This window comes from Streptomyces sp. NPDC002144 (assembly GCF_053593695.1).
In genome coordinates this window covers 1-54726 of record NZ_JBSFDB010000004.1, presented here as the reverse complement: position 1 = coordinate 54726, position 54726 = coordinate 1, and the positions used below count along the sequence as shown (strand labels likewise).

The 54726-nt window shown below is 71.6% G+C and carries 58 protein-coding genes (1 of these 58 only partly in view); 16 read left to right on the top strand and 42 right to left on the bottom strand.

Annotated features, from left to right (window positions below; genetic code table 11):
• Nucleotides 1-520, bottom strand: the 5' portion of a protein-coding gene (locus ACWCQ1_RS07465) for an HAD family hydrolase (RefSeq protein WP_358597752.1). 206 nt of this gene lie to the left of the window's left edge; only the first 520 of its 726 coding nucleotides appear in the window; it begins with the start codon at nt 518-520; the stop codon falls past the left edge of the window.
• A complete protein-coding gene (locus ACWCQ1_RS07460; protein WP_133044091.1) occupies nt 517-1203 on the bottom strand; it encodes a ScbR family autoregulator-binding transcription factor in 687 nt (228 codons plus the stop codon). The genes ACWCQ1_RS07465 and ACWCQ1_RS07460 overlap by 4 nt, the downstream gene beginning before the upstream one ends.
• A gap of 128 nt (nt 1204-1331) precedes the next feature.
• Between ACWCQ1_RS07460 and ACWCQ1_RS07455 the strand changes: the two genes are divergently transcribed.
• Entirely contained in the window at nt 1332-2237 is a 906-nt protein-coding gene (locus ACWCQ1_RS07455) for a ScbA/BarX family gamma-butyrolactone biosynthesis protein (RefSeq protein WP_133044092.1), read from the top strand.
• Here the strand turns inward: ACWCQ1_RS07455 and ACWCQ1_RS07450 are convergent.
• The 11 genes from ACWCQ1_RS07450 to ACWCQ1_RS07400 form a co-directional block, all read right to left on the bottom strand.
• The gene (locus ACWCQ1_RS07450; protein WP_451026038.1) at nt 2197-2928 is read right to left on the bottom strand and encodes an HAD family hydrolase; all 732 of its coding nucleotides are present in this window, start codon (nt 2926-2928) and stop codon (nt 2197-2199) included. The two genes, ACWCQ1_RS07455 and ACWCQ1_RS07450, sit on opposite strands and share 41 nt — an antisense overlap.
• A gap of 81 nt (nt 2929-3009) precedes the next feature.
• Nucleotides 3010-4728, bottom strand: coding sequence for a 3-hydroxyacyl-CoA dehydrogenase family protein (locus ACWCQ1_RS07445; RefSeq protein WP_451026037.1), 1719 nt, complete (start codon nt 4726-4728; stop codon nt 3010-3012).
• 113 nt (nt 4729-4841) lie between these two features.
• Nucleotides 4842-5807: an aldo/keto reductase gene (locus ACWCQ1_RS07440; RefSeq protein WP_358597764.1), complete on the bottom strand. Its 966-nt coding sequence runs from the start codon at nt 5805-5807 to the stop codon at nt 4842-4844.
• Between the two features lie 124 nt (nt 5808-5931).
• Nucleotides 5932-7167, bottom strand: a complete 1236-nt coding sequence (locus ACWCQ1_RS07435) for a beta-ketoacyl-[acyl-carrier-protein] synthase family protein (protein WP_451026148.1) — start codon at nt 7165-7167, stop codon at nt 5932-5934.
• Between the two features lie 5 nt (nt 7168-7172).
• On the bottom strand, nt 7173-7436 hold the full coding sequence (locus tag ACWCQ1_RS07430) for an acyl carrier protein (protein ID WP_133044096.1): 264 nt from the start codon (nt 7434-7436) through the stop codon (nt 7173-7175).
• Nucleotides 7437-7514: 78 nt separating this feature from the next.
• Nucleotides 7515-8516 (bottom strand): beta-ketoacyl-ACP synthase III, encoded by a 1002-nt coding sequence (locus ACWCQ1_RS07425; protein WP_451026036.1) that lies wholly within the window; start codon nt 8514-8516, stop codon nt 7515-7517.
• Nucleotides 8513-10246, bottom strand: a complete 1734-nt coding sequence (locus ACWCQ1_RS07420) for an FAD-dependent monooxygenase (protein ID WP_451026035.1) — start codon at nt 10244-10246, stop codon at nt 8513-8515. Before ACWCQ1_RS07420 ends, ACWCQ1_RS07425 begins: the two co-directional genes overlap by 4 nt.
• Before the next feature lie 79 nt (nt 10247-10325).
• Entirely contained in the window at nt 10326-11360 is a 1035-nt protein-coding gene (locus ACWCQ1_RS07415) for a 3-oxoacyl-ACP synthase (RefSeq protein WP_451026034.1), read from the bottom strand.
• On the bottom strand, nt 11357-12406 hold the full coding sequence (locus ACWCQ1_RS07410) for an AfsA-related hotdog domain-containing protein (protein WP_358597776.1): 1050 nt from the start codon (nt 12404-12406) through the stop codon (nt 11357-11359). The genes ACWCQ1_RS07415 and ACWCQ1_RS07410 overlap by 4 nt, the downstream gene beginning before the upstream one ends.
• A gap of 73 nt (nt 12407-12479) precedes the next feature.
• Nucleotides 12480-12704 (bottom strand): acyl-CoA carboxylase subunit epsilon, encoded by a 225-nt coding sequence (locus ACWCQ1_RS07405; RefSeq protein ID WP_358597779.1) that lies wholly within the window; start codon nt 12702-12704, stop codon nt 12480-12482.
• Nucleotides 12701-14245, bottom strand: coding sequence for an acyl-CoA carboxylase subunit beta (locus ACWCQ1_RS07400; protein WP_451026147.1), 1545 nt, complete (start codon nt 14243-14245; stop codon nt 12701-12703). Before ACWCQ1_RS07400 ends, ACWCQ1_RS07405 begins: the two co-directional genes overlap by 4 nt.
• A gap of 286 nt (nt 14246-14531) precedes the next feature.
• Here ACWCQ1_RS07400 and ACWCQ1_RS07395 point away from each other — a divergent pair, with 286 nt between their 5' ends.
• Nucleotides 14532-15479 carry an ACP S-malonyltransferase gene (locus ACWCQ1_RS07395; protein WP_133044102.1) on the top strand — a complete coding sequence of 316 codons (948 nt, stop codon included), beginning with the start codon at nt 14532-14534 and terminating at the stop codon, nt 15477-15479.
• 106 nt (nt 15480-15585) lie between these two features.
• On the top strand, nt 15586-16173 hold the full coding sequence (locus tag ACWCQ1_RS07390; protein WP_451026033.1) for a hypothetical protein: 588 nt from the start codon (nt 15586-15588) through the stop codon (nt 16171-16173).
• Here the strand turns inward: ACWCQ1_RS07390 and ACWCQ1_RS07385 are convergent.
• Both ACWCQ1_RS07385 and ACWCQ1_RS07380 read right to left on the bottom strand, forming a co-directional pair.
• Nucleotides 16161-17138 (bottom strand): TolB family protein, encoded by a 978-nt coding sequence (locus tag ACWCQ1_RS07385; protein ID WP_358597782.1) that lies wholly within the window; start codon nt 17136-17138, stop codon nt 16161-16163. The genes ACWCQ1_RS07390 and ACWCQ1_RS07385 overlap by 13 nt on opposite strands.
• Before the next feature lie 249 nt (nt 17139-17387).
• A complete protein-coding gene (locus ACWCQ1_RS07380) occupies nt 17388-18779 on the bottom strand; it encodes a glutamate decarboxylase (protein WP_165954853.1) in 1392 nt (463 codons plus the stop codon).
• 166 nt (nt 18780-18945) lie between these two features.
• On the opposite strand from ACWCQ1_RS07380, the gene ACWCQ1_RS07375 reads away from it, so the two are divergent.
• The 5 genes from ACWCQ1_RS07375 (at nt 18946) to ACWCQ1_RS07355 (ending at nt 22739) form a co-directional block, all read left to right on the top strand.
• On the top strand, nt 18946-19980 hold the full coding sequence (locus tag ACWCQ1_RS07375) for a hypothetical protein (RefSeq protein ID WP_451026032.1): 1035 nt from the start codon (nt 18946-18948) through the stop codon (nt 19978-19980).
• Nucleotides 19977-20822 carry a hypothetical protein gene (locus ACWCQ1_RS07370; protein WP_451026031.1) on the top strand — a complete coding sequence of 282 codons (846 nt, stop codon included), beginning with the start codon at nt 19977-19979 and terminating at the stop codon, nt 20820-20822. Before ACWCQ1_RS07375 ends, ACWCQ1_RS07370 begins: the two co-directional genes overlap by 4 nt.
• Nucleotides 20823-21023: 201 nt before the next feature.
• Entirely contained in the window at nt 21024-21773 is a 750-nt protein-coding gene (locus ACWCQ1_RS07365; protein WP_358597790.1) for a DUF4232 domain-containing protein, read from the top strand.
• A gap of 69 nt (nt 21774-21842) precedes the next feature.
• Entirely contained in the window at nt 21843-21977 is a 135-nt protein-coding gene (locus ACWCQ1_RS07360; protein WP_356771578.1) for a hypothetical protein, read from the top strand.
• Between the two features lie 99 nt (nt 21978-22076).
• Nucleotides 22077-22739 carry a hypothetical protein gene (locus ACWCQ1_RS07355; RefSeq protein WP_133044108.1) on the top strand — a complete coding sequence of 221 codons (663 nt, stop codon included), beginning with the start codon at nt 22077-22079 and terminating at the stop codon, nt 22737-22739.
• A 47-nt stretch (nt 22740-22786) separates the two neighbouring features.
• Here the strand turns inward: ACWCQ1_RS07355 and ACWCQ1_RS07350 are convergent, their stop codons facing one another.
• The 3 genes from ACWCQ1_RS07350 to ACWCQ1_RS07340 form a co-directional block, all read right to left on the bottom strand.
• Entirely contained in the window at nt 22787-23488 is a 702-nt protein-coding gene (locus ACWCQ1_RS07350) for a hypothetical protein (RefSeq protein WP_358597793.1), read from the bottom strand.
• Nucleotides 23489-23624: 136 nt separating this feature from the next.
• A complete protein-coding gene (locus ACWCQ1_RS07345) occupies nt 23625-24398 on the bottom strand; it encodes a hypothetical protein (protein ID WP_358597796.1) in 774 nt (257 codons plus the stop codon).
• Complete coding sequence (locus tag ACWCQ1_RS07340) at nt 24388-24933, bottom strand: RNA polymerase sigma factor (RefSeq protein ID WP_133044111.1); 546 nt, start codon at nt 24931-24933, stop codon at nt 24388-24390. Before ACWCQ1_RS07340 ends, ACWCQ1_RS07345 begins: the two co-directional genes overlap by 11 nt.
• A gap of 107 nt (nt 24934-25040) precedes the next feature.
• On the opposite strand from ACWCQ1_RS07340, the gene ACWCQ1_RS07335 reads away from it, so the two are divergent.
• Together ACWCQ1_RS07335 and ACWCQ1_RS07330 are read left to right on the top strand one after the other, a co-directional pair.
• Nucleotides 25041-25946: a serine/threonine-protein kinase gene (locus tag ACWCQ1_RS07335; protein ID WP_358597799.1), complete on the top strand. Its 906-nt coding sequence runs from the start codon at nt 25041-25043 to the stop codon at nt 25944-25946.
• A 273-nt stretch (nt 25947-26219) separates the two neighbouring features.
• A complete protein-coding gene (locus tag ACWCQ1_RS07330) occupies nt 26220-26915 on the top strand; it encodes a hypothetical protein (RefSeq protein ID WP_358597801.1) in 696 nt (231 codons plus the stop codon).
• Nucleotides 26916-26963: 48 nt separating this feature from the next.
• On the opposite strand, the gene ACWCQ1_RS07325 is transcribed toward ACWCQ1_RS07330, so the two are convergent.
• The 9 genes from ACWCQ1_RS07325 to ACWCQ1_RS07285 all read right to left on the bottom strand — a co-directional run bounded on the left by ACWCQ1_RS07325 (nt 26964) and on the right by ACWCQ1_RS07285 (nt 32549).
• The gene (locus ACWCQ1_RS07325; RefSeq protein WP_358597804.1) at nt 26964-27332 is read right to left on the bottom strand and encodes an STAS domain-containing protein; all 369 of its coding nucleotides are present in this window, start codon (nt 27330-27332) and stop codon (nt 26964-26966) included.
• A gap of 58 nt (nt 27333-27390) precedes the next feature.
• Nucleotides 27391-27714, bottom strand: a complete 324-nt coding sequence (locus tag ACWCQ1_RS07320; protein ID WP_133044115.1) for an SCO5918 family protein — start codon at nt 27712-27714, stop codon at nt 27391-27393.
• A 6-nt stretch (nt 27715-27720) separates the two neighbouring features.
• Entirely contained in the window at nt 27721-28026 is a 306-nt protein-coding gene (locus ACWCQ1_RS07315) for a CBS domain-containing protein (protein WP_451026030.1), read from the bottom strand.
• 87 nt (nt 28027-28113) lie between these two features.
• Complete coding sequence (locus tag ACWCQ1_RS07310) at nt 28114-29601, bottom strand: DEAD/DEAH box helicase (RefSeq protein ID WP_358597807.1); 1488 nt, start codon at nt 29599-29601, stop codon at nt 28114-28116.
• 179 nt (nt 29602-29780) lie between these two features.
• The gene (locus ACWCQ1_RS07305) at nt 29781-29984 is read right to left on the bottom strand and encodes a cold-shock protein (RefSeq protein ID WP_133044118.1); all 204 of its coding nucleotides are present in this window, start codon (nt 29982-29984) and stop codon (nt 29781-29783) included.
• Between the two features lie 235 nt (nt 29985-30219).
• Nucleotides 30220-30672 carry a DUF5994 family protein gene (locus tag ACWCQ1_RS07300; RefSeq protein ID WP_133044119.1) on the bottom strand — a complete coding sequence of 151 codons (453 nt, stop codon included), beginning with the start codon at nt 30670-30672 and terminating at the stop codon, nt 30220-30222.
• 161 nt (nt 30673-30833) lie between these two features.
• A complete protein-coding gene (locus ACWCQ1_RS07295) occupies nt 30834-31250 on the bottom strand; it encodes an ATP-binding protein (protein WP_451026029.1) in 417 nt (138 codons plus the stop codon).
• Nucleotides 31251-31425: 175 nt separating this feature from the next.
• The gene (locus ACWCQ1_RS07290) at nt 31426-31908 is read right to left on the bottom strand and encodes a DUF5994 family protein (RefSeq protein WP_358597816.1); all 483 of its coding nucleotides are present in this window, start codon (nt 31906-31908) and stop codon (nt 31426-31428) included.
• A 296-nt stretch (nt 31909-32204) separates the two neighbouring features.
• Nucleotides 32205-32549: a hypothetical protein gene (locus tag ACWCQ1_RS07285; protein ID WP_133044122.1), complete on the bottom strand. Its 345-nt coding sequence runs from the start codon at nt 32547-32549 to the stop codon at nt 32205-32207.
• A 459-nt stretch (nt 32550-33008) separates the two neighbouring features.
• Here ACWCQ1_RS07285 and ACWCQ1_RS07280 point away from each other — a divergent pair, with 459 nt between their 5' ends.
• On the top strand, nt 33009-33407 hold the full coding sequence (locus ACWCQ1_RS07280) for a DUF5994 family protein (RefSeq protein ID WP_133044123.1): 399 nt from the start codon (nt 33009-33011) through the stop codon (nt 33405-33407).
• A 31-nt stretch (nt 33408-33438) separates the two neighbouring features.
• Here the strand turns inward: ACWCQ1_RS07280 and ACWCQ1_RS07275 are convergent, their stop codons facing one another.
• From ACWCQ1_RS07275 to ACWCQ1_RS07230, 10 genes are all read right to left on the bottom strand, one after another.
• Nucleotides 33439-33693, bottom strand: coding sequence for a hypothetical protein (locus ACWCQ1_RS07275; RefSeq protein ID WP_133044353.1), 255 nt, complete (start codon nt 33691-33693; stop codon nt 33439-33441).
• A gap of 71 nt (nt 33694-33764) precedes the next feature.
• Nucleotides 33765-34892: an MSMEG_0565 family glycosyltransferase gene (locus ACWCQ1_RS07270; protein WP_451026028.1), complete on the bottom strand. Its 1128-nt coding sequence runs from the start codon at nt 34890-34892 to the stop codon at nt 33765-33767.
• Entirely contained in the window at nt 34889-35725 is an 837-nt protein-coding gene (locus ACWCQ1_RS07265; protein ID WP_358597822.1) for a carbon-nitrogen hydrolase family protein, read from the bottom strand. The genes ACWCQ1_RS07270 and ACWCQ1_RS07265 overlap by 4 nt, the downstream gene beginning before the upstream one ends.
• A complete protein-coding gene (locus ACWCQ1_RS07260) occupies nt 35722-36573 on the bottom strand; it encodes a carbon-nitrogen hydrolase family protein (RefSeq protein WP_358597825.1) in 852 nt (283 codons plus the stop codon). Before ACWCQ1_RS07260 ends, ACWCQ1_RS07265 begins: the two co-directional genes overlap by 4 nt.
• A complete protein-coding gene (locus ACWCQ1_RS07255) occupies nt 36570-38000 on the bottom strand; it encodes an MSMEG_0567/sll0787 family protein (protein WP_451026027.1) in 1431 nt (476 codons plus the stop codon). Before ACWCQ1_RS07255 ends, ACWCQ1_RS07260 begins: the two co-directional genes overlap by 4 nt.
• A 5-nt stretch (nt 38001-38005) precedes the next feature.
• On the bottom strand, nt 38006-39097 hold the full coding sequence (locus ACWCQ1_RS07250; protein WP_451026026.1) for an MSMEG_0568 family radical SAM protein: 1092 nt from the start codon (nt 39095-39097) through the stop codon (nt 38006-38008).
• Nucleotides 39098-39107: 10 nt separating this feature from the next.
• The gene (locus ACWCQ1_RS07245; protein WP_059193510.1) at nt 39108-39638 is read right to left on the bottom strand and encodes an MSMEG_0572/Sll0783 family nitrogen starvation response protein; all 531 of its coding nucleotides are present in this window, start codon (nt 39636-39638) and stop codon (nt 39108-39110) included.
• Nucleotides 39639-39696: 58 nt separating this feature from the next.
• Nucleotides 39697-40554 (bottom strand): amidohydrolase family protein, encoded by an 858-nt coding sequence (locus tag ACWCQ1_RS07240; protein WP_358597834.1) that lies wholly within the window; start codon nt 40552-40554, stop codon nt 39697-39699.
• A gap of 11 nt (nt 40555-40565) precedes the next feature.
• Nucleotides 40566-41921, bottom strand: coding sequence for an MSMEG_0569 family flavin-dependent oxidoreductase (locus tag ACWCQ1_RS07235; RefSeq protein ID WP_451026025.1), 1356 nt, complete (start codon nt 41919-41921; stop codon nt 40566-40568).
• The gene (locus ACWCQ1_RS07230; RefSeq protein WP_358597839.1) at nt 41918-42076 is read right to left on the bottom strand and encodes a hypothetical protein; all 159 of its coding nucleotides are present in this window, start codon (nt 42074-42076) and stop codon (nt 41918-41920) included. Before ACWCQ1_RS07230 ends, ACWCQ1_RS07235 begins: the two co-directional genes overlap by 4 nt.
• Before the next feature lie 291 nt (nt 42077-42367).
• Here ACWCQ1_RS07230 and ACWCQ1_RS07225 point away from each other — a divergent pair, with 291 nt between their 5' ends.
• The 3 genes from ACWCQ1_RS07225 (at nt 42368) to ACWCQ1_RS07215 (ending at nt 46304) form a co-directional block, all read left to right on the top strand.
• Entirely contained in the window at nt 42368-42898 is a 531-nt protein-coding gene (locus tag ACWCQ1_RS07225) for a SigE family RNA polymerase sigma factor (RefSeq protein WP_133044127.1), read from the top strand.
• Nucleotides 42895-43701, top strand: a complete 807-nt coding sequence (locus ACWCQ1_RS07220) for a hypothetical protein (RefSeq protein ID WP_451026024.1) — start codon at nt 42895-42897, stop codon at nt 43699-43701. The genes ACWCQ1_RS07225 and ACWCQ1_RS07220 overlap by 4 nt, the downstream gene beginning before the upstream one ends.
• 143 nt (nt 43702-43844) lie before the next feature.
• Complete coding sequence (locus ACWCQ1_RS07215) at nt 43845-46304, top strand: non-reducing end alpha-L-arabinofuranosidase family hydrolase (RefSeq protein WP_451026023.1); 2460 nt, start codon at nt 43845-43847, stop codon at nt 46302-46304.
• 140 nt (nt 46305-46444) lie between these two features.
• On the opposite strand, the gene ACWCQ1_RS07210 is transcribed toward ACWCQ1_RS07215, so the two are convergent.
• The 5 genes from ACWCQ1_RS07210 to ACWCQ1_RS07190 all read right to left on the bottom strand — a co-directional run bounded on the left by ACWCQ1_RS07210 (nt 46445) and on the right by ACWCQ1_RS07190 (nt 53765).
• Entirely contained in the window at nt 46445-48130 is a 1686-nt protein-coding gene (locus ACWCQ1_RS07210; protein WP_451026022.1) for an RICIN domain-containing protein, read from the bottom strand.
• A gap of 331 nt (nt 48131-48461) precedes the next feature.
• Nucleotides 48462-51119, bottom strand: a complete 2658-nt coding sequence (locus ACWCQ1_RS07205) for an RICIN domain-containing protein (RefSeq protein WP_451026021.1) — start codon at nt 51117-51119, stop codon at nt 48462-48464.
• Nucleotides 51120-51766: 647 nt separating this feature from the next.
• On the bottom strand, nt 51767-52291 hold the full coding sequence (locus tag ACWCQ1_RS07200; protein ID WP_266583319.1) for a hypothetical protein: 525 nt from the start codon (nt 52289-52291) through the stop codon (nt 51767-51769).
• Between the two features lie 22 nt (nt 52292-52313).
• Nucleotides 52314-53222 carry a hypothetical protein gene (locus tag ACWCQ1_RS07195; RefSeq protein WP_358597858.1) on the bottom strand — a complete coding sequence of 303 codons (909 nt, stop codon included), beginning with the start codon at nt 53220-53222 and terminating at the stop codon, nt 52314-52316.
• Nucleotides 53223-53234: 12 nt separating this feature from the next.
• Complete coding sequence (locus ACWCQ1_RS07190; protein ID WP_358597861.1) at nt 53235-53765, bottom strand: hypothetical protein; 531 nt, start codon at nt 53763-53765, stop codon at nt 53235-53237.
• 404 nt (nt 53766-54169) lie between these two features.
• On the opposite strand from ACWCQ1_RS07190, the gene ACWCQ1_RS07185 reads away from it, so the two are divergent.
• A complete protein-coding gene (locus tag ACWCQ1_RS07185) occupies nt 54170-54304 on the top strand; it encodes a hypothetical protein (RefSeq protein ID WP_358597864.1) in 135 nt (44 codons plus the stop codon).
• Nucleotides 54305-54315: 11 nt separating this feature from the next.
• The gene (locus ACWCQ1_RS07180; protein ID WP_358597867.1) at nt 54316-54588 is read left to right on the top strand and encodes a hypothetical protein; all 273 of its coding nucleotides are present in this window, start codon (nt 54316-54318) and stop codon (nt 54586-54588) included.
• Nucleotides 54589-54726: the final 138 nt, after the last annotated feature.

The following is a 54726-nucleotide window of genomic DNA, read 5'->3' as shown; positions in this document are numbered from 1 at the left end:
GCGCCGCCTCGGCGACCCGGGCGACGTCGTCGACGAAGAGCACCTGGCCGTGCTCCAGGCCGAAGTGCGCGGTGATCTCCCGCAGTCCGGGGCGCACGTCGTTGGTGCAGAGGTAGTGGGGCGGGGTGAACAGGTGGGCGAGGGCGCCGAGATGCTCGTCGAAGTGGGACTTGGCCAGGCCGCCGTAGCAGACCACGTCCAGCCCGGCGGCGCGCAGCCGCCCCAGCAGCGCCCCGGCTCCCTCGGTGACCTCGACGGGGTGGTCGGCGAGGTAGGCGGCGCGCTCCTCGAAGTAGGCGGCCAGTGCCTCCTCGCCGGTCAGCGACTGCGGCACCGCCGCCGCCATGGCGCGGCCGGCGTCGGCCTGCCGCTGCGAGAAGACGCTGCGCTCGACGTCGGCCGAGTAGACGCCGCCGCGGCGGGTGACGAACCGGTGGATGAGCGGGCTGAAGGTGTCGTTGAGCAGGACGCCGTCGATGTTGACGGCGGCCAGTCTCAGCCGGTGCGGACGGTAGGTCATGATCGGGTTCCCTCCCCTTGGCCGGGCGCGCTCAGGGACGTCCACAGGGACAACGCGCGCTCCTCGCTGTTCTCGATCCTGTCCAGAGCGGGGCCGGTGGCGATGCCGGGCAGCAGCAGCCGCCACATGTTCACCGTGCGGCGGGGCAGGTCGGCGCGCCGGGAGACCACCTGCGCGAACTCCTGCATGCCCGTGCACGCGCCGACGACGAACTCGGCCAGCTCCTCGATGCGTACGTGCTCACGCAACTCGCCCTCGGCCCGCGCCACTTCGAGGCACTCCTCGAAGCTGCGGGCCCAGACGGTGTACGGCGTGGCGTCCTGCAGGCCGAAGGCGGCCTGCTCGCCGGTGAGCCGGACGCCGGCCCGCAGCAGCGGGTCGGCCTGGAGCGAGTGCGACCAGATGAGGGTGATGTCCACCAGGCGCTGCAGGCCGGTCGTGGGCACGTGCGGCTCGATGGTGCTGCGCTGGGCGTTCATCACCTCCATCGCGAGGTTCTGCTTGTCCTTGAAGTGGAAGTACAGCGCCCCCGCGGTCACGCCCGCACGCTGCAGGATCTTGTTGATCCCGGCGCCGGCGTAGCCGTACTCGTCGAAGACCTCCGCGGCCGCCTTCAGGAGCTGCTCTCGGGTCTGGATCGCGCGCTCCTGCTTGGGTGCGCGATGCGTGTTCGCTCGTGTCATGGCTGCGTCCCGGTCTCGACAAGAAAAAGAACGTCCTCTATGTTACTGGCCGTGGCGCGCCTTCGCCACTGGGCGGGGCAGCGCATGTCGACGCGGCACAACAGGCGCGAAAAACAGGGGGGTTCCACATGAACGAGTCGGCGACGACTGCTGCGATACCGGTCCGGGTCGAGAAGGGTCTCGTCCACAAGCACGACGCCGGGCAGGTACTGCTCTCGGGTCTCGAGCGCCTGGCGGAGGACGAGTTCCTGATCGCGGCGGACTGGACCGAGGCCGGTGACCTGGGGGATGGCGCCGTTCTCCTCACCGAAACGATTCGGCAGACCTTTCCGCTGCTGTCGCACGCCGGTTACGGCGTGCCGTTCGGCCACCGTCTGCTCTGGAGCGAGTACCGCTACGCGCTGAACCTGCCGAACCTGCGCGAGAACGGCACCGGCGGCCGGCCCGATCTGCACATCCGCTGCTACGACGTCGTCCGCCGCCGCGACCGGGTCACGGCCCTGTCCCTGCACATCACCGTGGAGCGCGACGGCGAACAACTGGCCACCGCCCACACCCGGTTCACCATCCAGCCGCCCGCCATCTACGACCGCCTGCGCGGCTCCCACGGCGACGCCCACCGCATGCTGGAACTGGCCCGCAGCCGCCCGCTGCCGCCCCCGGTCTCCGGCGCCGGCGAGGAGTTCCGGGACGTGGTGCTCTCGCCCACCGACACCACCGACCGCTGGCAGCTGCGGATCGACACCCACCATCCGATGTACTTCGACCACCCCAGCGACCACGCCCCGGGCATCCTCCTGCTGGAGGCGGCCAAACAGGCCGTGCGCACCCTGCGCCACCCCCGGGTCGGCGTCGCCGAGGCGATGGAGACGGTCTTCCACCGCTACGTCGAACTCGACTCCCCCTGCTGGGTGGACGCCCAGCTGCTGCCCGACGACCAGCTCGGCCGGGCCCGCTTCCTGGTGACGATGCACCAGGACGGCAGGCTGTGCTTCACCGCGCTGGTGTCGGTCGCGGGCGACCGGACCGGCTGACGTCCGCCGTCCGGCCGACCCCCGGCAACGTCTCTCCGCCCACCGCGGCGACATGGGCGCCGAGCACCATGTCGTCGCCGACGGCGACGGGACGGCCGACGGAGCGCAGGAGGTCGAGGTCGGAGGCGTGATCGGCGTAGGCGGCGGCGCGCGACGGGGACACCGCGCGCCGCCGCATCAGCGTGCGCGCCAGTCGGCCCTTCTCGACGCCGATGACCGGGTGCTCCACCAGGCCCGTGCAGACGCCGTCGGCGTACTCCGGCTCGCTGCACAGGATCTCGTCGGCGCCGAGCAGTTCGGCGACCGGCTCCAGACAGGGCCGGAACGAGCCCGACACCAGCACGATCAGCGCCCCCCGAGCCCGGTGCCGGCGTAGCGCTGACACCACCGGCGGATGCAGCAGCGAGCCCCCGGCGAGTTCCGCGTCGAACCAGGCCCGGCCGTGCGCGAACAGCTCCTCACGCGGGCGGCCGGCGTACAGGCGGTAGTACTCGCGGTTGGTGACCAGCCGGGAGACACCCGCCGCCGACCGGCGCCGCAGGGTGCCCGCCGCCTCCTCGTACACCGACGGCGGCAGGCCGCGCTCGCGGTAGTGGAAGCGCAGGAAGCGGAACATGCTCTTGACGGTGATCAGTGTCTCGTCGACGTCGAAGAAGGCGATCTCGACGGGGGCGTCGGCAACTTCTGACATGGGCTACGGCCTTCCGGGTGGGTGAGTGGGAGAGGCCGGGCGGCGGCCCCCGGGGGGAGGAGGGGCCACCGCCCGGCGGTATCAGGCGGCCGCGGGGACCGATGCGCCGGCGCGTGAGGTCAGGTAGGCGCGGGTGCCCTTGCCGGGCGTCTTGCGGCCGAGGTGTCCCGTGGCCACCAGCTGCCTCAGCAGCGGGGCCGACTCCGGTGCCCGGCAGCGCGGGTCGGCCTGCAGCCGGCGCTGCACCTCCAGGGCCACGTCGGCCCCGACGGTGTCGAGCAGCCGTACCGGGCCGAGCGGCTGACCGCCCACGGACCGCGCGGTCGCGTCCAGTGCGGCGGTCGTCGTCTCGTCCGCGTCGAGCAGGTGAAGAGCCTGGTTCAGATACGGGAAGAGGAGCGCGTTGACGATGAAACCGGCCCGGTCGCCGCAGCGCACCGTCCGCTTGCCGAGCCGTTCGGCCACGGCGCGGGCGCGGGCCAGGGAGTGCTCGCTGGTGCCCGCCGCGGGGACCAGCTCCAGCAGGCGCATCACCGGGGCCGGGTTGAAGAAGTGCAGGCCCAGCACGTCGGCGGGGCGGCCCGCGGGTTCGGTGCAGTCGGCGACCGGCAGGCTCGAGGTGGACGTGGCCAGCAGGGTGCGCGGTGCGCAGACCGCGCCGAGTTCGGCGAACAGCCGCCGCTTGACCTCCAGGTCCTCCACCACCGCCTCGACGACGACGTCCACCGCGCCCAGCACCGAGCGGTCCGCGGTCGCCCTGAAACCGCCCCCGCCCGCCTCCTCGTCCGCGCCCGTGCGCCGCAGGGCGAACTCCACGCGCTCCGCGGCCGCCCGTGCCTTCTCCTCGGTCCGGGCCAGCAGCGTGGTGTCGAAGCCGCCGCGCACGAAGGACTCCGCGATGCCGGTGGCCATCGTCCCCGAGCCCACGACCACCACCCGGCGGCCGGGCGGCGCGGTCGGCTCCGCGCGGCGGCGCGGCCCCTCCTCGCGGCCGTAGTGGTGGAAGCCGCGGCCCGTCTTGCGGCCGAGGGCGCCCCGCGCGATCAGCTCGTCCAGGACCGGTGCCGGGGCCGCGTGCCCGTCGGCCGTCCCGGCGAGGCGGGAGAGCAGGTCGCGTGCGGTGTCCAGACCGATCGCGTCCAGCACCGCCAGCGGCCCCTCTTTCCAGCCCGCGCCGAGCCGCATGGCGGTGTCGACGTCCTCGGCGTCGGCGTACCCCTCGTGGACCATCCACGCCGCCCGGTTCAGCAGGCCGAGCAGCAGACCGGGGGCGAGCGAGCCGGGCCGGTCGACGACCCGGTGCGCGGTGATCCCGGCCGCCGTCAGGACCCCTTCCACCCGCTCGGCCGCGGCATCCCCGGCGCCGGGAGCACGGGCGACCTCCACGGCGTCCAGGTCGTCGGCGCGCAGGAAGCGCAGCGCGAACAGGTCGGAACCCGCGGCCTCCCGCAGCTCGGCGAGGGGGGTGGTCAGCGCGGTGGTGACCACCGGGGTGCCGGGCCTGAGCAGCCGGCGCGCCCTGGCCAGCACCAGCCGCTTCAGTGCCGCCGGTTCCGGTACGGCCTCGATCACCACGTCGGCCTCGGCGAGCCCCGCAGGGAAGCGGGACACCGTACGGGGGCGCTCGGGCGGGCTCAGTTCCTCGGCGCGGGCCAGGGCCGCCGGGTCGTCGTCGACACCGACGACGGCGAGCCCCGCACGGGCCAGCCGGCGCACCAGGGCCAGTCCGGTACCGCCGAGACCGACGACGGCGACGGTGCAGGGGGGCGGCGCGGGGGTGCCGCCGGGCTGATCGGGCATGGTGTGCTCCTGTTGGTGGGGAGGGTGTCCGGGGTGAGGGAAGGGGCGCGGGGCCGTGTCGACATGCGGCTCCGCCGCGGGGCGCGACCAGCCACGAGGGCGCGGCGGTCGGCCTAGTAGCGGCTACCCGTGGCGGCAGGAGCCGCGTTGAGCTCCCGCAGGTCGCCCGCCGTCAGGCGCAGTCCGGCCGCGCCCAGGTTGTCCGCCAGATACCGGGACTGTTTGGTGCCGGGGACCGGAATCACATGCTCGCCCTGCGCGAGAGTCCAGGCGATGGCGACCTGCGCCGCGGTCGCCCCGTGCCGGGCGGCGACCTTCTCCACCGTCTGCGTGATGCGCAGGTTCGAGGTGAACGCGGCACCCGTGAAACGGGGGTTGGTGGCCCGGAAGTCGCCGGACTCGAAGTCCTCTGGGCGGGTGTAGCGCCCGGTGAGGAACCCCCGGCCGAGCGGCGCGAACGGCACGAACGCGGCGCCGTGTTCGGCGCACCAGCCGGAGATCCCGGTGCCGGGGTCGAGCGGTTCCCGCGTCCACAGGGAGAGTTCGGACTGCACCGCCGCCACCGGATGGACGCGGTGCGCGGCCCCGGCCTGCTCCCGGGTCACCTCCGACAGCCCGAGGTGGCGCACCTTGCCCGCCCGCACCAGCTCGGCCAGCGCGCCCCAGGACTCCTCCAGCGGTACGGCGGGGTCGACCCGGTGCAGGTAGTACAGGTCGATGACGTCGACGCCGAGCCGCTTCAGGGAGGCGTCGGCCGAGCGGCGGATGTGCTCGGGGGAACCGTCACGGCTCAGGGTGCGGGTGGCGAGGTCGTCCACGACGATGCCGGTCTTGGTCGCGACCACGGCGTCGCCGCGGCGGCCGGCGAGAGCGCGGCCGACGAGGGTCTCGTTGTGGCCGGCGCCATAGGCGTCGGCCGTGTCCAGCAGGACCGGCCCGGCGTCCAGGGCCTGCCGGATCACCGCGACCGAGACCGCGTCGTCGCGCCGGGACTCGGCATAGCCCCAGCTCATTCCCATACATCCGAGGCCGACGGGGTGGACGGCGAGTCCGGTGGAGCCGAGGACACGCGTGCTCACGTGAGGTTCCTTCCTGTCGAGGGGGTCGAGGGGGTCGAGGGGGTCGAGGGGGTCGAGGGGGTCGAGGGGAGCAGGGGGGAGGCGGGGGGGAGCAGGGGGCCGGGGTGCTGTCACCCCGGCCCCGTCAGGCCGCGGCGGTGAGGACCAGGGCGGCGTTGTGTCCGCCGAACCCCAGCGAGGTGCTCGCGGCGACGCTCATCCGCCGGTGCCGCGCCGCCCCGGTGACCACGTCGATGTCGACGTCGATCGCCGGGTCCAGCGACAGCACGTTGGCGGTGGGCGGCATGGCCCCGTGGTACAGCGCCAGCGCGGTGTACGCCGCCTCGACGGCACCCGCCGCGGCGAGGGTGTGGCCGGTGACGCCCTTGGTGGAGGTCACCGCCGCACGGTCGCCGAGCACCGAATACAGGGCACGGGCCTCCGTGAGGTCGTTCATCGGGGTGGAGGTGCCGTGCGCGTTGACGTGCTCCACTTCGCCGGGGAGCACGCCGGCGTCGTCCAGCGCCGCCCTGAGCGCCCGGGCCAGACCCTCGCCCTGCGGATGCGGGGCGGTGGCGTGGTGCGCGTCGGACGTGGCGCTGAACCCGGCGATGTCCGCGTAGCGCCGGGCACCGCGGGCGGTGGCGTCCTCGCACCGTTCCAGGACGAGGATCGCCGCGCCCTCGCCGGCCACGAAGCCGTCCCGGTCCGCCGCGAACGGCCTCGACGCCGCAGCCGGTTCGTCCGTACGGCCGGACAGGGCGCCCATCCGGGACAGCCCGTTGAGCGTGCCGGGGCTGATCGCCGACTCGGTCCCGCCGGCCAGGACCACGTCGCACAGGCCCGACAGCAGCCATTCGCGGGCCGTGCCGATCGCGGACGCCCCCGACGCGCACGCGGTCGCCGTGACCAGGCTGGGGCCGTGGATGCGCAGGTCCATCGCGACGTATCCGGCGACCATGTTGACCATGCTCATGGGGATCATCAGCGCCGACACGTCCTCGGGGGTGCCCTCGGAGTAGGTGCGCAGCTGCTTCTCCAGCGTGGTCGCGCCGCCCAGCGAGTTGCCGATGACCACACCCACCCGGGTGCAGTCCCAGGAGCCGGTGTCCAGGCCGGAGTCGGCGACCGCCTGCCGGGCGCCGACCACGGCGAGCTGGGTGAAGCGGTCCAGCTTCCAGGCGGTGCGCCGGCCCAGCTCGGCCGTGGGGTCGAAGCCGGGGACCCGGCAGGAGATGTCGACCTTCTCGCCCTTCAGCTCCGGGTCGGTGGCCGCGGCGGAGACGCCCGACAGCACGCGCCGCCAGTTCTCCTCCACCCCGATACCGGCCGGGGTGACCAGGCCCATACCGGTGACCGCGACACCGCGGCCCCGGGCCACGCCGCTCACGCCTGCTCCGCCTTCGCGCGGATCACGGCGACGGCCTCGTCGAGGGTGAAGGAGGACTTCAGCTCGCCCTCCTGCAGGACGATGTCCATCTCCTTGCGCAGGATGAGGCTCAGTTCCACGAGGATCAGGGAGTCGATCTCCAGCTCGTCGAAGGTGACGCCGGAGAGCAGCTCCGCCTCGTCGAGGCCGAACTTCTCGCTGATCAGGGCGGAGACGCGGTGCTTGAGGGACTCCTGGTTCAGGACGACGGGAGTGCTCATGGTGAGTTTCCTTCCGGTGTTCGGTGTTATTCGGTGTCGGGTGATCCCGGTTCTCGGTTCCGGGGGTTCCGGGTGCGGTCAGTGGGTTTCGAGGTCCGGCCAGACGAGTGCGGCCGAGCCCCAGGTGAGGCCGCCGCCGAAGCCGGTGACGAGGACGCGGTGGCCGGGCCGCAGCTCGCCCTCGGCGGCGGCGTCGCGCAGGGCGAGCGGGATCGAGGCGGCGACGGTGTTGCCGACCCGGTCGAGGTTGGCCACGATCTGCTTCTCCTCCAGGCCGAGTTGCTCGCCGACGGCGTTGAGGATGCGGATGTTGGCCTGGTGCGCCACGACCTTGTCGACCTCGGCGGGGCTCCAGCCGATCCGGTCGAGCAGGGTCTTGGAGGAACGGCTCATGTCCAGCACGGCCCGGGTGAAGACGGGGCGGCCGTCCATGGTGAAGAAGTGGTCCCCGGCGCCCGGGGGTTCGGGCGTCGAGCGCTGCCGGGAGCCTCCGGCGCGCACGGTGATCAGATCGGCGCCGGAGCCGTCGCTGCCGAGGTCGAAGCCGAGCAGCGCGCCGGGCTCGTCCGGCTCGCCGGCCCGCAGCACCACGGCTCCGGCTCCGTCGCCGAAGATGGCCCGGGTGGTGCGGTCGGCCGGGTCGAGGATGGTGGAGAAGGTGTCCGCCCCGATCACCAGGGCCCGTTCGGCCACCCCGGCGGTGATCATGGAGGACGCGGTGGCGAGCGCGTACACGAACCCCGTGCACACGGCCGACACGTCGAAGGCGGGCACCGTCCCCAGCCCGAGCCGGTGGGCGACGTCCGGGGCGGTGGCCGGGCACGGCCGGTCGGGCGTGCTGGTCGCCAGCACCACCAGGTCCACGTCCGTACGGCGGGCCGAGGCGAGGGCGTCCCGTCCGGCGGCCACCGCGAGGTCGGAGGTGGCCTCACCCGGCGCGACGACATGCCGCCGTCCGATCCCGGTACGGGTCCGGATCCACCGGTCGGAGGTGTCGAGCCGCCCCGCCAACTCCTCGTTGGAGACGACCCTTTCCGGCAGCGCCCCGCCCAGCCCGCACACCACCGCGGCGCGGCTCATGACGCCAGCTCCTCTGTCCCGCCGTGGCGGGAGTGAGGCCCGGGCGCGGCGGGAGCCCCCGGGGTGCCCGCGGCGGTCGGCCGGCCCACGGCGTCCGCCGCGCCGCCTGCCGGAGCGGAGGGGCCGACCGCCCGCAAGGCCGTCCCGGGGGCCGTCCGGAAGCTGCTCCCCGCCCTGCGCAGGGCCGTACGGACCGCTGTCGGTTCCGGGGCGACGATCGCCGCCACATGGCCGTCGGGGCGGACCGCGAGGGCCCTCGGGACGGTGCCGAGCAGCGGGGCGAAGCCCGGCCAGGCGGAGATGTCCCGTACCGGGACGTCGTCGGGCACGGCCGCCGTCACGGACTCCCGCGCGGACAGCCAGGCGGCGTCCTGGCGTTCGCCGGCCCACAGCAGCAGCGTCAGCCGGCCCGGGTCGATCGAGGGCCAGCGTTCGGCGCCCGGCTGGGGGTCGTCGTGCGCGGCGAACACCGGCAGCCGGTCGCCGACGCGGATGCGGCGGGTCAGCCCCGGCAGGGTGTCGCGCAGGGACTCGGCCGGCCGGTAGCTCACGTCGTGCTGCGCCATCAGCGGGGCGCCGAACCGCTGCAGCACCCCGGTCCGGTGGGCCAGCCGTACGGTGGCGTCGCGCAGGGCGAGTTCGTGGCGCCGCTTGAACAGCCCCCAGCTGGTCTGCTTGGCGGTGGTCAGCACGATGCGCTCCGCCGCCAGGTGCCGGTCGCTGTCGTAGGTGTCGAGGATCCCCGGCTCGAAGGCGCCCCGGACCACACCGGCCAGCTTCCAGGCGAGGTTGACCGCGTCCTGGATGCCGGTGTTCATGCCCTGCGCGCCGGCCGCGCTGAACACGTGCGCCGCGTCGCCCGCGAGGAAGACCCGCCCCGCCCGCATGGTCTCGGCCACCCGGCGCCGGGCCCGGAAGATGGTGGACCAGTCCAGCTCGCCCACGATGCCGGGCCGCGGCGAGCGCTCGTCGAGGAACCGCTGGAACAGCTCAGGCGGCGGCCCCTGTTCCTCCCGCCAGTCCGGCACGCTGATGGCGAGCCGGTACACCCCGCCGCCGAAGGGCGCGATCCCCAGGGCGCCGGAGCGGGAGTAGCAGTACACCAGCGCGTGCTGGTCCAGGTCGCCGGCGACGGGACCGTCACCGATGGCGAAGAGCACGTCGTTTCCGGAGCCCAGCAGCTCGATCCCGGCGAGGCGGCGCACCGCGCTGTGCGCGCCGTCCGCGCCGATCACGTACTCCGCCTCGATCCGTTCGACGGTGCCGTCGGCCCGCCGCACCTCGGCGACCGGCCGGGGGCCCGAGGTGTCGAGCCCGGTGAGGGAGCCGAACTCGATCTCCCCGCCGTACGCGGCCAGTCGGGTGCGGATCACCTCCTCGGTGGTGTCCTGCGGGACGACCACGCCGAAGGGGTACGGCGTGTCGGCGAGCCGGCTCATCTCGATGGCGCCGAGATGCCGCTTGTCGGAGTAGTACTGCACCGAGTCCAGCCGGTTGCCGAGCTCGATCAGCGGCTCGGAGGCGCCGATCCGGCCGAGCAGTTCGAGGCTGCGCGGCCAGACCACGCTGGCCCGGGAGTGCTGGAGGGGACCGGCGGCCGAGTGGTCGACCAGCCGGACCGCAACACCCTGCGCGAGCAGTTCGGTGGCGAGTACGAGTCCCACGGGGCCCGCGCCCACGACGAGGACGGGACGCCGCTCACCGGGACCCTCGCGCTGAGGGAACGTCATGACAGTGCCTTTCACAAGAAGACGGAAGAAGAGGAACGAAGCCGAAAGAAGACGGGATGGGCGGCAAGTGCCCGGCGGTTCAGGTCCGTCGCACGACGACCGCGCTCCACGTGAACCCGGCACCCGCGCTCAACACGGCCGCGTACGCGCCGCGTTCGAGGCGGTGTGGCCCGGTGTCCGTGGTCAGGGCGGCCAGGTTGGACAGCAGGTCGCCGGCACCGAGATGGCCGGTGCGCTCGCCCAGGTCGGCCAGGGGCGCGTCGGTGACCGCGGCGACGGCGGGGCCGTACACCTCCCGTGCGGTGGCCCGGCCGAGCCGCGGCAGCAGGACGGCGCTCAGTCGCCGCCCGCCGGTGCCGACGCCGGCCTCGGTCAGCGCGTCGGCCAGGACGGCCGTGGTCTCGTGCCGCAGCCGTGCCAGGAACCGCTCCCTGCCGTGCTCGGCGAGGAACGCCTTCTTGGTCCGGCGGACGTCCACGGACGTACCGCGGGTGTGCGGGGCCGGGTGGAAGGCGCCGGTGTCACGGTGGGCGCTCTCCAGCTCGGGCGCCGCCCGGGTGCGCAGGGCGTGCAGGGCGAGCGCGCCGTCCGGGGCGGGCCCGGTGCCGACGACGGCCGCGGTGGCGCCGTCGCCGTACCAGACGCCGTAGTCCCCGCCCCACCGGTCGAAGCCCGGCGGGGCGAAGCGGTCGGCGGTGGTGACCAGGACCGGACCGCCGCCCGGCTGCGCGGCGAGTTGGTGGGCCGCGGCGCGCAGGGCCGCCGCCGCGCCGTTGCACATCTGCTGCACACCGGTCGGCACGGCGTCCAGGGCGCCGGCCCCCGCGGCCACGTAGTGCGCGGGCGACCAGAAGTCGTGGCCCTGGTAGTACGTCCAGGCGTGCAGGACCGCGTCGAGGTCACCGGCCGGGCGGCCGGACCGGGACAGGGCGCGCCGGGCGGCGCGCACCGCCATCTCGGGGGCCGACAGGTCCGCGGAGACGGGCAGTTGCTCGTAGCCCATGGCGTCCGCCTCGTCGGCGCTCACCCGGCCGGCGGCCAGCGCGTCCGCCGTCTTCTCGGCGGTGGGCGGCAGCCACTCGGCCGGCGCGAGCCATGTGCCGTCGGGGGTCATACGCACTCCTCGCCGTCGAGGAGCGGGACGCCCGTGGACGCGGTGGTGGTGTGCATCTGCCCGGAGGCGATGACGTCGCCGTCCTGTTCGAAGTCGATGTGGAAGGTCCTGAGGTCCGGCAGCATCAGGCTGAGGTTGTCCTCGTGCGCGTACGGCTCGGTCTTGCGGATGTGCACGGTCGTCGGGGAGTCCAGCTCGGCGTACCGGGTGAAGGAGAACTCGAAGCCGGCGACCGTGCTCCGGCTGACCGAGGCGCCCCACAGGTCCGACACCCCGAGCAGGCACAGCTGGCGGCCCGCCTCCATGAGCACCATGCCGGGTACGTGGTCCTGGCCGTGGTCGAACATGCTGCGGTTGTCCAGCGGGACCCGTACGGTCGCGGAGGCGTTGTCGCTGCCCACGGTGGCGTCGGCGAGCACGACGTTCGCCGGGTCGCTGCGGCCGACCAGGTGCGGGGCGACGTACGAGGTCTGGCGGGGCAGGTCCTTGAACGGCACCAGCGGCCTGCCGCGGCCCTGCAGCCGGACCGTGTCGTAGACCTCGGCGGGGATGTAGCCGACGTCCATGCGCACGAAGCCGAGGCAGCGCTGGGCGAGCTTCATGTCGATGCCGAAGGACAGCCGGCGCACATCGCCGGGCGTGCCGCGGCGGTTGCTCGTGCGCACCGAGATCCGCAGCTCGCCGGGCCGCTCCTCGTGCGGGAGGGTGAGCAGTCCGGGCAGCTCCATCGACCAGGACCGCAGCAGGAACTTGCTCTTGCGCGAGACCCCGGCGTACTCGTGGCCGCCGTAGGTCTCGGCCTGCCGGCAGCACTCCAGCAGCAGCATGGGGTCGGGGCTGCCGAGGCGTGAGGTGTGCTCGGTGTAGTAGGCGTGCAGCGGGGGGAGTTGGGCCGCGGCGAGGTATTCCTCCTCGCCGGTCTGGCGGGCGTCGGTGAGGAACACCTCGGAAAGCGCCCAGCGGTGCAGCAGAGAACGGTCCACGGTGCGCATGAATTCGAGATGCGCGGCACCCGGGAGGCAGGTCTTCTTCTCGGTGGAGGTCATGGGATTCGATTCCCTTTTCTCTCGCTTGATTTCATGGTCCAGGGGGGTGGCAAAGCGCTCACTAAAAGCGAACTCAAGGGGCTGCCCGCCGGCCCACCCAGGCGAGCGGACCGCAATAGCCGTTGCCGGCCCGGTCCCAGCTCGCGCGAGGGGCGCGGGGCTCGGCGGCAGCGTCGTCGGCGGCCTCGGCGCGAGCCCGCAGCACGCTCAGCACGGCCACCAGGGCGCCCAGTTCGTCGGGTGTGGGGTCGCCGCGCACCACACGGAAGGCGGCCTCGTGCAACACGTCGGCGTTCACAGCGGGGTGATCCCGTGCTTGCGCTGCGGCAGCGCCCGGTGCTTGGTGCGCAGCATGGCCAGCGAACGGGCGAGCACGGCGCGCGTCTCACCGGGTTCGACCACGTCGTCGACCAGGCCGCGTTCCGCCGCGTAGTACGGGTGCATCAGCTCCGCCCGGTACTCCCCGACCATCCGCTCGCGCATCGCCGCGGGGTCCTCGGCGTCGGCGATCTGCCGCCGGAAGATGACGCCGGCCGCGCCCTCGGCGCCCATCACCGCCACCTCGTTGGTGGGCCAGGCGAAGGACAGGTCCGCGCCGACCGAGCGGGAGTCCATGACGATGTAGGCACCGCCGTACGCCTTGCGCAGGATCAGCTGGATGCGGGGGACGGTGGCGTTGCAGTACGCGTACAGCAGCTTCGCGCCGTGCCGGATGATCCCGTTGTGCTCCTGGTCCACGCCGGGCAGGAAGCCGGGCACGTCCAGCATGGTGACCAGCGGGATGTTGAAGGCGTCGCACAGGGACACGAACCGGGCGGCCTTCTCGCTGGCCCTGATGTCCAGCGCTCCGGCGCCGGCGAGGGGCTGGTTGGCGACGACGCCGACCACGTGCCCGTCGATCCGGGCCAGCGCGCACACCACGTTGCCGGCCCAGGAGGGGTGGGTCTCGAAGTACTCGCCGTGGTCGACGATCTCCTCGATGACGTCCCGTACGTCGTAGCCGCGCGTGGGATCGGACGGTACGAGGTCGGCGAGCCGGTCGGTGCGCCGGTCCGCCGGGTCGTCGCAGGGCAGCGCGGGCGGGGCCTGCCGGTTGTTGGCGGGCAGATAGGACAGCAGGTACCGCACGTCCTCCAGACAGCTCGCCTCGTCGTCGTAGGCGAACGCGGCCACCCCGGACACCGAGGCGTGCACGTCGGCGCCGCCCAGTTCGTCCATGCTCACCCGCTCACCGGTGACCGCCCGCACGACGTCCGGGCCGGTGATGAACATCTGCGACACGCCCCGGACCATGAAGGTGAAGTCGGTCAGCGCCGGCGAGTAGGCCGCGCCGCCGGCGCACGGGCCGAGGATCACGCTGATCTGCGGGATGACGCCCGAGGCGCGGGCGTTGCGGCTGAAGATGCCGCCGTATCCGGCGAGCGCGGTCACCCCTTCCTGGATGCGGGCGCCGGCGCCGTCGCACAGGCTGACCAGCGGGGCGCCGGACGCCTCCGCCAGGTCCATCAGCTTGTGGATCTTCGCCGCGTGCGACTCGCCGAGGGCGCCGCCGAAGATGCGGAAGTCGTGCGCGTAGACGAAGACCTGACGGCCCTCGACGGTGCCCCAGCCGGTGACGACCCCGTCGGTGTACGGCCGCTTGTGCTCCAGGCCGAAGCCGGTCGCGCGGTGCCGGCGCAGCGGCTCCAGCTCGGTGAACGACCCCTCGTCCAGCAGGAGTCCGATCCGCTCGCGGGCGGTGAGCTTGCCGCGGGCGTGCTGCGCCTCGGTGGCGCGCTGCCCGGGGCCGGCCTGCACCCCGGCCCGCAGCCGGCGCAGCTCCTCCACCCGCACATGCATGCTGTCGGGACGCTCGGGCGCCGACTCGGCAGGCGGCACCGGGCTGTGCGCCGGGGGTTTCTCGACCACGGTGGTCATGCCTTGTCCTCCCATCCGGACGCCCTCGGGAAGGCCGCCCGCAGACAGGGTTCGGGGCCCCGGACAATGCCTGACTCAAGACGTGAAAAAGCCGCCGGCCTCTTTTCCGTGCCTTGAGCGAAAAGCGAGGAGAACGCGGGCCGGAACTTGAGCGGCCTCCTCCGACGATGTTCTTCGACCGTTCGTCGGAATCTCGAAGGGGCAGATCATGGTCGCGTACGTTGAGGGATCCACCGCCGGGCCGCGGTACGCCGTCCTGTTCCCCGGCCAGGGGGTGCAGCGCCCCGGTATGGGGGAGCCGTGGCGGGGGACGGAGTCCTGGGAACTCGTCGGCTCCGTGTCCCGGGCGTCCGGCTTCGACGTCGCCGAACTGCTGCTGACGGCCGGCCAGGAGACGCTGTCGCGCACCGACCACGCGCAGATCTCGGTGTTCACCGCCTCCCTGCTGGCCTGGTCGGAGTTCCGCCGGCACGATCCGTCCGCCGGGGTGGTGGCCGTCGCCGGGCACAGCCTCGGCGAGTACACGGCGCTGGTGGCCGCCGGGGTGCTGTCGGTGACGGACGGCGCCTGGCTGGTGGGCGAGCGGGGCCGGGCCATGGCCGAGGCGGCCCGGCAGCGGCCCGGGGCGATGGCCGCCGTGATGGGCGGCGACCTGCGGCAGGTCACGGAGCTGGTGGAGGAGGCCCGCCGGGACGGCGGCGAGTTGTGGGTGGCCAACCACAACAGTCCCCGGCAGACGGTGATCGCCGGCAGTCGTACGGCCGTGGAGGCCACCGCCGGCCGGGCGGCCGGGGCCGGCCTGCGCTACACCGTCCTGCCGGTCACCGCCGCCTGCCACAGCCCGTACATGGAGCCCGCCGGCGCGCCCCTGCGCCGGGCCCTGGACCTGACGGACTTCGCGGCCGGGACGCTCCCCGTGGTGGCCAACGTCGACGCCCGCGCCCACCGGGGAGGCGAGCACTGGCGCGACCTGTGCGCCCGCCAGCTGGTCGGCCCGGTGCGCTGGGCGGACACCCTCCACGTCCTGCACGAGGAGGGGGGCGCCACCGCGTTCCTCGACATCGGCCCCGGCGCGACCCTCGCCGCCCTGAGCCGGCGCGTCCTGCCGGAGGTCCCCTCCCACCGTTTCGGGACGCCCGTGCCGCAGACGGCCTGAGCGGGAGCGGTGAGCGTGCGCACGGTTGCACGGCTGTTGCCCGGCAACCGTCGCGGCGGGGCGCTCGTGTGGTCGACCATGAGGTGTGCGATTCGACTCCGTTCCCATGCCGGCGAGCGTCGAGGCCAGGCCTCGTGACAGCCGTGGCTATCCGGTCCCCGCCATCACCCCGTGGGAGGGCGAGGAGCCCCAGTTCGCACTCACCGACTACGGGCGCAGCGCCGAGTGCGCACGGCGGCGTCTGTGCTCGGTGTGCGACACCCTGATTCCCAAGGGCCCGGTGTGGCGAGTGGTCGGCGCCGCCGAGAGCTCCGCGATCCGTGAGGCGCTCGCGGCCGGGCGGCCGTACCGCAACATGGCGGCGACGCTGGAGGCTCCCGGGCACCGCGCGTGCATGCTCTATGCCTCGATGGTCTGCCCGTACCTGGCCCGCCCCAACGCGCGGCGGGGGCTGAGCGCACAGACCCCGGACGACATGACCGAGCATGTCGTCCGGGGCGCCGTCCGTGGTGAGCTGGGTGCCGTGGTGGGGTTCGCCGACTACGAGTTCGCCGTCACCCCTTCCCGGGTCCTGTTCCGCTTCCTCGACGTGGTCGAGTACCTGCCGCACGACACGGCCGACCAGCACCTGGAGGAGCTGCGGGCCGAACTCGCGCGCACGGGAGGCAGGCCGGGCGGAGGTCAGCCGCGGTAGGCCGGCAGACCGGTGTGCGTGCTGACCTTGACCGGCTTGCCGAAGCCGTGGGCGGTCCTGGTCACCGTGTAGGTGCCGGTGGGGGTGCGGAAGGCGATGGTCTTGCCGTTCGGCGACCAGGCGGGCTCGGTGTAGTCGGTGGTGGCGTGCGGGGTGATGTCCTTGGCGGCGTTGGTGCCGGTGTTCAGGTCGTCGACGAAGAGGTGGTCGTGGCCGCCGACGGAGCGCACGAAGACGACCTCCTCCTCGCCCGGAGAGAGCGCGGGCTCGGAGCCCCGGGCCAGCGCACCGCCCTGCTGACGCAGGTAGTCGTCGCGGATGTAGACCTCGCCGGTGTGGGTGTTCTCGTAGACGGACGTGCCGTAGGACCCGCCGGCGTTGGGCCAGGTGTTGTTCGTCTGCGGAACGCCGCCCTCGCCCGGTTCGCCGTTCAGGCCGAGCTTCGCCGGCCTGCCGTGGTCGCTGGTGGCCTTGACGCGCTCGAGCACGGTGCTGCCGTGGATCTTGGCGGAGAAGATGATGTTGTTCTTCGCGGGGATGCCGTTCGTCCGGTCCGCCGCGGCGACCTGCCAGGTGGGGTGGGACCAGGTCTGTCCGCCCGGATGGGCGGCGACGGTCACCCGGTGGCTGCCGTCGGGGTCGGAGACGACCAGGTCGCCGTGCCCGTCGATGAAGGCGGCCTTGGTGCCGCCCGGGTTCCAGGCCAGGTCACGGACGACGGTGCCGAAGTCGATCGACCTGCCGCCGATCAGGACGTGCCGGGTGCCGTCGCTGATGGTGAGACCCCGGGGCACGCCGAGGGTGTGGGTGGACGCGGCCGCGGCGACCATCGTGGCGCTGCCCCTGGCCTCGCGGCCGGAGGACGGAAGGGCCATCGCGGTGGCGGCCGCGCCGCTCACTGCGAGCAGTGCGGCGACCCCCGCGGTCACGAGGGCGGTGGAGCTGCGGCGGTTACGAGCGGACATCGGTTCCCCCAGGAATGTGAACGACGCTGCGGCGACGGACTCGCGGGAACCGCCCGCCGCCCCCGGGACCCGGTCCGGTCCGCTCGGCTTGCCGCTCTGCGCGATGGGAGAAGTCTTCCCCCCGGGCCATGACGGAGCTGTGCGCCCGCCGTCACAGCTGTGCAATAAGAGGTCGGACGAGGTGAGGAGACGTCACGGACCCCGGGCCGGTGGCCCGGGGTCCGTGGTCCGTGCTTCCGGTGGGAGCGGTCAGTGGTGGAAGCCGACGCGGGCGGAGTCGTGCGGATGCCCCTTGTCGAGGCGCTCGATCGCCCGGCGCATGTCCTGGGCCAGCAGTTCGATCTCGTCCCGGTCGACGCCGTGGCGCACGAGCACGCGCTGGATGACGGTCTCCTGACGGTCGGGCGGCAGCGGGTACGACGGAACCTGCCAGCCGCGCATACGGAGCTGGTCGGACAGGTCGTACAGGCTCCAGCCCACCGAGGCCGGGTCGGTCAGCGTCCAGGAGACGGCCGGGAGCGCTCCGTCGCCGTCGTAGAGCAGGGTGAAGGGGCCCATGGCGGCGACCTGGCGGGCGAAGTGCTGTGCCGTGTCGGCGCAGGCCTGGTAGACGCGCCGGTAACCCTCGCGGCCCAGGCGCAGGAACATGTAGTACTGGGCGACGACCTGGCCGCCGGGGCGGGAGAAGTTCAGGGCGAGCGTGGGCATGTCGCCGCCGAGGTAGTCGACGTGGAAGACCAGGTCCCCGGGCAGGGCCGCCTTGTCGCGCCACAGGGCCCAGCCCACGCCGAGCGGGGCCATGCCGTACTTGTGCCCGGAGGCGTTGATGGAGGCGACCCGGGGCAGGCGGAAGTCCCATTCCAGGTCGGGGTGGAGGAAGGGGGCGATGAACCCGCCGGACGCCGCGTCGATGTGCAGGGGAACGTCGAGGCCCTTCTCCTGCTGGAGCCGGTCGAGTTCGGCCGCGATCTCCGCGACGGGTTCGTAGGTGCAGGTGTAGGTCACCCCGAGGATCGCCACGACGCCGATCGTGTTCTCGTCGACGTACTCGCGCAGCTGATGGGCCTGCAGGCCGGTCGCGCCCGGCTCCACCGGCACCTGGCGCAGCTCCACGTCGAAGTAGCGGGCGAACTTCTCCCAGCACACCTGAACCGGCCCGCACACCAGGTTCGGCCGGTCGGCCGGCAGGCCGGCGGCCCGACGGCGGTCGCGCCAGCGCCATTTCAGGGCCAGACCGCAGAGCATGGCGGCCTCGCTGGAGCCGGTGGTGGAGCACCCCACGGCGGGCTCGGTCCCCTCACCGCCACCGGGCGCGTGCCACAGGTCGGCGAGGATGTTGACGCACCGGGACTCGATCTCCGCGGTCTGCGGGTACTCGTCCTTGTCGACGATGTTCTTGTCGAGACACAGGTCCATCAGGCGCCGGACCTCGTCCTCGGTCCAGGTGGTGCAGAAGGTCGCGAGGTTCTGCGCCGCATTGCCGTCCAGGAGCAGTTCGCCGCGCAGCAGTTGGAAGACGACGTGCGGAAGGGCCGGCAGGAGCGGCATGGCCCGTTTGGTCAGCGGCTGCTCGCTGATCGGTGACGTGAAGATGTCGGCGGCCTGGTCGGCGGCCCTTTCCTGAGCGTTGTGCAGAGCCACCGGTGGCACCTCTCGCGTCGTCCTGCCGTGTCTCTTCGGAGGCTATGAGCGATACCGGAGGCCCGACACCGGACGTACTCCACCCGTGGACCGCCCCCGGAGGAACCCACCGATGGAACCAATCGAACTGATTGATATGACCCTTATCTGTGCTTAGCTCCGCTTCATGAGCAACGCACGCGGCGAGCAGGAGCCGAGACCTCCGTCCTGGCGGGCGCTGATCACCGGACTGCTGATCGCCCTCGCCATGACCACGATCATGGTCACCACATATGTGTCGGCCCAGCACGCGGTGGTGGCCCGCGACCTCCCCTGGGGCGTGACCGGCAGTTCCCCGCTGACCACGGCCGTCCAGAAGCACGTCTCGCTGTCGATCCACCACTACAAGGACCAGGCGGCCCTGGAGGACGCGGCCGGCCGCACGGAGATCTACGGCGGCTTCGTGCCGCAGAGCAACACCGTGGTGATCGCCGAGGCCGCGAGCCTCGTCGCCCCCGGTCAGATGCCCGCCTTCTACGAACAGGCCGCCAAGGCCGCGGGAGTCCACCTCGCGTTCAAGGTGACCAACAAACTCCCCAAGGAGGACCCGCTCGGCGTGGTCCCCGGCATCGCGGTGTTCGTCCTCCTCGTGGCGGGCTATCTGGGCTCCACCCTCGCCATGCAGCGCACCGGCGCCGCCGCCGCCCGCCGCCGCGTCGTCAGCCTCATCTGTTACGCGATCATCGCCTCCCTGGTCTTCGACGTGATCATCGGTCCGATCCTGGGCGCCTATCCGGACATCGGCAGCAACTTCTGGCCCCTGTGGGGCGAGTTCGCGCTCATGTGCCTCGCCGTCGCGCTCCTCGCCGCCACCCTGCAGAGCCTGATCGGTCCGCTCGGCACCCTGCTCACCGTCGTCATCGTCGTCTTCTTCGGCAACCCCTCCACCGGCGGTGTGAACGGCACCGCCTATCTGCCGGCCTTCTGGCAGTACCTCGGCCCCGTCCTGCCCCCGTGGAACGGGACGACCCGCAACACCCTGTACTTCGACGGCAACGCCATCACCCAGCCGCTCGGCGTGCTGAGCGTGTACGTCGTCGTCGGCGCCGCGCTCGTCATCATCGCCACCTACGGCCGGCTCATGTGGTGGCGCGGCGGCAAGCGGCGCCGTCCGATCAGTCCCGAGGAAGAGGGCGGCATCGCCGCCATCCCGCCCGCATGACATCCACCGACCAACGCGCGGAGGGCGCCGGGCCGTTCACCACCCGGCTCACCTGGCAGCCGCCCGGCGGCGGCACCGCCGTCTGGGAGTCACGGCCCGCCCGGCGCCGCGGCACCATCGCGGTCACGCCGTCCGGCGCACCGGCCGGCCGGGACATCAGGGGTGACGCCGTCGCGCTCGGCCGGCTGCGCAGGCTCAACGCCGTCGCCGCCACGGCTTTCATCATCGGCGGCGCGCTCTTCGCGGCCGGTGCGGGTGTCGCCCAGTTCGGCTCCGGCGACGTCACCACCTGCGCCTCGATCTACTTCGCCGGCGGCCTGTTCTTCAACACCGGCGGATACGTCTCCCTGCTCCAGGTCGTCAACGCCCCCCGGCACGTACCCGGCGGCGAGGGGCGCCTGGTCACCCGCCACTGGCGCTGGTGGAGCTACGAGCCGGGACGGGTGGACTGGCTGAGCGCGTTCGTCCTGTTCGCCGGCACGCTGGTGTTCGCCGTGGACCTGCTGGACTCCTTCCTCAGGGGGCTCAGCGTCCAGCAGATCAACCGGCTGGTCTGGGCCCCGGACATGATCGGCTGTGTGCTGTTCCTGATCTCCGGCCACCTCGCCTTCGTCGAGATCTGCCACCGCGGCCGGCCCTGCCTGCGCCGCCGCAGCCTCGGCTGGTGGATCGTCGCCGTGAACCAGCTCGGCTCCGCCCTCTTCATGGTCTCGGCGATCGTCGCCTACACCCGCCCCGCCACCGGCACTCTGATCAACGCCGGCATCGCCGACTGGGGCACCCTCCTCGGCGCCGCGTGCTTCTCCGCGGCCGGCGTCCTGCAGCTGCGCGAACGCCCCTGAGAGCACTCGGGCACCCGCTCCCGGGAGCCTCCACGTCCCATTCCCTCGTTCCAGGGCACGGGCGTTTCCCCTGCTCACCCTGCGTTTCGGCGTTCCAGCGTCCCCAACTCCCCGCCGGACGTGGCGGTTGGGACGGATCACCTCACAAGCTTCGGTCATCCAGTCACCACCGCCACCCGAACACCGAAGGGGCACAGCGACATGACCGCTCTCCGTACCTCCCGCACCCGTCTCGCAGCCGCCGCCGCGACCACCGTTCTCGCCGCGCTCTCCCTGACCGCATGCGGCAACGGAACCGGCGCCCACGACGAGGGCGCGGCGACGACCACCTCCCCGAGCACCGCGACGGGGACGGCCTCGCCGGGCGCGGACTCCGGCTCCACGGGTTCGACGGGCACGACGACCTCCCAGGGCACCACGGGCTCCACCGGCGCGTCCGGCTCCACGGGTGCGGGTTCGACCACCGGCGGTTCGAAGCAGACCGCCCGCACCTCCGCCCCGAAGGCGCCGGCCTCCTCCGGCAAGACGGTCACCTGCGAGGGCTCCAACACCAAAACGGTCGCGGCCCCGCTGAACCGCCCCGTGAACCACATGCTGCTCACCGTGACCAACACCGGCAGCAAGACCTGCTTCCTCTACGGCTACCCGAGCGTCCAGTTCACCGACGCCCAGTCCGAGCCGCCGGTCATCGACGAGTCGCAGCCCCAGGCGGTCGTCACGCTGGAGCCGGGCCAGTCCGGGTACGCGGCCGTCAGCCTGTCCGCCACCGACGGCAGCGGCGGGAAGGGCCGCACCGCGAAGTCCCTGACCGTCTACTTCTACGGCCGCTCCCTCTCCGGGAACGTCGGCGCCCCCGCCCGCCCCGCGCTGCCGGCCAAGGGCGTCCACATCGACGACTCGATCAAGGTCACGTACTGGCAGCAGTCGATGGACGACGCCGTCACCTGGTGACCGACCCCGAGCAGCCGCAAGCCGGTCCACGCATCGCCAGTCCACGCACCCGGAAGGCAGGCAACCCACATGCGCAGCAGCACCCGCAGGATCTCGCGCTTCGTCACCGCCTACATCGGCGCGGCCTTCCAGGTCGTCGTCCTGGGCACCACCGGCCACGCGGCGACGGAGGCGGGGGTCCTCCGCCGCGACCACACGGCCTGACCGCCCCAAGACCCGCTCAAGAGCCGTGCCCCGCGCGGTAGGGCCGTGACCCGGTGGGGGAGTATCTGCTCAGTCATCGCCTGCCTCTGAGGGGTCGTCATGCCTTCCGTCCGCCGTCTCGCGCCGCCCGTCGTCCTCGCCTGTCTGCTGCTGGCCGGATGCAAGTCCCCCTCGCTCGGCACCTCGGCCCCGTCCGGGAGCGGCAGCCCCGCGGGGGGAGCGGCCGGTACGACCGGCTCGGGGCGGGCGATAGCCGTGGGCGCGGGCCCCCAGAAGCACTACACCGTCCAGCAACAACCGGCGCCGGGGACCTGCCACTACCGCTACGAGCACGGGGAGCCGCTGGAGGACCCCAAGTGCACGCCGGGCGCGATATCCCCGGCCGTCACGCAGGCGAACCTCAGGTCGACGATATGCCGCAAGGGCGGATACACCTCGGGCGTACGGCCCTCCGCGTACGTCACCGGCAAGGAGAAGAAACTCAACGCCGCCTCCTACGACTACACCGGCAGGCTGTCGGAGGGCGAGTACGACCACCTCATAAGCCTCCAGCTCGGCGGCGACCCCAACGACCCCCGCAACCTCTGGGTCGAACCGGCCGACCCCCACCACAGGGCGAGCCAGGGGATCAACAACAAGAAGGACCCGGTGGAGACCAAACTCCACACCGCGGTCTGCGCCGGCCGGATCACCCTCGCCGCGGCCCAGCAGGCGATAGTCACCGACTGGACCACCGCCCTCAGCCGCCTCCACCTCCAGTGACCCGTACCGCGCCGCCACCTCCGGGACCATGGTCGTGGCGGCGCAGATCAGTCGCTCAGCCGGTTGATGGCAGCCGCCGCGATGCCTTCCATGTAGCCGGCGTCATCGCTGGGCTGGCCGGAGAGTTCGACGATGCCGACCCTGTTGCCGCTGCGGATCACCGCGACACCACCGGCGACCTTGCCGTTGCCGCTGTACGCCGGGTACCACTTGCCCTCGCCGCCCCTCACGGTGACCGTATGCGCCGTGCCGTAGTACCAGTGACCCGCCGGCTCGTCCTGGCAGCCGCGCACCAGCTTGTTGAGCTGACGCTCGTAGGACGCCGCCGAGGTGCCGGTGGAACCGGCGGTGACGGACTCGGTCAGCGAGGTGCCCTTGCTGTCGAAGGCCCAGGCGACCTCGGCATAGGCGACACCCTTCCCCTTGGTCAGCGTTCGCATCGTCTCCTCGCCGGAGCACGCCGAGAGGGCTCGCTTCCCGGTCAGGCCCACCGTCGCGCCGACCGGCGACAGACCCGACTGGAAGAAGTCCTCACTCTGCATCAGGTCGCCTGAGCCGAGCCCGGGTTCGGCGACGGCGGCGGCAAGCGCGGCCGCCGACCGGTTCGGAGCGCCGCTGCCGACGCCCGCGGCAGCAGGATGCGTGCCGATGACGAGCGCGATCAGGGCGGCACCGGCGGTGGCGGCCACTCCTGCCGTACGACCGCGACGCGAGAACCTCTTGCCGGCTGCTTGCTGGTGGTCGAACATCTCATCTCCTGTCTGGTGGCGACGCGGTTCGCGTCGTCGTACACCTGGGAGATGCGGCGGGTCCGCGAGATGTTGGATGGAAATCCGCGGCGATCGATGTGATCCAGGTCACTTGCGCGGGTGTGCTCGGCGGGCCTCAGAGCCGGGTCACGGCCGCCCGGACGATCCGCGCCATCGCGGCCGTGTCGAGGCAGACCTCGACCTCCAGGAAACCGTAGTGAGAGCCGTTGCGCAGTATGGCGATGCCGCCGCACGGCTCCTTGCCCCGTGGTGCGGTCCCCCTGCTGTTCAGGTCGCCGTCGTACAGGCCCATCCAGCTGGCGGTGATGTCCGCGGCGACGTCGATCGTGTGCGTCGGCCCGTAGACCCAGTGGGTGGCCACCTCGCTCTGGCAGGGCACCTCCTCCAGCAGTAGGCGCTCGGCATAGTTACGGGCCAGTGCCCGGCTTCCGGCGTCGTCGGCGACTTCGAACGCGACCTCGTCCTTGATCTTCGCCGCCTTGGTGGCGCCGCCGTCGCCCGTGTCCTTGAGCGTCACCAGATCGCGGAAGTGGGCGTCGTACGCTCCCAGGGTCTGACCGAGTGTCCTCTCACCGGTGCAGGCGACGTTGGCGTAGTAGCCGTCCCCCACACGATCGCGCACATGGATGCGCTGGGAGAACCCGGCCTTCCTGAAGTCGGCGCCCGTCACCAGGTGCCGGTTCGTCATGGGACCGCTCGCGGGCTTCGGTGCCGTGGAGCGGGCACCCTGCGAGGACGCCGCAGCGCCTGTCGTCGTCGCCGACGGGCGGGCCGGAGCGGAGCGAGCGGGCAGCACGAACCGGCCCGTCAACAGGCCGAGCCCGACGGCCGCCGTCATGATGACGGCGATCGTCCGGGTCCGCACGGCGGCGGATGTCTCAGCAGCCACTGCTGAGGCGGTCCCGCATGAAGCGACGAGCCTGATGGATACGGTCCTTGACCGTACCGAGGGGAGCGTCGGTGATCTCGGCGACCTGGAGATAGGTCAGGTCTCCCAGATCGCGCAGCACGAAGGATTCCACCAGGGCCGGATGCCGCTCCTCGAGCGCGGCCAGCGAGTCCATCAGGTCCAGGCGGGTCCCCGCGATGACGCTCGTCGTGCGGGGGTCGGCCCCGTCGGGAAGGACCGCATGGCTGTCCTCCGCGCGTCGGCGCATCGAGCGGTACGTCGATCTGGCGGCGTTCGAGGCGATCACCGTCACCCACCCGATGAACGAGCCCCGCCCGCTGTACTCGTGCAGGTGGGTGCTGATGGACAGCAGGGCGTCCTGCGCGGCCTCCTCGGCGTCGGCGTGGTGCGGGAGAAACCTGGAGCAGCGCCGCATGACCGTGGGGCGAAGCCTGACGAGAAGGCGTTCCAGGGACGCCCGGTCACCCGCCTGGGCGGACGCCACGAGCTGGGTCAGTTCATCCTGGTCGATCATCCTGCTGTCCCCCGTTCACGCACGACCTTGGACTCCACTGACCTGGACTCCCCCTGGACGCACCGCAGTTCCCGGTCCTCCCAGCGCCTCGGGCAGAATGTCGCCGCATGCGGAAGCTAGGCCGTTACCACCTGGAGGAAAGACTCGGAGCCGGTTCGTTCGCGACCGTCTGGAGAGCATACGATCCCGAACTCGACACCGATGTCGCGGTCAAGGTGCTGGCCGACAACTGGGCGTCGAACGCCGATGTACGGCAACGGTTCCTGGCCGAGGCGAGGCTGCTCCGAAGGATCTCCAGCCCACGTGTCGTACGCGTTCACGACGTGGGTGTGCAGGACGACCGGCCGTATTTCGTCATGGACTACGTCCGAGGCGGCACGCTGGCCGAGCAGGTCGGACACTGCCGGCCCGAGGAGGCACGCCGTCTGGCGGCCGAGGCCGGATACGCGGTCCAGGTGCTCCATGACGCGGGCGTCGTCCACCGTGACATCAAGCCGTCCAACCTTCTGCTCGACGTCGGCCGCACGCCCGCCGCCGTACTCGTCGCGGATCTGGGCAGCGCGAAGCAACTGGCTGACGCGTCGGGGCTGACCGTCACCACGGGCACCCCCGCGTACATGGCACCCGAACAGGCCCTCCAGACCGGCGGGTTCGACAGCCGGGCCGACGTGTACGCCCTCGGTGTCGTCGCCTACGAGCTGCTGACCGGGCGCAAGCCGTTCGGTCCGGGCGGCCGCGCCACCCTCGCGACGGCCCGGACACCGCCGCCGACGCCGACGGTTCCCGGCGGACTCGGGGTCCCGAACGGCATCGACACCCTTCTCCGCGCCGCACTGTCCGCAGAGCCCGAGAACCGACCACGCACCGCACAGGCATTCGCGGACGCGCTGCTGTCGCAGGAGGGAGAGGAGCAGCCACCGGCCGGATCCCCCGGACCGACCCCCCTGGTGGTCTGGCTTGCGGCGGTCGCCGTGTTCCTGCTGACAACGGCGCTGACCTGGTGGGCCCGCTGACCACGGATGACGCCCCAGGCAGCCGACCTGCACCCGCCGATGCCGCGCACAGGGAGGAACGACGGTCTAAGTGGGTCTAAGTGCCGCTTCGAAGGCCGCTCACTCGCCGGTCTCCGGGCCCTGCCAGGCGGATGTGCCCTCTCGCCGGCCACGTCGGCGGGCGTAGGCTCAAGACACCGAGGGCGCCTCGTGCGCCGGCTCACGCGCCGGTGCCGTTCTCGGCGAACGACGACGCCGGACCGGACCCGTCCGGACCCGGAGCAGGGTTCGCCCATGACCGTGAACACGCCGGACCGCCCGGAGACCTCCCACCCGGCGCAACCGGGCCGGCGACCAGCGCTTCCCCAGGTCCCGCAGCGGCGCAGGCAGGGGGCCTCACCCGAGCAGGGCGAGTTCGTCCGTCCGCTGACCCGGTGCCAGATCGACGACCGCATGCTGGAGCTCGGCGAGCTGTACAGGAACACCTCGTCCCACCAGGTGCGGGTCTCGGACGCGTCGGACCGGGGCCGGTCCGACGCGTTCCGGCGACGGCTCGCGGGCCACATGCGGCGACCGGGGTTCGAGCTGCTCGTGGCGGAGACCGCCGGCCCCTCGGGCGGCATCGGCCTCACGGCGTGCGCCTACGGTTTCCCCGTGCGGGGCGACGGGCCCTGGTGGGACGGCCTCGACGGGTGGTACCTCCCCGAGAGCCTGCTCCGCGTCGCCGCCATCGGCAGGCTCTTCGCGATCGCCGACATTCTCGTCGAGCGACGGGTACGCACCCAGGACCAGAGCCGCGAGTGGAACCTCGCCCGGCGGCTGCAGAGGCGGCTGCTGAGCGATCGCGCGGCCGAGCTCGGGATCACGCTGGTCGACCGTGACAACGCGGACACGCTCGAGGCACTGCTGTCCTGGGGCTGGCGCTGTCTGACGGTCGAGGCCCGCGAGGCGTCGCGTCTCGCCCCCAGCCGCCTTATGGTGCTCCGCTGACCGGCGACCAGCGACCGGCGACCCGCGACCGGAGGGCCCCTGTCGCGCTTACGCGGGCGTTCCGCGCCAGGCGTCCTGGGCGCTGGCATAGGCGGGGAAGCGGCCGAGGACCCCGCCGTCCAGCATGACGAGTTCTATGCCACGGCTGCTGTGGACCACGCGGACCCAGCCCTGCCGGGCCCGGCAGTCGTCCCACGCCTCGCACAGCGGTCGCAGGATGCTCTCGTCCGCGAAGGTCACCTCGCGGAGATCGACGATGAGGAAGACGCGCCCGCGTCCGGCGCGGGCGCCCTCCAGAGCGTGCACCAGGGGTGTCATGGTGGTCAGGTCCAGCTCGCCGCGGGCGCGCACCATCCGGCATTCGTCGAACAGCTCGGGCACACGGAAGGGCTCGGGCGGGTCGGGATGAGCGCACATGCGCCCCATCTCCTCTGTCCTGTCGAACTTCGGACGAACGCCGTCCGCCGCGCAGGCGTCACGCGTCCCGGAGGCCGGGGCCCCCGAGCGCTTCCGAGGCGACCTGGAGGGGGCTACGGGCACCCGCTCGCGGGACCGGCGCGGCCACGGGACGGACGTGGCAGGTGAAGCCGAGACGGGTCAGGGCCCGGGTGACCTCGCCGCTGGTGAAGTCGCGGCGGTCCTGCCGGGTGATGACCTCGCCGACCTGCATCACGGGATAGCGGCGGCGGCCGACGGTCACGGAGTCACCGGTGACGCTCTCGGGTTCGACGCCCGCCATCGAGTCCAGCACTCCGTGCTGGGTCAGTTCGAACGGGTAGCGGGCGATGACACAGCGCATGGTGCCTCACAGGGAGATGGAGGAGGGGGCGAGGACCGGGCGCGGTGTGCCGAGGACGTCCCGCAGCCGTACATGGTCCGTGTAGGCGGAACTCTCGCGGTGCACGGCGAGTTCGGCCCGGCTGACCGAGCCGGTGCGCTCGTCGTCCCCGTCGCACAGGAGCAGGTGGTCCACACCGGCGCCGGCCATGATGGAGAGGGCCACCTCGACGGTCATGTCGTCGAACACCCGGAGTTCGGTCGCGTCCAGGTGGTCGACCCGGGCCATGACGTCAAGACAGGTCGGGTTTCGATGCGTCTGAAGCGGTGTCACAACTGCCTCCTGCGGTAGGGGCGGATTCTCTGGGCGCGACGGTTTGGCGCGGGCGGCCCATGGCCACCGGCGCCCACCGGCGACAGGTCATGCTGCGCGGCGCTTCCCCGCGGACCGGCCGCGGGCGGTGCGCCCCCGTCGGCTCCGGGCCGCGGCCGACCCGCTGGACGCGGCCCGGCGAGGAGGCTCCGCGGCCGGCGCGGTGACGACGACCGGCACGCCGGACGGGGCCTTGGCGCCGGTGATACGGCTCAGTTCCGCCTCTCCCGAGCGCACCTCGGTGATCGTCGGGTTGATACCGGCCGCGGCCATCAGCCGGCCCATGTCACGGCGTTGGCCGGGAGTCACCAGGGTGACGACGCGGCCGGACGCGCCGGCGCGGGCCGTACGGCCGCCGCGGTGCAGGTAGTCCTTGTGGTCGCCGGGCGGATCCACGTTGACGACCAGGTCGAGGTCGTCGACGTGGATGCCGCGCGCCGCGACATTGGTCGCCACCAGCGCCGTCACCTGCCCGCTCTTGAACTGGGCGAGGGTCCGGGTGCGCTGCGGCTGGGACCTGCCGCCGTGCAGGGCGGCGGCGCGCACACCGCTGCCGAGGAGGTGCTTGGTCAGCCGGTCCACCGCGTGCTTGGTGTCCAGGAACATGATCACCTGGCCGTCCCGTGCCGCGATCTCGGTCGTCGTGCGGTGCTTGTCCGCCTCGTGCACATGCAGGACGTGGTGCTCCATCGTGGTGACGGCACCCGCCGACGGGTCGACGGAGTGGACCACGGGGTCGGTCAGGTAGCGGCGGACCAGCTTGTCGACGTTGCGGTCCAGGGTGGCCGAGAACAGCATCCGCTGCCCTCCGGGACGCACCTGGTCGAGCAGGGCGGTGACCTGGGGCATGAACCCCATGTCGGTCATCTGGTCCGCCTCGTCCAGGACCGTGACGGCGACGTCGCCCAGTCGGCAGTCACCGCGGTCGATGAGGTCCTTGAGCCGCCCCGGCGTCGCGACGACGATCTCGGCCCCGGCCCGCAGCGCGCCCGCCTGCCTGCCGATCGACATCCCGCCGACCACGGTGGCCAGCCGCAGCCCCACGGCGCGGGCGTACGGGGTGAGCGCGTCGGTGACCTGCTGGGCGAGTTCGCGGGTGGGCACCAGGATCAGGGCGAGCGGCTGCCGCGGCTCGGCCCGGCGGCCCGCCGTACGGGCCAGCACGGGCAGGCCGAAGGCGAGGGTCTTGCCGGAACCCGTACGGCCACGACCGAGAACGTCACGGCCGGCCAGGGAGTTCGGCAGGGTGGCCGCCTGGATCGGGAACGGCACGCTCACGCCTTCGCGGCAGAGCGCTGCCAACAGCGGTGCCGGCATGGCGAGTTCGGCGAACGACTCGACGGCGGGCAGTGCGGGCTCGATCGTCTTGGGCAGCGTGAACTCGCCGCGGGGCGCGGCCTGCCGGCTGTCCGGGCCCTTGGGACGGCGCCGGGTGCCGGAGCGGTTCGCGGTGGAGCCCTCGAAACGGTCGTAAGGGCGGGTGGCGCGTGCGGTTCGCTGGGGGCGTTGAGCGCGGGAAACGCGTGTTCTGTTCATGTGGAATCTTCCTCGATGCGGGCGCGTATCAAGGAATTCCCGCAGCATGATGAACAGCGCAGAGAATCGCGAGAACGAGCCGGAAAGCGACAGGGGCGACGCCCCCTGAAAATGACGCGAGCTGGGGCCCGCACCCCAAGGTGCGGGCCCCAGCTGCGAAGTATGCGTAGGTGCCGTGGTCAGGCCGGAACGATGTTCTCGGCGGTCGGGCCCTTCTGGCCCTGGCCGATGTCGAACGACACCTTCTGGCCTTCCTGCAGCTCGCGGAAGCCCTGGGTGGCGATGTTCGAGTAGTGGGCGAAGACGTCGGCGCCGCCGCCGTCCTGCGCGATGAAGCCGAAGCCCTTTTCGGCGTTGAACCACTTCACAGTGCCGGTAGCCATGTCATTTCTCCTTCGGAAACGGTGCTCGGAGTTCGCCTTGTGCGTCCTCCGTGTCGCCGTGATGATCAGCCCGTCGGAAAAATGAACCTTTTGGCAACCACAACTGCAACCTGTCTCAACAGTAGCACGGCGCACGGTCACCGCCGCGAAAATAATTCCGCTCCGCCGGATGGAGGAGGGAATAAATCTCCCCGCGCACCTGATTCTCTCTTCGCGCCGACAGATATCCGCCCCCTCAGCGGGCCAGGAGCGCGCTCGCGTCGAGGTGGAGCGCGGGGTCGGCCGCGGCGCTCATCAGCCGGGAGGCCTCGTCGGCGGGCTCCTGGGGCAGGACGACGAGGAGCACCCAGCGTCCGACGGTCTCGCAGTCCAGGGTGATGACGTGCTCCTGGCCCGCGGACCGGGCCGGTTCCACGGTGATCACTCGGCCGGGTGCCATCACCGTGTGCGGTGCGTCGGGCCACTGGGCGGCGTCCACGGTGACTCCCACCGTGGTGTACCGGTCCGGCTCCAACGCGGTGACGAGCGAGGGCAGTTCCAGTTCGAGCGCGTCGCAGCGCGGCCACCATGCCCCGTCCAGCGGTCCGTGGCTGACTCCCGTGGTGAGGGCCAGCCGGGGCAGGGGCATGCGGTAGGTGTGCCCGCCGTCCGCGGGCAGGTCGTCGGCAGGCGTTCTGCTGGGTTCCATCGTGCGGTCCCGTCCCGGGAGCCGAGGACGGCTGCCCGCGTGGTCACTCGCCGGGAACGGCACCGCCCGTCGCGCTGCGCGAAAAGCCCTCGGTACGGCTCAGGCTACGCCTGGACGGGGAGGAGCGGTTCGAGGAGCGGCGCCCGGCCGGTCAAGGCCGGTCACAGGGCCAGAACCGCGCGCACCCTGTTGCCGCCCCCGTCCACCCGATCGATGTCGAAGCGCTGTGCCAGGCACCGCACGATGGCGAGGCCGCGCCCGCTCTCGCCCCAGGTCGTCAGCGGCCGAACGCCGGGCCGGCCGGGGCTGCCGTCGTAGACCTCGACGGTCACCTGTGTGTCCGACACGTGCAGGCGCAGGCGACAGCTGCCGCCGTGCCGCGTGGCGTTGGTGACCAGCTCGGAGACGATGAGGGTCGCGTCGCCGATGTGCTCGGCGCCGAGCCCCGCCGTCCGCCCGTCGGGCCGGGCGAGGAACTGCGAGGTCAACTTCCGCGCCCTGCCCGCCGATTCGGCCTCGTCGGGCAGCACGTACTCGACGCGTGCGGAACGCCGATGGGTACGCCGACGCGTACGCATGGCGGATCACTCCCCTCCCGGGCCACCCGACCACCCTGGCCGTGGCCGCTCGCCGGGCCGCGGCGATTCCCACCCGGCCGGGCCTGCCCGGTGCTGATGCCCGGTACAGGTGATCGCCAACCGGAAACGGGTGAGCCGGGTGTCGCCGACGGGGCACGGTGCCTCGCCACGCAGGTCACGTGTTCTCTGCCGGACGGCGGCCTCCCCCTCCGTCCCGAAGGAGCGCGCTCGCGGTGAGGCGGAGCGCGGGATCGGCGGCGGCCGTCATGAGCCGCTCGGCCGTGGCCGTCTCGGTCCCGGGCGGAACGATCAGCAGGTCCCGGCGTCCGACCCCGTAGGCGAACAGCCGGATGGCGTGCGGGTCGAACCCGGACGTGAACCACGCTGCCCGCACCGTGTGGCCGGCGACGGGCAGGTCGCACGGTGCCTCGGGCCAGGCGCTGCGGTGTGCGGCCATCCGCGTCACACGCCCCCACGACCGGTCGAACGCCTCGACGAGAGCGGGCAGCTCGGCCGACAGGTCGTCCGAACGGGGCCACCACGCGCCGCTCACGGGACCGTGCGGGAAGGTCGGCGGACGCAGGGTGAGACGGGCGGGCCGAGGCGAGGACGGGCGTATCCGCCCGGACGAGGCGCGATGACCGGTGGGCGCGTTCATGTCGCGGTCCCTGTCCCCGGGCCGCCGGGCGACGGACCGGTGTCGTGGAGCGCCGAGAACGACACCGACGGGCAGCCGGCGTACGGGAAACTCCCGGTGCGCTCCACGCTACTCCGCCCCGGCGCGTGGACGGGCGGGCCTGTCCGACGCATTCTCCACGGCCCGCAGGGGTTCTCGCCCGGGCGAGTGAGGCTGCCGGACGACCGCCGCCGGGGTTCGAACGACCGGCGGCGGCCGTCGGAAGGTGCTCGCGCCGGCGGACCCGTGGCCGTTCGTACGCGCGGCTGCCGCCCGGTTCAGGCGCGCAGCAGCCGCCCGGTGATCTCCCGGTACTCCCGCAGCGCGAGCCGGAGTTCGGCGGACTGCGTCTCGGGGTCCTGGTCCTGCCATCCCGCGCGCAGGACGCGCCGACGTTCCGCGAGCGCGTTCGCCAGCGCCTCGGTGGCTTCGTCGAAGGCGCTCTCGGCCTCCTCCAGCGCCTGGTGCGGAGCGTCCGCGAAGGTGTTCACGGCGTGTCCGAGGTGCCGGACGATCGTGTCCCGTTCGTCCGGCGGGAGCAGCGGTTCCGGGCCCGGGGTGCGGCGCCCGGCGAGACCCGGGGGCCGGTCGGCGGGTTGCTGGGCGCGTGTCTGGTCGTACATCGTCTTATGCCACCGTTCCGTGGTGATGGGGGTCGCCGCCCGAAGACGCCCTTGGTCTTCGCGACGGCCTTCGTGGCCTCCTTCAGGCTGCCGGAAGCCCGATCGGCCCTGGTGTCACGGCCCTGCGCCGTCCCGTCAGTCAACGTCCGGCGGCGATCCGTGTCAACGCGGCACCGGCCCGAGCACACTCCGCCCGGGGGCCTGACCAGCAATCTCCGAGTGGTGCCCGGCACGGGGAGTACGGTGGGGAGAACGAGGGTGCGTCGTGCCTGTCCGAGAGGTCGTCTCCAGTACACCACCCATCCACCACGGGCAGCCCGTGACCCCGGCCGCACTTCAGCCCCAGCGGCCTCCGCCGAGGTCAGGAGCCCCTCCATGCCACCCAGCCGGCTGCTGTGCCCGACCCGGCGTGCCTGACATCAACCATCCCATCGTGCAAGGCAGTTGGCAGGAGCCGTCATGACCACCGCACTCCAACCCCCGCTTCCCTCCCAGCCCGTCCTGCGCCTGCGTCTGGCTCCCCACAGGGACCTGCCCCGGGCCATCGACGGCGCGTGGTGGCCTCGTTCGTACGACCTCCTCGCCGAACTTCCGCATCTGCTCGCCGGGTTGCCGCGCGCGTGGGGTCACATCACCAGCGTCACGGTCAGCGGGGCGACGTGGCCCGCGGTGCCCGGCCGGATGCTCGTCTCCAACCAGGTCGTACGGCTGCACAGGACACCGGCGGCATCCGCCTCGCGCACCGTCGTCCTGCTGGCCCCGGGCCGCGGGCGCTGGGACCTGCTGGTCGTACCGCCGGACACGACCGAGGAGGCCGCGGAACCGCTGATGTCAGCCGCCGCGGACGGTCGGACCTGAACAGGCCGAACGGAATCGGCCGGCCGTCGCCTCACTCGTGTCGGCCGTCCGCTCCCGGGGAGCGACTGGTCTCCAGCCACGACCGCGCCGGTTCCGCCGCCCGCGTCGTGTCCACGACGAGCTCGAGGCGCGTTCCTCCCCCGGCGCCCGCGGGATAGCTGCGCTGCTCGGTCGCCGCGAAGCAACGGCGGAGCACCTCCGCGACACGACGGGCGACCTCGGGGGAGGCCGCGACGATGCGTACGTCGGCGTGCCCTTCCGAGGGGGGTTGCTTGGGCTGCTGCATGGCGACCTCGGGTCGTCTGGGCACGGATGAGCGGACCGGATCTTCGACTCTACTCCGCCGCGTGTCACAGCTCACACGCGTGACCAGCGGCCTTCCCGGCCGCGGTCCCGTGACATCGCAGCCGAGCCGTAGAACGCCAGGTGGCGTTCCGCGGCGGTGGTCCAGGTGTGGCGGGCGGCGAGTCGGCGGCCACTCGCCCGCCGCGCGGCGGTGTCGTCCGTGAGCGCGGCGCCGAGCTCGGCGGCCAGGTCCTGGTGGGTGGTCGCGAAACGGGCGGCGCTGTCGAACACCTCGCGCAGTACGGGCAGATCGCGTACGACCAGCGGAACTCCCGCCGCGAGTGCCTCCATCGCGGCGAGTCCGAAGCCCTCCTTGACGGAGGGGAAGGCGAAAGCGGAGGCGGCGGCCACCAGGGGCGGCAGCTCGTCCTCGGCGACCTGGCCCAACACGACCGGTTCGACGCGGAGTTCGGCTGCGCGTGCCTCCCAGCGGGCTCGGTAGTCGCGGTAGTCGAAGAGGGTCTCGCCGCCCGCGATCACCAGCCGTACGTCCGGGTGGGCGGAGCGCAGCAGGGCGTAAGCCTCCAGCAGGTCCAGCGAGCCCTTGCGGGGTTCGATGCCGCCGACGGTGAGGACGTAACGGCCCAGACGGGCACGCCAGTGCGCGCGGGCGGCCGGCTCGGTGGTGGCGAAACGCTCGTAGGCCACTCCGTTGGGGATGACCGCCGCCTCGATGCCCCAGCCGTCGGCCAGTTCCGTGGCGACGGCCGCCGACACGCAGATGTGCGCGTACGGCTCGACGATGGCCCGCTCGTGGCAGACGGCCAGTTCGGGGGTGGTGAAGTGGTCGATGTGGTGGACCGTGCGGACGCAGCGGCCACCGACCGCGTTGGCGCTGATGCAGTCCTGGGCGTGGACGATGTCGTACGCCGCCGCGAAGGGCTCGAAAGCCGTGCCCAGGACGGCGATGGAGCGCAGGATCCGTTCGCCGACGGACTCCTCGGGCGGGCCGTCCGGGAACGGCACGATCCGCAGCCGTACGGCGGGGTCGACCGGCCGGAAGAAGCCCGCGTCTCCGCCGCGGCCCAGCGTCCACACCGTGACGTCCTGCCCGGCCGCGGCGAGCGCCTCGGCGAGGGCGAGGGTGTGGACGACGCCGCCGCGCGGCTTGGTGGAGTAGCTCAGCAGAGCGATCTTCACGACGGGTTCTCCCGGTAGGCGCCTGGCCGGCGTTCGTCGAGGTGGCGCAGGATGCGGCGGGCGCGCTCGATCTCCTCGGCGACGTCGATCTCGGCGACCGCGAGGCCGGCCTTGGACCAGGTGCGGGCGAGGATGTCCCCGCCCGGGCCGACCACCTTGGACTGGCCGAGGAACCGCATGCCGCCCATCGCGCCGGTCTGGTTGGAGGAGGCGAGGACGACCTGGTTCTCGGCGGCGCGGGCCTGGTCGTACAGGTCGAAGAGCTTGGCCTGGCGGTCCTGGGCCATGCGCGGGGCGCGGTTGGTGATGGACGTGGGCCAGGCGGAGAGACAGGCGAGGATCTCGGCGCCGTCCAACGCCAGAGAACGGGCCGACTCGGGGAACGTCTTGTCGTAGTCGATGAGCATGCCGACGCGGCCGACGGGGGTGTCGAAGGCGTCGAAGCGGTCACCGGGCGCGTACGCGGCGACCTCGCCGGCCGGCAGGTGGACCTTGCGGTGGCGGCCGAGGACACCGTCGCCGCTGACGCAGACCGCGGCGTTGTAGCGCTCGTCGCCGCCGTCCTCGCAGTAGCCGAGGCAGACCACCATCTCCGCGGCCAGACGGGCGACCTGGAGGATCAGCGGGTCGTCCGGCTTCAGGGCCGGCGGCAGGGCCTCGGGGTCGGGGTGGCGCAGGTCGGCGAGGTAGCCGCCGAGCGCGGCGTCGGGCAGGACCAGCAGACCGGCGCCGAAGGCGCGCGCGTCGTCGATGAGTTTGGCGATGCGGGCCAGGTCGAACTCCAGGTCGCGGCCGAAGTGGGCGGCCGCGGCCGCGATCCGGATGGTGCTCATGCGGTGACTGCTCCCGTGGAAAGGTCGTAGGTCTCGGGCCGCCGGTCGCGCAGGTGCCCCATCGACCGGCGGGCGGTTTCCAGAGCCTGTACGACGTCGAGTTCGGCGACGGCGATGCCTGCTGTGACGCCGGTGTCGGCGAGGATCTCGCCCCCGGGGTCGACGACCTTGGCGCTGCCGACGAAGCGTAGCGACCCGAACGTGCCCGCCTGGTTGGCCGACAGCCACACGATCTGGTTCTCCAGCGCGCGGGCCCGGTCGAACAGGTCGAAGCGGCGTTTCCAGCGGTCCTCTTCGAGGCTGGCGGCCGCGTTCGTACGCGATCCCGGCCACGCGGAGACACAGACCCCGATCGCGGCGCCGTCGAGCGCGAGCGCGCGGGCGGACTCCGGGAACGCCTTGTCGTAGCAGATCATCATGCCGATCCGGCCGACCGGGGTGTCGAAGGCGTGGAAGCGGTCCCCGGAGGAGTAGCTGGCGTCCTCGCTGAGTGGCTGGTGGACCTTGCGGTGGTTGCCGAGGACGCCGTCGCCGGTGACGCAGACGACGCTGTTGTAGCGGGCTTCCCCGGCCGCTTCGCAGTATCCGGCGACGACCGTCATCTCCCCGGCCAGGGAGGCCAGTCGGCGGATCTCGGGGCCGTCGAGGGCGAGCGCGGGCGGGCCCGCGTCGAGTTCGGCACGGTCGTCGAGGCTGAGCAGATACCCGCCGAGGCACGCCTCGGGCAGCGCCAGCAGCCGTACGCCCTCCTCCCGGGCCTCCTTGATCAGCCGTTCGGCGATCTGGAAGTCCTCCTCCAGGTCGCGGCCGAACTCGGCGGCGACGGCGGCCATACGCAGGGTGGTCATGCGGTCCCCATCCCGGTCACGGTGGACATGACCGCTTCGGTGATCTCTCCGTCGGGCCAGCGCAGCCCCACGCCTTCTCCTTCGGTGAGCTCCCCGCACACCGCGCCCGTGGCGGGTCCGGCGGGCAGGGGCGGTGCGCCCGGCTCGTCGGCCGTGAGCATCGCGAAGCCCGGGAAACAGGTGAACCAGTCGCCCACGGTCGCACCCTCCGGCCGGGGCACGGCGGCCACGTCGAGCACCGCGCGGCAGCCGCTCGCCTCCGCCAGCATGCCGAGGGTGCCGGCGACGCCCGCCATCGACACGTCCTTGGCGGCGGCGGGCCGCGCGGCGGCCACCGCGCCGGTCATGGTGCGCAGTTCGTCGCTGCGGCGGTGGCTGGTCGAGTCCCACTGGCGGCCCCGGTAGCCCGGCCGCCAGCGCCCGCCGAGGTCGGCGGTGAGCCGTACGGCGTGCCCGGGGCGGCCGCCGCCACCGGGCACCGGCCGGTCCGTGCGGCCGAGCGCGGTCACCGACAGGGCGGCCGGCACGCCGAGCTGGGTGTGCCCGCCGAGCACCGGGATGGCGTACGCCTGTGCCGCCCGGGCCAGTCCGGCCAGGACCCGGGCGGCGTGCGCGGCGTCGCGGGCGCCCACCGCGTCCAGCAGCCCGAGCGGTGCGGCGCCCATCGCCGCGAGGTCGTTGACGTTCACGAGGACCGCGCACCAGCCCGCCCACTCGGGGTCCCGTTCGACCATGGACGGCACGATCGCGTCGCACGCCGCGATCACGTCGGTGCCGGGGACCGGCGCGCCGTCGTCACCGACGAAGCCGCGGGGAGGTGCCAGCGCGGTGAGGAGCGGTCCGAGGGGGGACTTCGTGGCCGCCGCGAGGGCGGCGATGCGGCCGATCGGCCAGCGCATCAGGACGTGCGGCATGCCCGCGACCGTCGTGTCCCGCACCCGCTGCCAGCCGAGCCGCCGGAACAGCACCTCGTTGCGCGCCTGGACGGTAGCGTCGAACCGCAGCACGCCTTCCGCCTCGGCACGGGCACAGGCGGCCCGGACGAGCGCCGCGCCGATGCCGTGCGGGCCGCGGGCCCGGCGGGCGACGACCAGGCGCCCGCCCTGCCACCAGCCGAGGTCGGGACCGTCGTCGACCGGGCACAGGCGCACCCCGCCGACCACGGTGCCCTCCGGGTCCTTCGCGACCAGGACGACGGTCCGTGGGTCGGTGTCGTGGTCGTCCAGGTCGTGATGGGCGAAGAGCTGCTGCTCCTGGACGAAGGCGGCACGGCGCAGCCCCCGGTAGGCGGCCACGTCCGCCGTCCCGGCCGCCTCCTCTATGCGGAAGGCGGGCCGGCGGGCGAGCGTGCTGCGGTCGCCCAGCAGGGCCAGGATGTCCTGCGGAGCGTCCACGGCCGGCACGGCCACGGAACCGTCGAGGTTCACGGCGCTCACCCGCCCGCTGCCCGGAGCACACTGCAGGCGCCGCAGGCCGCACAGCCGGCCTTCTGGTCGGCGCCGCTCATCCCGGCGGCCCGCAGTTTCGCGGCGACGCCCTCGGTGACGTACGTCAGGAGTTCCGCGCGGGGTGCCCCGACGCCGTCGCGGGCGGCGAGGGTGCCGCTCATCGGGCGGAACGGGACGACGAAGGGGTACACCCCTCGATCGATCAACTCGCCTGCCCCTTTGATGAGTTCGTCGGGATCCTCGCCGAGTCCGACGAGGAGGTAGGTGGAGACGCGGTTGGGTCCGAAGACGCGCACCGCCTCGTCCCACGCGGCCTCGTACTCGGCCAGCGGGACCGTCGACTTGCCGGGCATCCAGCGTCGGCGCACCTCGTCGTCGAGGGACTCGACGTGGATGCCGATGGCGGTGGCCCCGGCGTCGTGCAGGGCGCGGATCCAGGCGAGGTCGCCGGGCGGTTCGCACTGCACCTGGACCGGCAGACCGGGTACGGCCGACAGCACGGCCCGGACCGACCGTACGAGGGTGCGGGCGCCGCGGTCGGGTCCGGTGGTGGTGCCGGTGGTCATCACCATCTGTTTCACGCCGTCGAGCCGTACGGCGGCCTGGGCGACCTCGGCGAGCTGTGCCGGGGTCTTGGCGGCCACGGTGGCGCCCGAGCGCAGGGACTCCTCGATGGTGCAGAAGCGGCAGCGGTCGGACTCGGCGTAGCGGATGCAGGTCTGCACGACGGTGGTGGCGAGGACGTCCGAGCCGTGCAGGCGGGCGATCTGCTCGTAGTGGATGCCGTCGGCCGTGGTCAGGTCGTAGAACTTCGGTCGCCGGACGGGTGTGAGGGAGATTCCGGTGTCCTCGTCACCGAGCCACACCTTGCCGTCCCGGACGGAGTAGGGACTGTGGGGGTTGAGCGGGAGCGCGGCGTTGGCACCGTCGACGAGGACGTGTCCGTCGTCGCTGGGCCCCGCGCCGTCCGGCCGCCGCACGGGCGCGTCCGACGCGACGCCGCGCAGGGCGAGTTCGGCGCGGGTCATGATCCGCACGTCCACCGCCGTACCGCTGTCACCGGTGCCAACGCTCACGTCGTGCTCCCTACAGCTGGTAGGTGGAGTTGATGATGGCGCCCTTGCGGGCGTAGTGGATCAGCGCGTCCTGGACGTCCAGGGGGTGGGTGGGGATGACGCCCTCGATGAGGTCCTCCTCGCGGGCGCCGTGCAGGGAGAGGCCGAAGCGGCAGCAGTAGACCTTGCCGCCCTCGGCGATGAAGGTCTTGAGCTGGTTGTTGATGTTGTGCTCGCCGGGGAAGGCGGAGTTGCCGGTGGTCGGGAAGCCGCGGGTGGCGAGGCAGTTGAGCGAGCCGGGGCCGTAGAAGTAGATCGCGGTCTCGAAGCCCTTGCGCAGGGCGCGGGTGGCCTGGAGGACGGCGACGAAGGAGACCGAGGACTCGTGGGCGATGCCGTGGACGAGGGTGAAGTAGGTCTCGCCGTTCTCGGCCTGGTAGTCGGGGAAGACCTTGGTGGAGCCGTAGATGCTGGTGCCCTCGGGGAGCGAGGGGTGCGGGATCTCGTCGAGGGACTTCTGCTCGACGTCGGAGAGTTCGGCGGTGACGACGGATTCGGACATGGCTGTCTCCTTGTGCGTACGGGAAGGGAGCGGGGGTCGGTCGGACAGTGGGGGTCGGTCAGTCGTAGAGGGCGGCGAACGTGTCCCGGAAGACCAGGTCGCCGAGTTCGCCGCCGCCGGTGGCTTCGGCGAGGCGGGCGTACTCGCCGGTGAAGTCGCCCCACGGCTGGTCGCTGGCGAAGAGCACCCGGTCGTGGCCGATGCCGCGGCGCTCGATCTCCTGGACCAGCCAGCGGGGAGTGAAGCCGATGGCCCAGGAGAGATCGGTGTAGACGCGCTTGCCGGCGCTGATCCAGTCGAAGAACCGGGAGCCGACGAGCTTGATGTGGCCGCTCATCCCGCCGCCGAAGTGCACGAGATGGACGGGCACTTGGCCGGCGTACCAGTCGACGAGACGGCCGACCTCGTCGATGTCGGAGGCGGCGCCGGGAGAGGTGTGGACGTGGACGACGAGGCCGTGCCGGGCGGCCTCGGCGAAGATGCGGTCCAGCTGGGGACGGCAGGCCGGGTCCGTGGGGCGGCCGCCCAGCAGGAAGCTCAGCTTGAGGGCCTTGACCCCGGGCTCGCCCGCCAACCGGAGGGCTGCTTCCGTGCGCTGGGCGTCCTCCGGCCGCGGGGACACCCACAGCCCGGCACGGATGCGGTCGTCGCTCTGCGCGGCCTCCAGCGCCAGTTCGTTGAGGGAGAAGGCGATCGCGGGGTCCGGGACGCCGTAGTTGGGGATGACCAGGGCCCGTTCGGTGCCCTCCGCGTCCAGGTCGGCGATGAGCTGCTTGACGGTGGCGCGGGCGGTGGTGTCCGGGTTGACGGGTGGGCCGCCGTAGAAGGGATGGGCGGGCAGGACGCCGATGTGGCGGTGTGCGTCGTGGACCATGGTGTGGTTCCTCAGCCGCGTGGTGCGGTTCCTCAACCGCATGGTGTTGTTCCTCAGCCGATCGGGAGGGCGGAGGCGAGTTCGCTGGGGGCTCCGGTGAGCGTGCCGCACACGTCGGCCAGGCGGCGCGAGGCGTCGATGTGGTCCGCGAGGAACTCGGCGTCCCGGCCCACCGCCTCGAAGCGGCCCGAGCCCCACGAGTACTGCCAGGGCAGACCGAGGAAGTGCAGGCCGGGCGTGCTGGTGGCGCCGCGCCAGTGCATCGGGTAGCCGCGGCCGTCGAAGACGGGTGCCTCGATCCACCGGTGGTCGCGCCGGAAGCCGGTCGACCAGATCACCGAGGTGATACCGGCGGCCTTCAGGTCCAGTTCCCGCGGCTGCTCGTCCGGCTCCCACACCGGGACGTACCGGGGCTCGGTCGGGGCGTCGATGCCGTGCGCGGCGATGTACGCGTCGATGGCGTCCTTGATGCCCTCGGCGACGGCGTCGGCGTGGTCCAGGTTCACCTTCAGGTCGTCGGCGAACTCCAGGCCCGTACCGCTGATTCCGGTGAGCCGCCCGTACAGCCGCATGCCGTCGCGGGCGAAGGCGCGCAGATCGATGTCGCGGCCGCCGTCGCGTCCGGTGACGTAGTGGTTGACCCGCATGCGCACGGCGGCGGCGTCGTCGAACTCGTCGATGGACCTGGTGTAGTGGCCCAGGTCGTCGAGCCAGGCCACGCAGTCGCGGCCGCGGTAGAAGCGGGCCACACGAGGGGCGCTGCCGACGGCCAGGTGCACCTGGCGCCCGGCGAGGTGGAGGTCCTCGGCGATCTGGCAGCCGGACTGGCCGGTGCCGACCACGAGGACGGCGCCCTCGGGGAGCTGGTCGGGGCTGCGGTAGCGGGAGGAGTGGACCTGGGTGATGCCGTCGGGCAGCCGCTGGGCCATCGGCGGGACGGACGGCGTGTGGTAGGGGCCGGTGGCGACCACCACCTGCTCGGCGGTGAAGTCCCCGGCGGTGGTGGACAGTTCGAACACCCCGCTCGGCGAGCGCCGCAGCCGGGTGACCGTCACACCCTCCACCAGCGGCGGCCGGAAGAAGGAGACATAGTCCTCCAGGTACCGGACGATCTCGTCACGGACCATGAACCCGTCCGGATCGTCGCCCTGGTACGGATAACCAGGCAGCCTGCACTGCCAGTTGGGGGTCACCAGGCAGAAGGAGTCCCAGCGCCGCTCACGCCATTCGTACCCGACCCGGTTCGCCTCGACGACGACGTGCTCGACACCACGCCGGCCGAGGCAGTAGCTCATGGAGAGCCCCGCCTGACCGCCACCGACCACGACCACCGGGATCGGGGCACCTCCCCTGCCCGTCAGGCTGTGAGGAAGGGCGCCGACCGGCCGTATCGCCGGAGCCGAGCTCACCGCGTGCTCCCGTCGGCGCCGGTCAGGGATTCGACCGTGACCTTGAGCGCGTACTGACCGCCGGGAACGAAATAGACCTCGACCACCGTGGAGGGGGAATAACAGCGCTGCGTGATCCCATCGGGCCGGCGCACATGAAAACGCATCTCGGGCATGACATCCTCCATGCCGGGCGCCGAGGTCTTGACACCTCGCCGCTGTCCATGGAGACCAACTCCAGCCCTCGGGGATTTCCGAACGAAGTCATCCGGAATAAAGGGGAGTTGCCAAGACCTCACGCCGGTGGAACGGAAATGCCGCGCCCATCAGCGACACCGGCTTCACCCACTCCTGGCACACCGAGCACGACCACTGTTCGAATCCCGGGCCGGGCACTGTTAGGCTGCGCTCCCCATTGTTAAACGCGCAACTAACGCGCACACCATTGCCAGGGGAGCGACCGGGGGATGGTCCTCGATGACGCGTCCGCGGAGTTCCACGAATTCTTCGAACGCCACTATGCCGAACTCGCCCGTCTGGCACACCTGCTGACCGGCGAGACCGACGCGGCGGACGACCTCGCGGCGGACGCCCTGGTCGCCCTGTGGCAGCGCTGGGACCGGTTGCGGCAGGCCGACCACCCGCTCGCCTACGCCCGCGGTGTGGTGGCCAACCTGGCGCGCGGACGGATCCGCAGCGCGGTGCGCGAGCGGCGCCGGATCGCACTCTTCTGGTCCCGCAGCCCCGAGAAGGTCGAGGGGCCGGACATGGCGGCCGTGCTGGACGTCCGCGCGGCGCTCGCCCGGCTGCCGTTCCGCAAGCGCGCCTGCGTGGTGCTGCGGCACGCCTTCGACCTGTCGGAGAAGGACACGGCAGCGGCGCTGGGCATCTCGGTCGGCACGGTGAAGAGCCAGACCTCGAAGGGAATGGCCGAGCTGGAAAGGATACTGGGCGCACGAGCGGCCGGGGATCTGGTGGCAGGGAGGAGGAACCGGTGAACGAGGAGATCGCCCGTCGGCTGAGCGAGGCCGCCGAGGCCCACCGGCCCGACCGTGCGAGGATGCTGGCCCGGGTGCAGCGCGGCATGGCCGGCCCCGCCGTCCGTCACCGCGCGCGGCCGTTCGCGAGGTCCGGGACCAGGGTCGCGCTCGCCGGGCTCGCCGCCACCGGCATCCTGACGACCGGCGGCCTCGCCGTCGCCGCCATCGTCGCGAAATCGTCGCCGTCGGCCACCGTGACCACCCCTGCCCCTTCGTCTCCGACCGCCGGCTCCCCGCACCCGACATCGGCCCGCCCCACCCCTGTCGCGCCGGCCCCGGTCACGACCCCGGGCAGCGCGCGCCCGACTCCGCCGGCCACCAGTCCATCGCCGACGCCGACCTCCGGCGAGAGCCGGAACGGGCCGCTGTGGTCGGCCGGCTCGGTGGACCCGCGCAGCAACGTCTACTGGACGCAGAGCGACGTCGCCCTCAAGACGACGCAGCCGCTCACCTCGCTCACGGTCGAGATCCGGATCGTGCAGACCGGCGGGGTGAAGAGCACCGGCACCTGGCAGACCCTGCCGAGTGGTGACTTCACCGTCACCATCCAGGAGGCGGGCGGCACGCTGGTCTATCGCTGGGTCCTCAAGCCTGGACTGACCGTGCCGGCCGGGAGCCATGAGTTCGCCGCGCAGTTCAACAACGGCACCGGCGGGAACGGCACCGGCGTGCGCGGTGCCGCGGGCGACGGCTACCGCGTCGACGCGCAGGGTTCGGGCGGCTCCGCGTCGGTCCGGGGAGGGTTCGTCCCGACCCGGTGAACGCCGGCGGGTCGCCGTGGAACCGGGTGGGGACGGTGACGGCGGCCGTGAGAATTCGTCCCTCGATCGCGGCAACCTTTGTGTCCATGGCGGCCACTGGCAGGTAACCGGGTCCGGATCAAGGCCCGCAGTGCCAGAAGGACATGCCGTTGTCAGAACAGAACCGCTCTCATCGCCGCCGTCCGGCCACCCGCCGCGTGCTCGCCGCCGCCGTGGTCCTCGCCGCCGCGGGTGCCGCCGTACCGCTGGTCGCGCTGGCCGCACGCACGCCGGAGGCCCCCACACCGACCCTGGCCGCCGCGGCGGCCGGCAGCGGCCGCTACTTCGGCACGGCGGTGTCCTCGGGCAGGCTCGGCGACTCGATGTACTCCAGCCTTCTCGACCGGGAGTTCAACATGATCACCCCGGAGAACGAGATGAAGTGGGACACCGTCGAACCGTCCCGCGGGAACTTCAACTTCGGCCCGGCCGACTCGATCGTGGGCCACGCGACCGCGCACGGCCAGCGCATGCGCGGACACACCCTGGTCTGGCACTCCCAACTGCCCGGCTGGGTCAAGTCCATCACCGACGCCAACACCCTGCGCAGCGTGATGGACAACCACATCACCACCGAGATGACCCACTACAAGGGCAAGATCTACGCCTGGGACGTGGTCAACGAGGCGTTCGCCGACGGCGGCAGCGGTCAGCACCGCAGCTCGGTCTTCCAGGACGTGCTGGGCAACGGCTTCATCGAGGAGGCGTTCCGCACGGCCCGGGCCGCCGACCCCTCGGCCAAGCTCTGCTACAACGACTACAACATCGAGAACTGGACCGACGCCAAGACGCAGGGTGTCTACGCGATGGTCAAGGACTTCAAGTCCCGCGGTGTGCCCATCGACTGCGTCGGCTTCCAGTCCCACTTCGGCACCGGCGGCCCGCCGTCGAGCTTCCAGACCACCCTGTCCAAGTTCGCCGCGCTCGGCGTGGACGTCCAGATCACCGAGCTCGACATTGCCCAGGCGTCCGCCACCGCCTACACCAACACCGTGCAGGCGTGCATGAACGTCGCCCGCTGCACGGGCATCACCGTGTGGGGGATCAGGGACAGCGACTCGTGGCGCACCGGTGAGAACCCGCTGCTGTTCGACGCGGGCGGCAACAAGAAGCCCGCCTACGACGCGGTACTCACCGCCCTGGGCGGCAGCGGCAGCGGCGGCGGGGCCACGGCTGGCGGCGGCACGACGGCCGGGGACATCACCTCCGGCACCGTCTACACGCTCTCCGACGTGGCCGCCGGACGTGTTCTCGACGAGCCCGCCGGCCAGAACGGCAATGGCACCCCGCTCCAGGTGTGGGACGCCAGCGGCGCCACCAACCAGCAGTGGCGGGCCACCAAGAACGGCGACGGCTCCTACACGCTGACCAACGTCGCCAGCGGCCGGGTCCTGGACGAGCCGGGCAACCAGACAGGCAACGGCACGAAGCTGCTGGTCTGGGACTCCAACGGCGGCGCCAACCAGCACTGGAAGGTCGCCCGGAACGGCGACGGCTCCTACACCCTGACCAACGTCGCCAGCGGCCGAGTCCTGGAAACCCCCGGCGGTCGGACCGCCAACGGCACTCCCGTCCAGATCTGGGATTCGAACGGCGGCGGCGCCAACCAGCACTGGAACTTCAAGCCGACCGCGGCGCCGAAGAGCGACACGTGTGCTCTTCCGTCGACGTACCGGTGGACGTCGACGGGTGCCTTGGCCCGGCCGGCGAACGGGTGGGACGCGGTGAAGGACTTCACCACCGTGACGTACAACGGCAAGCACCTGGTCTACGCGTCGAGCGTGGCGGGATCGTCGTACGGCTCGATGATGTTCAAGCCCTTCACGAACTGGTCGGACATGGCCTCGGCCGGCCAGACCGGCATGGGCCAGTCCGCGGTGGCTCCCACACTGTTCTACTTCGCGCCCAAGAAGATCTGGGTGCTGGCGTCCCAGTGGGGCGCGTCGCCCTTCGTCTACCGCACGTCGAGCGACCCCACCGACCCGGGCGGCTGGTCCGCGCCGCAGCCGCTGTTCACCGGCAGCATCCCCCGCACCGAATCCGCCACCGGCCCGATCGACCAGACCCTGATCGCCGACGGCCAGAACATGTACCTGTTCTTCGCCGGCGACAACGGCAAGATCTACCGGGCGAGCATGCCGATCGGGAACTTCCCGGGCAACTTCGGATGGTCGTACACGACGGTCATGAGCGACACGACGAAGAACCTGTTCGAGGCGCCGCAGGTCTACAAGGTGCAGGGCCAGAACCAGTACCTCATGATCGTCGAGGCCAGGGGCGCGAACGAGCAGCGCTACTTCCGCTCGTTCACCGCCACCAGCCTGAGCGGTTCCTGGACTCCGCAGGCCGCCGGCGAGAGCAGCCCGTTCGCGGGCAAGGCCAACAGCGGTGCCACCTGGACCAACGACATCAGCCACGGCGACCTGGTCCGCGACAACCCCGACCAGACCATGACCATCGACCCCTGCCACCTGCAGTTCCTCTACCAGGGCAAGTCCCCCACCGCGACCGGCCCCTACGACCGACTGCCGTGGCGCCCGGGCATCCTCACTCTGCAGCGCTGACAGCTACTCACCACCTCGCCGAGGAACCCCAGCCGTACGCCGGCTGGGGTTCCAGTCGTTGGGGGACCAGACGAAGGCTGATGACGAATGCGCCCCCATCGAAGAGATGGGGGCGCATTCGGATCATTCGTCGGCTTCGCCTACTTGAGGGGTGTACCGCCCGAGTTGTGGTACGCGATCGTCTTGTTGATCAGGTTTCCGCCGTCGGTTTCGACCGTGGTCTGTTCCTGCTGCCCTGGACCGAAGAACAGGCCGGCGACATGGGCGTTCGCCACCTGGTCCATGTGTGCGAAGAACCAGTCGACCTTGTCGTCCTTGTAATGGTTGAGGGTGTTGTTCTGCGCCATGTTGCCCACGGGGATCTGCCACAGGACGACCGGCTTGCCCACGGACTCGGACATCGTCTTGTAGAACTGCAGCGCGGCGGCGGCCTTCTGGTCGTTCCAGAAGTGGTCACTGCCGCCGTGGGCCGGCTGTGCGTACCAGCCCGCGTCGCGGTCCGAGACATCGGTGGCCAGGAAGTCCGCGTTCTTCGCCCCGAAGCTCTCGTAGGACTTGACGCAAGCCTGCGTGTTGGTCTCCCAGTCGAAGCAGGAGAGGTGCATCCCCGCCTCGGCGTTCGGCGCGTACTTGTGCGCCATCGAGATCAGGCACTGGGCGAGCCCGGTGGCGCTGTTCTCCTGAGATCCGCAGTCCGTCGGATTCGCGCTCTTCACCTGTGCGGGAACCTGGTGCGGATCGCCGAGCGAGCGGACGTAGCCCCAGAAGTCGGGCTCGAGGTCGATCGCGGCCTGCGTCTTGCCGATCTTCTGGAGGAAGAAGCGGTAGTCGTTCAGGTAGCGGGTGAGCAGGTCGGTCCGGTTGATGGCCTTGACCTCACCCGGACCGTCGCCCTCGCCCGCCGCATCGCCGAGGTCGCGCAACGAGTACCAGGTCCACAGCATCTTCTGCGGACGCGAGCTGCCCTTGTACGTCGCCTGGGACACCACGTCGTCCCGCCAGGTCACGTACGTGCCGGGCGCCGTGGTGCTGCCGTTCCAGCAGCCCCACCAGCCCGACCAGTCGTCGTGGCATTTCGCCGCCGTGTAGTAGTCCGACGAGGGCGCGGGCTGGCTGTGCACATAGGCGTACCGCACGTCGAACGGCGCGGCGGCCGCCGAGGCGTCGGACATCGAGCCGCCGATGAGCACCGTGCTGCTGCCCAGGAAGCGTGTCGTCGAGCTGCCGCCACCGGCCACGGGAGACGGCGTGGACGACGGGTGCGAGCTGCTCGGAGCCGGGCTGGTGGGAACGCTGCTGCTCGGCGCGGTGGGCGTACCGGAACTGCCCACGCTCCCGGCCGGGACGAGTTTCCACTGCTGATCGGCACCGCCCCGGTCGCGGTTCTGGACGACACCGCTCCCGTTGGCTTTGGCGGCGTTGCGGACATCGACGGCCATGCCACTGAAGCGATTGACCAAACGCACGTAGCCGTCCGGCGACTTGGCCAGTTTGAACTGCTGGTTGGTGCCGTTCAGGTCTTTCCACTGCACGATGGCGGAGCCGGCGGTCTTCGACCAGCCGAGGTCGTCCAGCACCTTGCCGGAGTTCCGGTTCTGCAGCCGGTAGTACCCGTCACCCGCGTCGATGAAGCGCCACTGCTGGTTGGGGCCGCCATGACGGCTCCACTGCACCACCGCCGCGCCGTCGTTCTTGGCGGAGGCGCGGTCGTCCAGCGCCTTGCCGCTGTTGCGGTTGACCAGGACGTACCACTTCTTCAGATCCATGGTCTTTTGCTGCGCCGAAGCCTGGCTGACCACGACAGCCGAGCCGGTCACGACCACCATGGCGAGACCCGCCCACAGACCCCGACGCGCGAGCAACCGACGGCCACGATGCTTCGGACGACCGCCGCGGCCGTGGGACGCCACCGATGACGCGGGTGGGCCGGGGACATGTCTGTGCTCTCGTTCCAGGGACACGCCTGTGCTCTCTTTCAGCCGTTGCATCTGACCAGGCCGCTTGGCCGGACACCCCTGAGTGGTCCGAGAGATCGAAAAGGTTGCCGCGACAGCCACAAATTTTTTTCGCCCTGACCACTTCCCGTCCGTCCGCCGCAGAGCACGGCACGGCGGGGCCGCAGGCCGTGGTGGCCGCGGCCCCGCTCGGGCGCCTGGGTCAGGACGGGTCGCCGTACTGGAGGCCGCGTCCGTTGGTGCCGATGTAGACGCGGCCGTAGGTGTCGGGGTCACCGGTGATGATGCCGAGGCTGCCGATGGCGCCCCACTGGTGGGCGTCGTCGTTGATGCGGAGCCAGGTGGCGCCCTTGTCGGTGGAGCGGAAGACTCCGGTGACGTCGTTGACGGTGCCGATCAGGTACAGGGCCTGGTAGGAGGCGCCGGGTGCGGCCTTGCCGAAGCCGAGGGCGGAGGCGGACCGCACCGTGCTGAGCGTGGTGAAGCTGCGGCCGCCGTCGGTGGAGTGCAGCAGGCCCTTGTCACCACCCGCGATCCACAGGTCCCCGGCGACACCGGGCACGGCCGCGAGCCGGCCCGAGGGCAGGTTGCCGGCGCGGGCGGTGAAGGTCGTGCCGCCGTCGGTGCTGGCGTAGAGCGTGCCGCCGACCAGGGAGTAGAAGGCAGTGGCCGAGGAGCGGTCGGCGACGACCACGGCGTCGGTGCCCAGGCCGCTGACCTTCGACCAGCTCGCTCCCTTGTCGGTCGAGCGGTACGGGGCCTGGCCCGATTCGGCCCAGACGATGGTGGAGCCGTCCGCGGAGAGGGCGACATGGCCGCTGTTCGCGCTGGGGACCGGTTCCGCGGTGAAGCCGTTCCAGGTGCTGCCGCCGTCGGTGGAGTAGGCGCCGTCCTGCGCGCCGCCGGTGCCGACGCGGACCATCACCGCGGGGGCCGACTGGGCGAAATCGATGTCGGTGCTGCTGCTCATCAGCGGGTTGTTCAGCCGTCCGGCGGGCACCTCGGTCAGGGAGTCGTGGCGGAAGCCGCCCTGGTCGCCCATGGAGGTGATGACGGTGGCGCCGCCGGGAGGGGCGATCGCGTCCGCCAGCGAGGTCTCCTCCAGCCCCCGGGCCCCGGAGGTCCAGTGGCTGGTGCCGCCGCTGTCGGAGGCGCTCGCGTCCTTGCTGCTCCAGATGCCGTTGCCGGTGCCGTACAGCACGTGCCCGGAGTCGAAGGGATCGATGGCCAGCGCGGTCATCCAGTGCCCGGTGTGGGTACCGACATACGGAGCGCCGGAGGCGTCCCGCTGCGACTTGTCGGCCAGGGCCTTCCAGGTCGTGCCGCCGTCGGTGGTCCGGTAGATCTCGTCCTCGGGCCACCACCGGTCCAGGGTGGTGACCATCACCGTGGACGGCTTCTGCGCGTCGACGGCCAGACCGGAGAACCCGTAACCGCCCTGCGAGGGAGAGATGTCCTTCCACGCGCCGCTGGTCGGCGTGTACTTCCACACCGAGCCCGCCGTCGCGTCCATGGGGCCGATGCTGTTGCTGTACGTCAGGTACAGCGAACCGTCGCCGGAGACGACACCGTGCTGCGGCATCTGGCCGGTGGGCCGCCCGGCAACGGCCTGCCAGCTGTTGCCGCCGTCGGTGGAGCGGTACAGGGAGGTGTCCTTGTCGTTGACGCCGACGTAGACCGTGTTGCTGCCGGCCGGGCCGTACGTCACGAAGGAGATGCCCGCGCCGCTGCTCGCCCCGTCCTTGACGGGGAACGAGGAGACCTGACCCCATGTCGCGCCGTAGTCGGTGCTGCGCCACAGGCCGTTCTTACGGGTGCCCAGCAGCAGGGTGCCGTGGTTCGCGGGGTCGATCACCAGCCGCTCGCCCGCCCCCCGGCCGGGTTCGTTGCCGCCCACCTTGAACGGCAGATCGGTCCGCTGGAAGGTACGGCCCCGGTCGGTGGAACGCAGGATCGCGCCGTTGCCCGCCCACTCGTTGGTGTAGGTGCCCGTCGCGAGGTAGAGCCGGCCCGGGTCGACGGGGTCGGTGGCCAGCGCGTCGATGCCCAGCAGGTTCCAGTCCTTCTCGCCGAGCCAGTCGGTCAGCGGGATCCACTGCTCGGCCGCGGTGTCCCAGCGGTAGGCGCCGCCCATGTCGGTGCGGGCGTACAGCAGGCCCTTCTCCTTCTGGTTGAACACCAGCCCGGTGACGTAACCACCGCCCACCACCTGGGCGTTCTTCCACACATACGGTCCCGCCGCGGCCGTGGCCGTGGTCTGAGTGCTGCCGGTCCCGGACGTCTGGGGCTCGGCCACCTGCACCAGCTTCCACTGCTGGTTGGTGCTGCCCCTGCCGGGATACTGGATGATCGGCGCGCCCTGGGCCGTGGAACCTCCGGAGACGTCCAGGACCTGGCCGCTCCTGCGGGAGGTGAAGGTGACGGCGTCGGAACCGCTCACATCGTCGATCCGCCACTCCTGGGACGTGGAGGAGCTGTCGGTCTGCTGCTCGGCGGCGGCCGCCTGGGCGGTCGAACCGCCCGCTATGCCCAGCACCTTGCCGCTGTTGCGGTTCACCAGCTCGTAGTAGCCGTCCCCGGTGGGTCTGAGCTTCCACTGCTGGTTGGCGGTGTTCTGGTCGGTCCACTGCTGGATGCGGGTGCCGTCGGCCGTGGAGAAGCCGTTGACGTCCATCACCTTGCCGCTGCGCACCGAGACCAGCCGGTAGTAGGCGTTGCCGTCGATCGTCGCGGCGTGCGAGTCCTCCTGCGCGAACAGGAGGTACGGCACGACGATGGCGGGCACGCCGAGCAGCAGAGCGGTGGCGGTCCAGCGACGGCGGTGACGCCCGCGGCGGCCGCCGGTCGTGGGGTTGTTCATGGGGAGGTGTTCTCCTTGCACGGGGGATGACCGGATCCGACGCCTAGTGGTCACAGACTCCGCACAGGGTTGCCGCGAGCAGGGAACTTCTTCGGTTCACCTCGTGGCCCGGAAGGACACCGAGCCTGGCGCCCCCGGGCCGGTCCCTTCCGGGCGCACAGCAAAAAGGCCCGGGTCTGTGACCTGGGCCTTGATCATGGAGCGGGTGACGAGAATCGAACTCGCGCTCTCAGCTTGGGAAGCGACGGCGCTTGCGGAGGTGAATAGCTTCTGACCTGGGCGTATGTGCTGTGACGTGACGTCCGAGGGTGCAGGATCGCACCTCTGTTGACCGTGGTTTACCGGTCTTATGGGCACGCTATGGGCACGCGGTCGGCTCGGAGGCGCGGGGAGCGCTTCTCACGGGCTGACGGAAAGCCGGCTTCCGGAGACGAGCCCCGGTCGGCAAGGTGCCGTTGCAGGAGCACATGGAAGCGCCGGTGTCCCGGTCGTGCCTGGCGGGTCAAGAGTGGTCGAGAGGCCCGCTACTCCGGCACAACGACTCCGTTGACCGTCTGCCTAGAGCAGGTGACGCCCTGCCTCGGCAGTCGAGGCAGGGCGTCACCGGTGGGTTGCGCGGCAGGAAGCATTCATGCCGTCGAGCTCGTTCAGGCCATGTCGAGCCCGAACTTGCAGGCCAGGGTCTGGTGATAGGTCTGACCGGCCTGGGTGTAGTCCGCCTCGCAGCCCGAGATGGGTGCCTTCACCTGTGCGGTGACCTTGAGCCGTACCACCGCGTACTTGTCGCTGAGCGCTCCCGGCTTGATCGTGTACGGGTGCCCGGCGTAGTTCGGGTACTTGTCGAGGTCCACGTCGCCGGCGGTGGGGTGGGCTGTCTCCTGGTAGCCCAGCCGGTAGCCGGGTGTGTCCTTCACCGAGTAGACCGCGTAACCAAGGACCTTGGCACCTGCCGGGACGTTGAGGAGCTTGACTCCCGTGACGGAGACGGCTTGTTTGGACGTGTTCCTCGTGAGGGGGAAGGCCATGCGGTAGACGTCGCCGACCTTCACGTCCGAGAAGCCGAGGGAACCGGATGTTCCCGGCCCCTCCGCCTGCAGCGCCGTCCCCGCCGTGACCCGGTCCGTGCCCGTGGCACCCGCGCATCCTGTCGCGAAAGCCAGCAGCGCTGTCACGGCGAGCGCCCAGGCGCGGCCGCTAGTACGAGTAGATGACACCGGGGTTCCCAGAAATCTTGCCCTTGGCGCCCCAGATGTCGTGCTCCGCGCTACCCGACCCCGCGGTGAGTTTCTGGAAGTGCGAGGTGCCGTACTCGGTGTCGAGGCTGATCGTCACTCCGAACACCTTGGCGGCGTAGCCGATGGTGATGGAGGTTCCGGAGGTGATGGTCGCGTACTGCTTCTTGCCGAGAACCGCACGATAGGCCGGGTTGGAGTTCCGGTACGACGCCACTCCGTCCTTGTTGCGGACATCGCCGCCGTATCTCGCCGTGTCACCCCCGGCAGGAATGTCGTACTTGACCGGGAGAATGGAGTACGAATGCGTGACCCTGTGGTTGGGGCAGGCGAGCTGATGGTCGACGTCCTGGTATTCGACCGGAATCTGGAATCGCTTGGCCCAGTGCGGGCCCTGGTTCGCGAAGCCCACGGCGTGGCCGGTGCTGCTCTTGCGCGAGACCTTTCCGGTGATGGACCAGTGCTCGCCATCGACGCTGGTTGCCACGCCCCAGGTGCTGGACAGGGTGTTGTTGTACTCGAAGGCGGCGGTGGTGTCGTAGTACGCGTGCGCCTCACCGACGGAGGTGTAGTAGTCGTGCTGCTTGATCACGTGCTTGCTCGGCACGCAGGTCGGCACGCCGATCTTCGGCTTCACGGCGCTGTAGTCCACGCCGTCGACGACGTCCGGATTGAAGGTGGTGGCCGACGCGCCGTCCGCCGACTGCCAGGTGCTCATGGGCGTGTCGGAAGGGGTGTCCGCGGTGTCGACCAGGGTCGAGTCCGCTGGAGTCACCTGCGTCTCGTCCGTGTCGGGGTGGATCGCCACGGTGTCCGTCGCCTCGGCACGGGCCGCGGCCGAGCCCTCCGTGGTCGCGGAACCGGTGGCCACGCCCGCGTCCACCTAGTCGGTACCGGTCAGCACAGTGCCGTCCGGGGCCTGACCGTAGAAGGACGCTTCCAGGGAGAGCACGCCTCCGTTGTCGTCCGCGTAGGTCTGCAGATTGCTGGGGAGGGTCGAGGGCAGCGTGAACGACCAGCTGCCGTCCGCGGCCGTGGTCGCCGTGCCCACGGTCGTCGGCGTGATCGTGCTGCCGTCCGCCGGCAGCGCCTCGTCCACCGGGGTCAGGGTCACCGTGGCGCCGGCCAGCGGTGAGCCGTTGCCCAGGGTGAAGATGCCCTTGACCGTGGCGGCGCCGGACACGGGGGTCAGGGTGCCAGGGCTGGGCGCCGCGGTGATCGTCGGCCCGCTGGAGGGCAGCGCTGCGCCGTCCGTCGGCTTGACTTCGGTGTCCGACGGCGAGGGCGAAGTGCTGGGGGCCGGGCTGCTGGTGCTGCCGCAGCCCGGTGAGTCGCTGGTGCTCTGTGTGCAGACGGCATGGGCCGGCGACGACAGTCCCAGGCCGATCACCGCTGATGTGGCGACGACGCTCAACGCAGTTGCCAGAGACAGACGTCTGCCAGATATTTTGGTCGTGAAGGAAATCCCCGATTCCCCTGTTTCACCGACGTACCCCCGATTTTGCGGGTCGCTCGGTGGGTCAAATGAAGCCCCACAAAGTGTGGCTGTGAATTCGGCGGGGACATGGCGATCGCCGTTGATGTGCCCCCCGCTCGCGCCTCGCTGATCTGGTCGTTTGCGGCGTGACTGGAAGCTAGCCCGGTGAAACTTGAAAGGTCAATAATCTTGGTGATCGCTTTACCATCGAGATTGACGCGCTTCGCCGCCAAGCTCAGATCCGCCTCAAGTCTTACGAAGGCCGCCGGATTTCATGGTCGCCTCAGGGGCTGGGAGTGTAAACCTTAGGGCGGATCCGGAAATCACGGGAGAGACGTCAAGTGACTGACACCGCAGTGGAGTTGGAGACCGCCGAGCCTGTCGAGAGTGCCCAGCCTGGGCAGCCTGTGCCCGTGTCCGACGAGCAGTTGGTCGAGATGCTGGTGGAGCGGGCCCAGTCGGAGGGCTTCAGCTGACCGGGCAGCGCGTGCTGCTGCAGCAGCTGACCAAGCCCGCCCAGCTGGAGCGTCCCCACTGCAGCCGGGCGACGGGTGAGGACACCTTCCCGATGCCCTCACTGGTGATTCGGAGCCGTCGTCCGCGCGGATGGGTCTCTCCCCTGTCCGAACGGGTTGCCGCCCTCCGCATGGATTGCGACGGTGACCTCCCCAACCGCTGGATCGACACCATCACCGTCGGCGACTTGATTCCCGGGATCAGCCCCGTCCTCCGCACCTACTACGCGGCCGACTCAAGCTGACCTCACCGATCACGAGCGCCCGATGACCTGCCGGTCGCCGGGCGATGGCGTCCCGCGTGATGGTGTAGCCGATCGGCGTTGAGTAGTGCGCCGGTGTGCTCCGGCTGGTGGCGCCCGCTCCCTGCGCACGGGGTGGGC

Excerpts from the sequence above, each read along its gene's own strand:
- ACWCQ1_RS07455 (WP_133044092.1), top strand. The coding sequence starts at position 1,332 with ATGAACGAGTCGGCGACGACTGCTGCGATACCGGTCCGGGTCGAGAAG.
- ACWCQ1_RS07320 (WP_133044115.1), bottom strand. The coding sequence starts at position 27,714 with ATGCGCTGTGTCATCGCCCGCTACCCGTTCGAACTGACCCAGCACGGA.
- ACWCQ1_RS07300 (WP_133044119.1), bottom strand. The coding sequence starts at position 30,672 with ATGGAACCCAGCAGAACGCCTGCCGACGACCTGCCCGCGGACGGCGGG.
- ACWCQ1_RS07240 (WP_358597834.1), bottom strand. The coding sequence starts at position 40,554 with ATGCGGTTGAGGAACCGCACCACGCGGCTGAGGAACCACACCATGGTC.
- ACWCQ1_RS07225 (WP_133044127.1), top strand. The coding sequence starts at position 42,368 with ATGGTCCTCGATGACGCGTCCGCGGAGTTCCACGAATTCTTCGAACGC.
- ACWCQ1_RS07390 (WP_451026033.1), top strand. The coding sequence starts at position 15,586 with ATGCCGGCGAGCGTCGAGGCCAGGCCTCGTGACAGCCGTGGCTATCCG.
- ACWCQ1_RS07295 (WP_451026029.1), bottom strand. The coding sequence starts at position 31,250 with ATGCGTACGCGTCGGCGTACCCATCGGCGTTCCGCACGCGTCGAGTAC.
- ACWCQ1_RS07425 (WP_451026036.1), bottom strand. The coding sequence starts at position 8,516 with ATGAGCCGCGCCGCGGTGGTGTGCGGGCTGGGCGGGGCGCTGCCGGAA.
- ACWCQ1_RS07290 (WP_358597816.1), bottom strand. The coding sequence starts at position 31,908 with ATGAACGCGCCCACCGGTCATCGCGCCTCGTCCGGGCGGATACGCCCG.
- ACWCQ1_RS07285 (WP_133044122.1), bottom strand. The coding sequence starts at position 32,549 with ATGTACGACCAGACACGCGCCCAGCAACCCGCCGACCGGCCCCCGGGT.
- ACWCQ1_RS07370 (WP_451026031.1), top strand. The coding sequence starts at position 19,977 with ATGACATCCACCGACCAACGCGCGGAGGGCGCCGGGCCGTTCACCACC.
- ACWCQ1_RS07385 (WP_358597782.1), bottom strand. The coding sequence starts at position 17,138 with ATGTCCGCTCGTAACCGCCGCAGCTCCACCGCCCTCGTGACCGCGGGG.
- ACWCQ1_RS07310 (WP_358597807.1), bottom strand. The coding sequence starts at position 29,601 with ATGAACAGAACACGCGTTTCCCGCGCTCAACGCCCCCAGCGAACCGCA.
- ACWCQ1_RS07260 (WP_358597825.1), bottom strand. The coding sequence starts at position 36,573 with ATGACCACCCTGCGTATGGCCGCCGTCGCCGCCGAGTTCGGCCGCGAC.
- ACWCQ1_RS07340 (WP_133044111.1), bottom strand. The coding sequence starts at position 24,933 with ATGATCGACCAGGATGAACTGACCCAGCTCGTGGCGTCCGCCCAGGCG.
- ACWCQ1_RS07450 (WP_451026038.1), bottom strand. The coding sequence starts at position 2,928 with ATGTCAGAAGTTGCCGACGCCCCCGTCGAGATCGCCTTCTTCGACGTC.
- ACWCQ1_RS07360 (WP_356771578.1), top strand. The coding sequence starts at position 21,843 with ATGCGCAGCAGCACCCGCAGGATCTCGCGCTTCGTCACCGCCTACATC.
- ACWCQ1_RS07245 (WP_059193510.1), bottom strand. The coding sequence starts at position 39,638 with ATGTCCGAATCCGTCGTCACCGCCGAACTCTCCGACGTCGAGCAGAAG.
- ACWCQ1_RS07415 (WP_451026034.1), bottom strand. The coding sequence starts at position 11,360 with ATGACCCCCGACGGCACATGGCTCGCGCCGGCCGAGTGGCTGCCGCCC.
- ACWCQ1_RS07280 (WP_133044123.1), top strand. The coding sequence starts at position 33,009 with ATGACCACCGCACTCCAACCCCCGCTTCCCTCCCAGCCCGTCCTGCGC.
- ACWCQ1_RS07210 (WP_451026022.1), bottom strand. The coding sequence starts at position 48,130 with ATGGTGGTCGTGACCGGCTCGGCTGTCGTGGTCAGCCAGGCTTCGGCG.
- ACWCQ1_RS07230 (WP_358597839.1), bottom strand. The coding sequence starts at position 42,076 with ATGCCCGAGATGCGTTTTCATGTGCGCCGGCCCGATGGGATCACGCAG.
- ACWCQ1_RS07330 (WP_358597801.1), top strand. The coding sequence starts at position 26,220 with ATGACCGTGAACACGCCGGACCGCCCGGAGACCTCCCACCCGGCGCAA.
- ACWCQ1_RS07375 (WP_451026032.1), top strand. The coding sequence starts at position 18,946 with ATGAGCAACGCACGCGGCGAGCAGGAGCCGAGACCTCCGTCCTGGCGG.
- ACWCQ1_RS07265 (WP_358597822.1), bottom strand. The coding sequence starts at position 35,725 with ATGAGCACCATCCGGATCGCGGCCGCGGCCGCCCACTTCGGCCGCGAC.
- ACWCQ1_RS07410 (WP_358597776.1), bottom strand. The coding sequence starts at position 12,406 with ATGACCTCCACCGAGAAGAAGACCTGCCTCCCGGGTGCCGCGCATCTC.
- ACWCQ1_RS07215 (WP_451026023.1), top strand. The coding sequence starts at position 43,845 with ATGCCGTTGTCAGAACAGAACCGCTCTCATCGCCGCCGTCCGGCCACC.
- ACWCQ1_RS07205 (WP_451026021.1), bottom strand. The coding sequence starts at position 51,119 with ATGAACAACCCCACGACCGGCGGCCGCCGCGGGCGTCACCGCCGTCGC.
- ACWCQ1_RS07445 (WP_451026037.1), bottom strand. The coding sequence starts at position 4,728 with ATGCCCGATCAGCCCGGCGGCACCCCCGCGCCGCCCCCCTGCACCGTC.
- ACWCQ1_RS07420 (WP_451026035.1), bottom strand. The coding sequence starts at position 10,246 with ATGACGTTCCCTCAGCGCGAGGGTCCCGGTGAGCGGCGTCCCGTCCTC.
- ACWCQ1_RS07275 (WP_133044353.1), bottom strand. The coding sequence starts at position 33,693 with ATGCAGCAGCCCAAGCAACCCCCCTCGGAAGGGCACGCCGACGTACGC.
- ACWCQ1_RS07365 (WP_358597790.1), top strand. The coding sequence starts at position 21,024 with ATGACCGCTCTCCGTACCTCCCGCACCCGTCTCGCAGCCGCCGCCGCG.
- ACWCQ1_RS07430 (WP_133044096.1), bottom strand. The coding sequence starts at position 7,436 with ATGAGCACTCCCGTCGTCCTGAACCAGGAGTCCCTCAAGCACCGCGTC.
- ACWCQ1_RS07325 (WP_358597804.1), bottom strand. The coding sequence starts at position 27,332 with ATGTGCGCTCATCCCGACCCGCCCGAGCCCTTCCGTGTGCCCGAGCTG.
- ACWCQ1_RS07395 (WP_133044102.1), top strand. The coding sequence starts at position 14,532 with ATGGTCGCGTACGTTGAGGGATCCACCGCCGGGCCGCGGTACGCCGTC.
- ACWCQ1_RS07460 (WP_133044091.1), bottom strand. The coding sequence starts at position 1,203 with ATGACACGAGCGAACACGCATCGCGCACCCAAGCAGGAGCGCGCGATC.
- ACWCQ1_RS07355 (WP_133044108.1), top strand. The coding sequence starts at position 22,077 with ATGCCTTCCGTCCGCCGTCTCGCGCCGCCCGTCGTCCTCGCCTGTCTG.
- ACWCQ1_RS07305 (WP_133044118.1), bottom strand. The coding sequence starts at position 29,984 with ATGGCTACCGGCACTGTGAAGTGGTTCAACGCCGAAAAGGGCTTCGGC.
- ACWCQ1_RS07350 (WP_358597793.1), bottom strand. The coding sequence starts at position 23,488 with ATGTTCGACCACCAGCAAGCAGCCGGCAAGAGGTTCTCGCGTCGCGGT.
- ACWCQ1_RS07400 (WP_451026147.1), bottom strand. The coding sequence starts at position 14,245 with ATGCATGTGCGGGTGGAGGAGCTGCGCCGGCTGCGGGCCGGGGTGCAG.
- ACWCQ1_RS07335 (WP_358597799.1), top strand. The coding sequence starts at position 25,041 with ATGCGGAAGCTAGGCCGTTACCACCTGGAGGAAAGACTCGGAGCCGGT.